This window comes from Ancylobacter amanitiformis (genome assembly GCF_030814815.1).
In the GTDB taxonomy this organism is placed as follows: Bacteria; Pseudomonadota; Alphaproteobacteria; order Rhizobiales; family Xanthobacteraceae; genus Ancylobacter; species Ancylobacter amanitiformis.
In genome coordinates this window covers 53,768-108,079 of the sequence record NZ_JAUSVR010000004.1, presented here as the reverse complement: position 1 = coordinate 108,079, position 54,312 = coordinate 53,768, and the positions used below count along the sequence as shown (strand labels likewise).

The window sequence follows — 54,312 nt, the reverse complement described above, 5'->3', positions numbered from 1 at the left end:
TCCGAGGCCTTCGCCCGGGATGGCCGCTGGGCGCTGCTGCTGCTCGCGCTCTATCACGGCGTCGCCATCGCCGCGAATGGGTGGTTCTGGAACAGTCCGTTGCGCTCGGTGGGAACGCTGCTCGTGGCGTTGCTGGCCGTGACGAGCGCCGCGGGTGCCCTCGCGCCCGGCCGCGCCGCGCAATCGGCGGTGGTCGTTCTCTACTGCGTGCTGGCCGTGGCGGGCGTGATCATCCTCTCGCCTATCCGCTACTAGCGCCGTGATCGATCCGAAAGGGCTCGCGTTTCATACGCTGGAGCGTTTTGAGATAGCGAAACTCGTTCACCTTTCGCGGAAAACGCGCTGACGCGAGCCGCCGCCGCGAGGCGCCGCCGCGCGCGACTGCGGGATCGGCGGGAGGAGCGCCATCCGGCGGAGCTGCCCTGCGCAGGAAAAAAGGGGCCGCGCATGGCGGCCCCTGTCGTGTCGCGATCGCGGCGTCTCAGGATTTCGGCATCAGCACGGTGTTGATGACATGCACGACGCCGTTGGACTGGAGCACGTCCGGCGTCTCGATGGTGGCGGTGTGGCCGGCCTGATCGACCACCACCCATTTGCCCATCTTCTCCTCGACGGTGAGCGTCTGCCCCTCCACCGTCTTGAGCGTGGCCTTGCCGCCGTGCTTCATCGCGTCCGCCTTGAGGTCGGCGGCCGTCAGCCGTCCGGGCACGACGTGATAGGTGAGGATCGCCGTGAGCTGCGGCTTCATCTCGGGCTGGACGAGCTTGTCCACCGTGCCGGGGGGCAGCTTGGCGAAGGCGGCATCGGTGGGCGCGAACACCGTGAAGGGCCCCTTCCCGTTCAAGGTCTCGACAAGGCCGGCTGCCTTGAGCGCCGCCACCAGGGTCTTGAGATTGCTGGCCTTGGCGGCATTCTCGGGGATCTTCGCATCCGACATCATCGACGCGCCGCCTACCATCACGGTGGTTGCGGCCATGGCCGGGACAGCGATGACCGGTGCGGCGATGAGCAGGCCGGATGTGATGGCCGTCAGGGCGAGGTTCGTCAGCTTGAGCGTCATGGGACGTCTCCTGTGAAGACCATGCGTGCTGCAGGGTCGTCAGCTCTACGAACCCCGCGCGCCGGAGGCTCAGCCGATCAGGCGTTCGTGATGCGGGCCGGATGGAGGCTGCGCGATGGGCGCGGAAGTGCCGGGGCGATCCGGCGCGGCGCCGGTTCGGCCCATGCGGCAAGACGCGGTCGCCGGAGATCGGTTGCGCGCGCGGCGGGAGTGGCGCGCCGGACTGTCGGCATGAGCGGGCTCAAGGCCGGAGAAGCGACAGACGGGACCGGGGCGGGCGCGACGACGACAGAGCGGAGGATGGCCGGAAGCGCGGCTTGGACGCGCGCATTGCGGGCGATCACCTTCGGGCGACACGCGCCATCAACGCGCGGCGGGCGGGCGCCGGAAATGCAGGGGTGAGCCGCAGACTTTGTCAGTCGAGGGCCTTGTCAACCACGGGCTTTGCCACGGGTCGGGCTGGGTGCGGCGCGCTCGGCTGTCGCGTCGCTGGCTTCCTTGGCGAGGCGAGCCTCACGCAGGCGGGCGGTCTTCGCATCGCGGCGAACCGTCTCCTGCTCGACCATACCCATCGCGACGCGCGAAATGGAATCGGCCTTGGTTTCGGACGGTGTCGGCCGCGGCTTGAACGGATTGTTCTCGATCTTCTTCGCCATCGCTCGCATCCCCGACATGAAAAAAGGCCGGGTTACCCCGGCCTTCCCAAAATTGCCTCGACGATCGGTGCCAGTACATCCGTGGTCAAGGACCGGAGGCAATTCCTCACGCGGCCTTGATGTTGCCGGCGGACTGCTTGCCGGTGCGGCGGTCGGACTCGATGTCGAACGACACCTTCTGACCATCGCTGAGGCCAGAGAGACCAGCACGCTCCACGGCGGAAATGTGGACGAACACGTCCGAACCACCATTGTCAGGCTGAATGAAGCCGTAGCCCTTCTGCCCGTTGAACCACTTCACGGTTCCTGTCGTCATGACGATACCTTTTTAATCGACATAGAAATTCAATCATTCGCGTTACCGCGAATGTCACGTAAGCATCGATTTGAGAGGAAGTTCGCCACGGCGCCGAAGCGCAAACAAAATTCAACGTGCAGATCGATTGGGACACTATACAGCTAATCGCCAGTATTACAAGCCCATAGCTGGCCTATTTTGGTTCGGAGGGCCTCGCGGCGGCAGCGCCCGGAGCACCGCGGCCGAGCAGGGGCTTCTTCTTCGGCGCGGCAATGAGACCATCGCGCACGGCCTGCTTGCGGGCCGCCTTGCGCGCCCGGCGAATGGCCTCGGCGTCTTCGCGATTGCGGCGCTCGGAGGGCTTCTCATAGGCACGCCGGGCCTTCATCTCCCGAAAAATACCTTCACGCTGCATCTTCTTTTTGAGGACGCGCAGCGCCTGGTCGACATTATTATCCCTCACTAAGACCTGCAAAGCATTTCCGATCATGGGCTTCTCGGCGAAGCCGTTTCAACCTCGCGGCGATATTGCCGGAAGCTGTCTCAATATGGACCTTTCCGCGCAATATTGAAATGCCGCTCCGGGACCGGCAAGAATTGGCGCTCGCCGCGCCGGTGCGGGCGCGCGAATTCGATCGTTCCACATCGCGACAAGGCCGCCGGGGATGCGGTTTATTTGGATCCGCACGCCGATCTCGCGCATGTCGCGAAGGAGGAACCGGAACGCGTGCCGGGCTGATGCACCCGCGCGATACCCGGCCATCCCGGCCCTGTCATGCGGCCATTGGCGTTGGCGAAGCCAGCCCATCTCGGCTAAGCAGGATCGGCCACACGCGATCCCGAGCCGCGCCCTCATCCTGGATGTCGACGGAGTTGGAATGACAGACGCGCAGAACGTGAAGCAGCGTTTCATCGAGGATTTCGCCGTGCGCCATGGCCTTGGCACCGACACTGTCGAGACACTGCTGCGCGCCGTGGCGGCGGGCGGTGGCACCATGGCGCAGTTCAGCCATCCGGAGCTGGGCGGCATGGGGCAATGGTCGCGCGGCGGCATGATCATGGTTGGCGACATGTTCAACCAGGGCCTCAAATACCGGGTCGACACGCTGTGCACGGAGATTTCCGATGCGCTGGCGCAAAATCCCGCGCTCGGCGCCGAGCCGCGGCCTTACGGATCGGGCGGCGGCTTCTCCGGCACGGGCAACTGGTGGCCGGCCGAATTCGGCAATCCGAGTTCCTCGGGCGCGCAGAACGACCTGCGCTATGCGTTCTTTCCCGGCGCACGGCGTCTGGTGATCGAGAAGGCCGGCGCGCAGGCGATCTATGATACCGGCGAGCACATGATTTCCGGCGTGTCGCAGCAGCAGGGCAGCGACCCGTCGCTCCGTTTCTCCAGCCAGTTCGGCACGGTCTGGCTCTCGGCGCTGCCGCGGGTCGACAGCCCTTACCGGGAGAGCGACGCCCGGTACGACAACCTGGAGCAGGAGAGCGGCTGGAACGCCGCGCCGGCGCCGATGGCGGACACGGCGCCTGCGAGCGCGCAGTCCTTCCAACACGCACCAGCACCCGCACCCGCACCTGCCGCCGCACCAGCCCCCGCCGCCGCACCCGCCGCGCGGACTGCCCAGTCTGGCGCGAGCGGCAGCGACGATATCTTCGCGATTCTTGAGCGCCTCGCCGACCTGCGGTCCAAGGGCATTCTGTCCGAGGAAGAATTCGCGACCAAGAAGACCGAGTTGCTCGCGCGCCTGTAGACGCCCCCGCGGACATCGGCAGGACAGGACGCGACATGTCCACGGACGCTCTCGCAACCCGCGCCGATATCTGGCTGTGGCACGCGCGTTTCGTGAAGACACGTGCCCTGGCGGTCGAGGTGATAGAGCGCGGGCGCGTGAGGTTGACCCGCAGCGGCCAGCAGACCCGGCTGGACAAGCCGAGCCGCGCCGTGCGGCCCGGCGACGTGCTCACCATCGCCCTGCCCCACCGCGTCGTGGTGGTGCGAATTGAGGCGTTGCCGGAGCGACGCGGGCCCGCCGAAGAAGCGCAGGGCCTGTACACGCTGCTCTAGATTCACGCTCCCGAGCGCCCGGCTCCGCAGGTGGATCATACCGCGGACATGGCGATGCGCATGGCGCGCCGGTGCGGCGACCTTGCATGGCGAGTGATTCGCACAATGACACGCGAGGTGGAACGCAGATCGGGGGATGCAATCGAGCCGCGCGAGGCGAAGACTCGCAAGCTGCCGCTCACCCTTGCCGGGGAGGTAGCCGAATTGTTTGCGGCGAGCCACGGGACGCAGGCCACGATTTTAAACGGCGCGCATCGCTCTGAAGGACCCGTCTTCACGGCGATTGGCCGGATCTCGGGTTGAGTGTCTCCGCCATCCCGTGGCGGGCATAAATGTCTCGGCAGAGACCGGCCCATATCAGCGGACGCCGGTAAACTCGAGCGGCACCCCGCCGAATGCCTTCGAGCATGCGGCGGGGCGTGCTGTCGATCCTGCGTCAGGCGGGGCGGATATCCCCGGCCGACTGCTTGCCCGAACGGCGATCGGTCTCGATTTCATAGGAAACCTTCTGACCATCGCTGAGGCTCTGCAGGCCGGCGCGCTGCACGGCGCTGATGTGGACGAACACGTCCTGCCCGCCCTGATCCGGCTGAATAAAGCCGTAGCCCTTCTGTTCGTTAAACCACTTCACGGTACCGGTCGCCACGAAACTTCCCCTAGATTGACTGTCTTGCCATCGTCGCTCGGTGTCGAGCTTGGCTACCGATCTAGCATAGATCGCGGCGCAGGCACCATGCCTCTCCCACTGTCGATGGCCGGCAAATGTGCGCGCTCCGCCCTGTCCCGCGCGGATCCTTGCCGTGGGCGGTGCGCCAGAGCCCCCAGATGCGTCGCGCGCAGGTCTGGAAAGTGCCAGTTGAGCGAGGTGCGCTCGCGGGACCGTTGGCGCTTGAGCACCGATCGGGGCGAATCGTCCACACCACCGCCACCGCCCTAATTTCCGGCGAGACCGCGTCCACGCGCCGGCGTCAGGCGGGGCGGGACGACGCCTCGGTGATCCGCTCGTGGATCAGATGGCAATGACGCACCAGCCGGGGCAGGCCGGCCAGATGCCGCTTCAGCGGCGTCTCGATGGGGTAGAACAGGATGTTGGCGATAAAGCCGTAAATGGCGGCATCCGCGCTGCCGGGTTCCGCGCCGAACAGGAAACCTTTATCCCGCAGCAGGCCCTCGATCGCATCGAGATCGGCGATTCCCCGGGCATAGGCCTGCGGCGGCTCAAAACGACCGATTCCCTGATAATGGTAGCGCTGCGCGTTGTAGCTGCGGGCACGGAGAAGGTCGTCTTCGGTGAGCGAGGGATGCTGATCGCGCAGCGCCGCGCTGAAAGCCGGCCAGAACGCCTCGTCCTTCCATCGCGAATAGGACATGACCCAGTAGAGATCATCCAGCGTTCGCCGCAACATCACGCCGGTTTGCCGTTGCGCAAGCGACAGCCCCGCATCGAGATCGGCCCCGTGCCGCCGCGCGACATGGTCGATGATGGCATCGCTGTCGCCGATGACCGCGTCATCATCCGTGATGTAGGGCAACTGGCTGCGCGGCGCCGACGACGCATCGAACAGATGGCGATGGACGAACGGCACGCCCGCAAGCCTGAAAAAGGCAAAGACCTTCAGCCCGTATCCATTGTTATCGGCGACGCCGAACAGGGCAGGATAGGAAAAGAGGGTGATCATGCCTGCCCCCGGGAGAGAATTCTGACCTGAGCATCCGCCCCGCTCTACCTCTCGGCAGGAGAGGCAGCCGCGCGCGGCCCGCGCTCAGCTTCGCATGAATCGGTGAAATCGGCGCCACGCTTTCCATCCCTCGCCACGACGGCGGATGCCGCGCCAGGCTTCGCTATGGGCCGGCCGGCGGCGATGAGCCTGCCGGCGCCTCGTGGGCCGTCATGCCCGGGAATCAGCGGGGGTGAGTCGGAGCGCGGCCGACACGGCGGAGGCCGGAGCGCGCCGGCTCCCTCAGGCGCGATCCGGAAACAGGCGCTTGCTGAGGATGGCATGGACCCCCCAGTTGCCGTCCACCACCTGGGTGATGCCGAAATCGACGGCCGCCGACATCAGCGCGATGGCCTCGTCCTCGCTCAGGCCCTTGGTGGTCATGAGGAAACGCCGCACCTTGCGGAAGGCATCGCGCATGGCAAGATCGAGCGAGGATTTCGCATAGACCTCGCTTTGGCCGTTGGCGCCGAATTCCGCGAGATAGTTGGGGTGGCTGAAGCCGGTCAGCACCCAGCTCTCGGGGGTCTCGATCAGCGGATAGGTCAGGTCGGCGAGCACGGTGCCGGCAATGTCGGCCTTCTTGTGCAGCACGACCCGGAAGGTTCCGGTCATGGAGCACTCGATGGCCGTGCCGGACAGTTCCCCATCGCCCTGCGCGGCGTGCGGATCGCCCACCGAGAGCAGCGCCCCCGGAACCGATACCGGGAGGTAGACCGCCGCGCCCTTGCCGAGCCGCCAATTGTCGAGATTTCCGCCGAAATAGGCGGGGGGAACGGAATCCACCAGCTCCGCCTCGCGCGGGGCCACCGCGATGACGCCGAAATGCGGCCGCAGGGGGATGCGCACACCCTCCAGCACATTGGGCCTGGGCAGGATCGTCTCCGGCTGAACCAGCACGCCGGGATAATCATACAGGGCGTGCCGCGTGCCCGAGGGATCGGTCTGGGGCTCCCAGCGATAGGAATGGATGGCCCGCGCGTGGGGCTCGTCCGTCGCCGTGAAGATCTCGTAGATCGTCACGGTCTCGCGCGGATGCGGTTCGTCGAGAAATTCCGAATAGTGGAAGCCCCACCAGGCCGCGACGCTGCTGCCGAAAACCCGGCCCGCGTGATCGGGGTGGCAGGAAGGGCGCGGTTCGATGTCGAGGATGCGCACCTCCAGCACATCGCCCGGCTGGGCGTCGCGCACGGCGATGGGTCCGGTGCAGATATGCACGCCGAAGCCCTCGCCGGCGCCCCGGCCAAATACCGATGCATCCATCGGCCCGGCGCCGCGCCGGTCCACGGCCTTGGAGCCGGGCGTCCAGTGGAAGACGCTTTCCGCGCCGGGATCGCCTTCGATCATGCGCTCGGGATCATCCGAGGCATGCTGCGTCAGCGTCTCGATCGTGACGATGTCGCCCGAGGCGATCTCGATCAGCGGTTTGAGAGAACGGCTGAAATAGCCCCAGTGAATGTTCTGGGCGTTCACCGGCAGGTAATGGCGCATCGGCGCCTGCGGGGTGCGCTCGGGCCGCGCGGCCCCGCCCGGCGCCACGATGCGGCGCGTGTCGGGATCGGCCCGGGCCTGACGCGCGCGCAGCTGCGCGAGAGCCTCCTGTGGCCAGCCGCGCTGGCCATTGGGCAGGGCCGCCTGGTTGTCCCGCGTGGCCTCGCGCCGGCGCAATTCGCGCGGCGGCAGGCCGAAGCGCTCGCGAAACAGCCGGCTGAAATGGGCGGAATCGGAGAAGCCGTAGCGATAGGCGATTTCCGAAATGGGAACGGCCGCCTCGGCCGCGTTGGCGAGATCATGCCAGGCGCGCTGCAGCCGGCGCTCGCGCACATAGTGGCTGAAGCTTTCGCCGGTGCTCTCGAACAGCTTCTGCACGTAGCGCTCGGAAATGCCCTCGGCCTGCGCCACCTCGGCGACCGAAATATCCTCCCGGCCGATGCTGCGCTCGATGATCGCGTAGAGGCGCTGGAGCAGCGCCGCGCGACTGGATGAGGGATCGGCCGTCGTCGTCACCAGATCGGCGGAAAGCTGGAGCAGAAGCTCGGCCACGCTCTGCGCGACCGCCTCCCATTCCGGATCGGAGAGCCGGTCGAGCGCGCCCACCGCCGCGCCCGTGGTGCCGGCGAGAATGCCGGCCAACCCTTCGGCGGCGAAGACGCGGGGCGGGCAGGCCGCAAGCGAGGGGGCCTTTCGCCCGCGGAACGCTTCCGGCACCACTGACAGCACGAGGGCGCGCAAGCCGCGCTGGAACTGCAGCTGCCAGTCGCTCTCGCGCGGAGCGAGGATGATCTGCCCGGCCCGCACGATCTGCCGCTCGTCGCCCACGGTCAGCACCGCGCTGCTCTCAACCGGCAGCACGAGGAGCGGCAACCCTCCGCGCGAGGGCAGCGAGCGCAGGATCGGGGCATCGGCCGACACCCGGCCGAGCCGCACGCCGGCGGAGGAAAGCCGCCACAGCGCGGTGGCCTGTACCGGCGCACCGCTGCGCGAGCCCAGACATTCAAGGCCAAAACCGCGCAGAACATCCTGCCATGCACGCTCGCGCACATCGCCGGAATAGGATTCGCTTGTGAACGGCTGCGCGCTCATGGTTCCGACCTTGGCATCGGAACCATTCAAGCAAGAACCATGCCCTGCCCGCGCCATTGCGGCGGGCCCGGCGGTTCAGCGGCCCGCGAACAGGCTCTTGCGGATCGTGCCGGTGACGCCCCAATTGGCATCGACCACCTGCGTCACCGCGAAGTCGGCGGCCACCGACATGAGCGAGATCGCCTCGTCCTCGGAGAGTTTCTGCGTGGTCATGAGGAAGCGGCGCAGCTTGCGGAAGGCATCCCGCATCGCGCCATCGAGGCTGGAGCGCTTGAGAATTTCGTTCTGATGGTCCGGGCCAAGCTCGCTCAGGTAGTTGGCGACGCTGAAGCCGTAGACCGACCAGACATCGTCATTTTCCAGCAGCGGATGGGTCAGCCCCTCGAGAATCGTGCCGTCAAGCTCCGCCTTCTTGTGCAGGACGAACTCGAATTCGCCGGTCAGCGAAATCTCGATGGCCGTGCCGGACAGTTCGCTGTCGCCCTGCGAGGCATGGGCATCGCCGCAGGAGAACAGCGCCCCCGCCACCGCGACGGGGTAGTACATCCGCGCACCCTTGGCGATGCGCCAGTCATCCATGTTGCCGCCGGTATAGTTGGGCGGAATGGTGGAGACGTAATCCGCCTCGGCCGGTGCCAGGCCCATCGTGCCGAAATGCAGCCGCGCGGGCACCTTGATGCCGGAAAGGATGCCCTCCTTCCTGACGACCGTCGCATGGTCGACCCGCACGCCGGGATAATCGATGGTGGGATGGACGATGCCGTCCGGGTCGGTCTGCGGCGTCCAGAGATAGGAATAGAGCGCCGTCACCGACGCCTCGCCCATGTCCAGCTCGTAGATGGTCACGACCTCGCGCGGCTTCGGCTCCTCGATCAGGTCGTTGTACTGGAAACCCCAGTTGGCCGAAGGATTGGAGCCGAAGAAGCGGCCCCTGTAGGCCGGATTTGCGCTGGGGCGGGGATAGGTATCGATCACCCGCACCTCCAGCACGTCGCCCGGCTCCGCGCCCTCGACGGCGATCGGGCCGGTGAGCAGGTGAACGCCGAGCCCCTCCCCCGCGCCATGGGTGAACGGCCCCTCGGTGGCGCCCGCCCCGCGCCGGCGCAGCGTCTTCTCATCCTTGGTCCAGAGGAAGATTTCCTCGGCGGCCGTATCGCCGGCGATCATCCGCTCGTAATCGTCATTGGCGTGGTGGGTGATGCTCTCCACCGTGACGCTGTCGCCCGAGCGGATGGTGAGCACCGGCGCCAGCGTCCGGCTGAAATAGCCCCAGTGAACGGTTTCCGGCGTGGCGGGCAGATAATGCTTGGTCATGTCGGGCCTCTGATCTGACACGGGTGGTCCGGCCGCCGCGAGGGCGGGCGACGCACCGCTATTCGGCGTTCATGGTGCTGAGGAAACGGGCGGTGAGCGGATGGCTCGGGGCCCGCAGGACCTGCTCGGCCGGCCCCTGCTCGATCACGGTTCCCTCGGCGAGAAACACGATGCGGTCCGCGACTTCGCCGGCGAAACGCAGCTGGTGGGTCGAGATGATCATGGCGAGCCCCTCCTCCACCGCGAGGCGGCGGATGACCTCCAGCACCTCGCCCACCAGTTCCGGATCGAGCGCGGAGGTCGGCTCGTCGAGCAGCAGCACGGCGGGACCGGGCGCCACGGCGCGGGCAATGGCGACGCGCTGCTGCTGGCCACCGGAGAGATGACGCGGCAGCGCATCGGCACGGTGGGCAAGCCCGACGCGCTCCAGCAATTCCTGCGCGCGCCGGTCGGCGTCCAGGCGCGACAGGCCCTGCACCCAGCGCAGGGGGCCGGCGATGTTCTCCCGGGCGGTGAGGTGGCCGAACAGGTTGAACTGCTGGAACACCATGCCGACCCCCACGCTGGCGCGCATCTGCGCGATGCCGCGTGGGGAGAGCGGGCGCCCCGCCTCGTCACTGCCGAGCAGGCGGCCACCGACGCGGATCGCGCCGTCCTGCCAGCCCTCCAGCCGATTGATGCAGCGCAGCAGCGTGCTCTTGCCCGATCCGCTCGGACCCAGCAGCGCGACCACCTCGCCGGCACGCACCGAGAGCTCGACGCCCTGCAGCACGGGCTGGGTGCCATAGCTCTTGCGCAGGCCCTGCACATCCACCGCGACATTGTTGCCGGCCAGACGCCGGGCCCGCGCCGCGCGATCCAGCGGCACGCTGCCCTGAGGCGGGCGCGCGGCCTTCGCCGATGCCGGCGGCAGCGGATCGGCGACGATTTCCGCGAGGATCTCCGCCGCGACATCGGGCGGCGTCGCCACCGCCACGGCGGCCGGCTGGCCACGACCGGGCGACAGCGCGCGCAGGAAACGGGCAAGCTGCTGCTTCGGCGGCGGCCGATCAAGGTCGAGCAGCATCTCGACGACGATCTGGATCGCCGCGATGGCCCCGGTGAGGATCAGGTAGATCAGACCGGAGGCGAAAAAGACGGAAAAGAAGTCGAAGGTCGCCGAGGCGAGCTGCGTCGAGCGCAGCGTCAGCTCCTGCACCGCCACGACCGAGGCGAGCGAGGAATTCTTCAGCGCGCTCACCGCCTCGTTGCCGAGCGCCGGCACCATGGAACGGATGGCCTGGGGGGCGATCACCCGGCGCATGATGGCCGCCGGCGTCATCCCCAGCGCCTGGCCCGCGCTCACCTGCCCGCGATCGACGCCGATCACGTTGGAGCGCAGGATCTCGGCGATGAAGGGCGCCTCGTTGAGCGCAAGGGCGAGCCCGGCCGCCGCGATGGCCGAGAGCTTGATGCCGATCATCGGCAGGGCGTTGTAGCAGAACACCATCTGCAGGATCAGCGGCGTGCCGCGGAAGATGATCGAATAGGTGCGCGCGACGATGGCGAGCGTCCGAAACCGGCTGAGTTGCATCGCCGCCAGCACGACGCCCATGGCCAGCCCGCCGAGCAACCCGAGCAGCGTGATCAGCAGCGTGTAGCCCACCCCGTCGATGAGGTAGGGCATGCGCAGATAATGCAGGAAGAGATCCATGGGCCTCATCGCGATCCTGGCAGACCCGGCCGCGGGCGCTTGGCCCACCCGCGGCGCGGGAGGAGTTGAAGGACCTCAGTCGGCCAGAACGAGGGTGGGCGCTTCCAGCTGCTCGGCCGGCAGGTTCCACTTCTTCATCAGCTCGGCCTGGAGGCCGGCCTTCTGGATTTCGGTCAGCGCCGCCATGACCGCGTCACGGAACTCGACCTTGTTGCGCGGCACGGCGATGCCCACGGAATAGGGCAGCGTCACCGCCGTCGCCTTCGCCAGCTTGTCGGGATAGGCCTTCACGGCGCCGTCGACCGTGTTCACGTCATTGATGTAGGTGTCGGCCCGACCGGCGAGAATCGCCTGGATGCAATTGGCGTTGTTGTCGAACAGCAGGATTTCCGGCGCCGGCTTGCCGGCCTTCTTGCACTCGGCTTCCAGCGCCTGGATCAGCGGCACCTCGACATAGCCGGTATTCTCGGCCGCCACCGTGCCGCAGAGCGACAGGTCGATGCCGGTAATGCCCTTCGGGTTGCCCTTGGCCACCAGCACGCCATCGAACACCTTGAGATAGGTGATGAAATCGGCCGCCTTGGCGCGGTCCTTGGTGGCGTAGATGTCGGAGATGACGATGTCCGCCTGGCCCGCCTGAAGCGTGGTCAGCAGCGACGCGAACGTCACCGGCGTGTAGGTGATCTTGAAGCCGAGGCAGTCGCCGATGGCCTCGCCGAGATCGATATCGAAGCCGATATACTTGGACGGGTCCTTGGGATCGATGGTCTCGTAGCCCGGCGTGTGCGGGTTGATGGCGTTGACCAGCGTCTTGCCCTTGAGCGAGGGATACTTGGCCTGAAGCGCGGCGCAGGCGGCCGGAGCCGCGGCCTTCGCCTGCTGCGGCAGGCCGGCCACCATGCCGGTGATGGCGACGGCGAGGCCGAGAGCGCCGAGCAGCGCCGACCGGAGCGGCGCGGCGCCAATGTCGCGACTCCCGCCGAAATGCCTGATGAGATTGAGTGCCACTGAACCTTCTCCTCTGCTTCCGCACGCCCATGCGCGGTGACGGGGACTGAGGCGCCGAGTGTGGCGCAGGACCTCCGCGGGATACTTGTCTCTGGGCGCACCGATTGTTGTACGGGCAGCTGCCAACATTCAGGCAAGCACTGCCCAATGCATGAGCATGTCCAACGGATCACCGGCGATGGAGCGCCTGTCGCTTGCGCCGGATGAGCCTGTCAGGGCCCCAATGGGTGAGGATTTCGCCCCCGCGCCTGCCGGAACGCGCGGCTCACAATCTGGCAGGGATGATTGGCCGGGCGGTGCGTGGGGCCGCCGCCCCCCTACGCCTCGATGATCGCCGACGGCGAGAGGCTTTCGATCGCGCTCAGGGCAGACGACCATGCGATGGACGCGGAGGCCCCGGCAGCCCGGGAGGCTTGCCGTCCCCTTCCCCGAACCCGTCAAAAGCCGGCATCGCGATCCACCATCACCGGATCGGCCATGAAAGGCGCTGTCGGTCTCCGATTGACGGCATCGGATCGCCGAGGCGCCGGCCCGCAATTTTCAGGAAACGGCCGTCAACCAACCGCCATAGCGCGACCGCCCATCGTCAGACGAACGTTCCAGCGACGGAACAGGAACCTATTGCGCAGCAAAACGCTATTCCATCAGGCGGCGAAATATTCGGCTTACACAACCCGAGCAAGTGATGTTCAAGGGCAAGGCGGTCATCCTCATTGTCGAGGATAGCGCGATCATTCGAATGAGTGCCGTGGACCTTGTCCTATCCGCGGGTTATCTGGCGCTGGAAGCCGGCAGCGCCGAAGAGGCCATTCAGATTCTCGAATCGAGAGCCGACGTCGACCTGGTCTTTACCGATGTGCAGATGCCGGGAACGATGGATGGCGTCAGGCTGTCCCACTACATACGCGAGCGCTGGCCGCCGGTGAAGTTGATCGTCGCTTCCGGCAAGGCGATCGTCGCAGAGAGCCACCTTCCCGAGGGAAGCCGGTTCTTCTCAAAACCCTATAATGACCACGCGATCACCGACACGATCGGTCGCCTTCTGTCGGGGGATGCCGGCTGATTCCGGCTTGGCTGTCAACGTCCCCGCGCCATCGTCCGACGCCGCCGCGGACCGCGCCGGGCCCGGCATCGTCGGCTTGTGCTGATGGCTGGCGCGAGGCCGTACGGCCCGTCATCCGAGCGGATGGCCGTCAAAGGGCTGTTGCGTAGGCGCGCGAACATGCCTTGTATGCCGCCCGGCGGGTTCAGCGCGAACCGGCCTGCACAGTCTGGAGAGTAACATGGCCGACATCGTCATCATTGCCTACGAGTCCGAAGCCAAGGCGGAGGCCGCGCGGCAGGAGCTTCTGAAGCTCCAGAAGGAATATCTCATCGAGCTTGGCGATGCGGTCGTGGCGGTCCGGCAGGAAGACGGCACGATCAAGCTGAACCAGATGGTGAACACGACACTTGCCGGCGCGGCCTCGGGCGGGCTCTGGGGCGGCCTCGTGGGCCTGCTCTTCCTCAACCCGCTGATCGGCATGGCCGTGGGCGCCGGCGCCGGCGCGCTGGCGGGCAAGTTCACCGATGTCGGCATCAATGACGACTTCATCAAGGATGCCAGTTCCGCGCTCGGTCAGGGTCAGGCGGCGCTGTGCGTCCTCATCCGCAAGGTGACGGCGGACAAGGTGGTCGAGGACATGGCCAAGTTCGGCGGCACCGTCCTTCACACCAACCTGACGCACGAGCAGGAAGAGAAGCTGCAGGCCGCGCTGAAGGGCGCCTGAGAACGTCCGCTTCCGGGAGGCCTCAAGCCGAGGCCTCCCCACCCCGCGCGTGACGTGGCGGGAGACACGGATCACCGGTGTCTCCCGGCATCGCAGAATGGCATGGTCATGTGGCTTTCCGGGGCGGAGAGAAGCCTTGCGCGGCCGCTTCCAAGCCCAAATCCGGTGTCCCGAGCGGGCACGGCTGCCGTAGTCCTTGGGCGGTCCGTTCGGGGAACGTCATGCCGAGGAATGACGAGACCTTCAAGCGGCCACAGGCCCAGCTAAAGGGTCTCATTTGATTCTTCGCCGAGTCGCGTTCGATTTTGCGCGCATCATCGGCTCGAATTCAGGCCCGCTCCGAACGCTGGCCACTACCCCGGAAGGGACATTCGCGGCGCTCGGCGTGCCCAGTTTGGGGCTGAAATGGCGGAGACGGAGGGATTCGAACCCTCGAGGCCCTTTTGGGGGCCTGCTCATTTAGCAAACGAGTGCCTTCAGCCTCTCGGCCACGTCTCCAGCTGGGGGACTTTCCCTTGGTTGACCCAGGGCGTCATCCAGCGGCGCTCTGTCTAGGTTTCCGAGGCCCCCGGGTCAAGGGCAAAGGCGGCGGCGCCCACTGCCCATTATGACAGCGCTCACGGTTGCCCGCGCTGGCCGAACATCACCTTCTGCGCTTCCTTGTCCGTGGCGATGTCGATCCGGGCGCGATCCTCGGCATTCACCGACATGCCGCGCCGGACGCCGGGGCGCGCCAGCATGCGCTCCAGCCAGGCAGCGAAATGGGGAAATTCGGCGATGGTCTGCCCCTGCCGCTCCCACAGCTTCGCCCAGCCGATGCAGGCCATGTCGGCGATCGAGTAGTCGCCGGCGATGAAGGGGCGGTCAGCCAGACGCTTGTTCAGCACGGCGTAGAGCCGGTGCACCTCGTTGGTGTAGCGGTCGATGGCATAGGCGATCTTTTCCGGCGCGTAGATGCGGAAATGATGCGCCTGGCCCGCCATCGGCCCGAGGCCGCCCATCTGCCAGAACAGCCACTGGTCCACCTCGACGCGGCCGCGCTCATCGGCGGGATAGAACAGGCCGGTCTTGCGCCCGAGATATTGCAGGATGGCGCCTGATTCGAAGATCGAGATCGGCTGCCCGTCCGGCCCTTCCGGATCGACGATCGCCGGCACCTTGTTGTTCGGCGAGATGACGAGGAAGTCCGGCTTGAACTGCTCGCCCCGGGCGATGTTCACCGGCACCACCTCGTAGGGCAGCCCGCACTCCTCCAGCATGATGCTGATCTTCCACCCATTGGGCGTCGGCCAATAGTAGAGCTGGATCGGTTTGGTCTGAAGCTGAGCCATGGGTTAGCCTTCCGCCGCCACACCCCTCGGGGCGCCTGTGCATCAGAACTAGGACCGCTGCGGCCGACTGGCAAGCCGACCCGCCGGAACGGCAGGTTCCGGCCTCGCCCAATGATGCCGGACGGGTTAGGGTTCGCCGCGCCAGTGTGGCCCGAGCCGCCGCCAACCCCGTGATTTTCCGGCCTTGTCGCCGCCCGGCCGCGGGTGGACGGGGCCAGCGCCCCAGGGAGCAGATGTCGCCGTGAAACGCTCGTTTCCCCCTTCGGCCCGCCGCCGCCCCGCCCTGCGCCTCGCGCTCGCGGCACTGATTCTCGCCAGCCTGCCGCTTTCGGCACCCGGCGCGCGGGCGCAGGCGCCCTCCCCGGCCAAGCTGTGCGCCGACCGCTGGAACGAGTTGAAGGCCAGGGGCCAGACCGGCGACCAGACCTATCGCGATTTCGCGCAGGCCTGCATGGCGCAGGCCGGGAAGGGAGACGCGAAGCCGGATGCGGGAGGCAGCGCCCCGCCGCCCACCGTCGGCCAACGCCCGCCCACCGGCCCGGCCGCGGCTGCGGCGCAGCCCTCGATGAAGCAGTGCGCCGACCTGTGGAACGAGATGAAGACGAAGAACCAGACCGGCCGCCTCACCTATCGCGATTTCGCCCAGCAGTGCCTCGCCGGTTCGCCGGGCGCCGAACAGCAGCCTCCCGAGGCCGTCCGGCCGCGCAGCTCGGTGCCCAGCGCGGGCACGCGCCCGGCCGTGACGCCGGCTCCGGCGCCGCCGCCCGCGCTCCAGCAGCCGCCCGGCGAGAATGACCGCGCGGCGCTCGAGCGCTGCAATGGCGAATGGCAGACCTACAAGGCGCGGTACAATCTCTCCGGCGCCAAGGCCTGGCACGTCTTCATGGCGCGCTGCCTGCCGTGAGCCGGCGGGCGGGCCCTCAGCCCTTGTCCGCCCGCCAGCCCTTGTCTGCCCGCCAGCCCTTGTCTGCCCGCCAGCCCTTGTCTGCCCGTCAGTCCTTGTCCAAGAGGTCGATCTTGAAGCCGTCGAGCCGCTTCTCGAAACCGGCGCGCTCATAGAAACGGTGCGCGTCAAGGCGCTGCTTGTTCGAGGCGAGTTGCAGCGAGGCGGCACCGCGCCGCCGCGCCTCCTCGATGGCAAAGGCCATCATCGCGCTGCCCACCCCCTGCCCGCGCGCCTCCGGGTGCACCTGCACCGCCTCGGCAATGGCCAGAAGTGCCCCGTGGCGGGTCAGCGCGCGCATGAGGGTAAGCTGGAAGGTGCCGAGCACGCGCCCGCCCACGCGCGCCACGTAGAGGGTCGTGCGCGGATCCTCCGCGATCGCCGCGAAGGCCCGCTCGTAATCGGGCCGATCGGCCGGGTCCGCGCTGTCGCGCACGCCGAATCGGGTTTCGAGCGCGAGTATGCCGACAATGGCCGGCAGGTCGTCCCACCGCGCTTCCTCGATGCAGACAGCAAGCGACACGACGCGATCCCGGCCCGAACGCCGGCGCCTCTCCGCTGAACTGCCGCTCACGGAAAAGGCTCCAGCCTGTTGTTCACACTTGCTTTCCCGGCGCGAACCGCCATCCGCGCCCGAACGCGCCTAGATGCCGAGCTTGCCCTTGAGCAGGTCGTTCACCGCCTGCGGGTTGGCCTTGCCGCCGGTCTGCTTCATCACCTGGCCGACGAACCAGCCGAGCATGGTGGGCTTGGCCTGCACCTGTGCCACCTTGTCCGGGTTGGCTTCGATGATGGCATCCACCGCCGCCTCGATGGCGCCGGTATCGGTGACCTGGCGCATGCCGCGGGCCTCGACGATCGCGCGCGGATCGCTGTCCTTTTCCTCGCCGATGATGAGGAGAAGCACATCCTTGGCGATCTTGCCGGAGATGGTCTGGTCGGCGATGAGGTCGACAAGGCCGGCGATCTGCGCCGGGCGGATATGCGTCTCGGCCACCGGGAGGCCGACCGAATTGGCATAGGCCGATACGTCGCCCATGATCCAGTTCGCTACCGCCTTGGCGTCGCGCGCGGTGCCTGCATGAGCCACCGCCGCCTCGTAATAATCGGCCGTGGCCTTCTCGGCGACCAGCACGTCCGCATCATAGGCCGACAGGCCATACTGGCTGACGAAGCGCGCCTTCTTCTCGTCCGGCAGTTCCGGCAGGTGCGCGGCCAGTTCGGCGACGAAGGCGTCGTCGAATTCGAGCGGCAGCAGGTCCGGGTCGGGGAAATAGCGGTAGTCGTGCGCCTCTTCCTTGGAGCGCATGGAGCGCGTCTCGCCACGGCCGGGGTCGAACAGGCGCGTCTCCTGGTCGATCTTCCCGCCATCCTCGATGATGCCGATCTGCCGACGCGCCTCGGTCTCGATCGCCTGACCGATGAAGCGGATGGAATTGACGTTCTTGATCTCGCAGCGCGTGCCCAAATCATCGCCGGGCTTGCGCACGGAGACGTTGACGTCGGCGCGCAGCGAGCCTTTTTCCATGTCGCCATCGCAGGTGCCGAGATAGCGCAGGATGGTGCGCAGCTTGGTCACATAGGCCTTGGCTTCTTCCGACGAGCGCAGATCCGGGCGCGACACGATCTCCATCAGCGCCACGCCCGAGCGGTTGAGGTCGACCAGCGACTGTGTCGGGTGCAGGTCGTGGATCGACTTGCCGGCGTCCTGCTCCAGATGCAGGCGCTCGATGCCGACCTCGATCTGGCCGTCCACGGTGTCGACCAGCACCACGCCCTCGCCGACGATCGGGTCCTTGAACTGGCTGATCTGGTAGCCCTGCGGCAGGTCGGGGTAGAAGTAGTTCTTGCGGTCGAATACCGAGCGGTTGTTGATCCGCGCCTTCAGGCCCAGGCCGGTGCGCACCGCCTGCTTCACGCATTCGGCGTTGATGACGGGCAGCATGCCCGGCATGGCCGCGTCGACCAGCGAGACATGGCTGTTCGGCTCGCCGCCGAATTCGGTGGAGGCGCCGGAGAACAGCTTGGAATTGGATGTCACCTGCGCATGGATCTCCATGCCGATGACCACTTCCCAGTCGCCGGTCGCGCCCTTGATCAGCTTCTTCGGGTCGGCGGGGCGGGCGTGCATGTTCATGGGGCGGCCTCGTCAGAACGCGGTTTGTCGGCCGTTTCCCTACTCCGTGCACCGCGCAGCCGCAACCGCCCCCGCCCCTTCGCGCTGTGCCGGGGCGTCGCGATGGCGTAACGATCGCGGCGCGATGCGTGAAATTCCGCGAAGGAGCCGTGCATGTTCAGTCTCGACGCGCTGGAGGACGCCCTCCGGCAGGTTCACGAGGTTTTCCCCGGCACGAACCAATATGCCTGGCCGCTGCTGGGCCGGCGCGCCGGCGCGGATGTCTGGGTGAAGCACGAGAACCACACGCCGACCGGCGCCTTCAAGGTGCGCGGCGGGCTGGTCCATCTCGCCCGGCTGGCGCGCGAGGGCGGGGCACCGCACGGAATCATCTCCGCCACGCGCGGCAATCATGGGCAGTCCCTGGCCTTCGCCGGTCGCCGCTTCGCAATACCCGTCACCATCGTCGTGCCACACGGCAACAGCGCGGAGAAGAACGCGGCGATGGTCGCGCTCGGAGCCCGCCTCATCGAGCATGGCGAGGATTTCGATGCCGCGCGCCAGCACGCCATGGTGCTCGCCGCACGGGACGGGCTCGCCTTCGCGCCGTCCTTCCATCCCGACCTCGTTGTCGGCGTGGCGACCTGGGCGCTGGAACTGTTCCGCGCCGCGCCGCCGCTCGACATGCTCTATGTGCCCATCGGCCTAGGCTCCGGCATCTGCGGCGCAATCCGCACCCGCGACCTGCTCGGGCTGAGCACCGAGATCATCGGCGTGCAGAGCGCCCATGCGCCGGCCTACGCGCTCTCGGTGGCGGCCGGTCGGCTGGTCGAGACCACCAGCGCCGACACGAAGGCCGACGGGCTCGCCGTGCGCATTCCCGACCCGGCAGCCCTCGACATGATACGGGCGGGCGTGGCGCGCATGGTCACGGTGAACGATGACGAGGTGGCGGCGGCCATCCGCATCTATTGGACCGACACCCACAATCTGGCGGAGGGCGCCGGCGCCGCGCCGCTCGCCGCGCTCCTCCAGGAAAAGCAACGCCTCTCCGGAAAGCGGGTAGGCGTCGTGCTGTCGGGCGGAAATATCGACCTCGCCGTCTTTCGGGACTGGGTGGCGAACGGGCAGGCCACTCCATAGCCGGCTTGCGCCAGATCAAGGCGCGGGCGACGTGCCCGTCCATTCTGCGTCGGGCACAGGAGGCACCCATGCGCGTGGACACGATCGACGAACGTCTGGCTCTTTTCCGCCGCATGATGGAGCATGCCGGCCTGACGCCGGAGGAGCCTTCGCTGGCGGCCGATGAACTCGCCGCCGCCGCCCAGCGCTGCCTCGGCTGCCGCGTGGCGGACGAATGCCGCTCCTGGCTCGGCGAGGTTCCACAGGAGCAGCCGCTCCCCGGCTTCTGCCGCAATGCCGAGCCTTTCCGGGACTGGGTATGCCGGCAGGTGGCGGCGGAAGTCGCCTATCTCGACGATTCCATCGGGCGGCTCGAAGCCGCCCGCACCGCGCAAGACCGGGACGGGACCGGCGTCTAGCGCCGGAGGCGGGGCAACCTCAGCCGAGCCGCTCGTTCTCGTAGGCGATCACCCATTCGATCAGCACGCGCCAGAGCTTTTCCACCAGCTCGGGCGGCACACCCCTGGTCTCGGCCGTGGCCATCACCTTCTCGACCACGTCCTCGACGCGCTCGGGCAGCAGCGCGGCGAGGCCTTCCGCCTGCTTCACGGCGATGACGTGCTTCACCACCTCGAAGCGGCGCGCGAGCAGATCCACCAGTTGCGCGTCGATGATATCGATCTCCGCCCGGAAGGGGGCGAGGCAGCGCTCGTTATCGGGCAGCACGCGGGCCATCACCGCCACCACTTGTCCGTCACGTCGAAGCGGCCGGCGGCGTCCTCGATCACCTGCGCCAGCGCGAACAGGCCCTCTTCGCCGAACGGGCGGCCGATCAGCTGCAGGCCGAGCGGCAGGCCTTCCGAGGAAAGCCCCGCCGGCACGGCGATGCCCGGCAGGCCGGCCATGTTCAGCGTCACGGTGAACACGTCCTGCAGATACATCTCCACCGGATCGGCGCCCGACTTCTCGCCGATGCCGAAGGCGGCCGAGGGCGTGGCCGGGGCGAGCACGGCGTCGATGCCGTCGGCGAACGCCGTTTCGAAGTCGCGCTTGATCAGCGTGCGCACCTTCTGGGCCTTCAGGTAATAGGCATCGTAATAACCGGCGGAGAGCACATAGGTGCCGATCATGATGCGCCGGCGCACTTCGGCGCCAAAGCCCGCGGCGCGGGTCTTCTCGTACAGCTCGGCAATGTCCCGGCCCGGCACGCGCTCGCCATAGCGCACGCCGTCATAGCGCGCGAGATTGGAGGAGGCTTCCGCCAGCGCCACGATGTAATAGGCCGGCAGCGCATATTTGGTGTGCGGCAGGCTGATCTCGACCACTTCCGCCCCGGCGTCGCGCAGCATCTGCGCGCCCTTGTCCCACAGGCTGGCGATCTCGGACGACATGCCCTCGACGCGGTATTCCCTCGGGATACCGATGCGCTTGCCCTTCACCGACGCGCCCACCGCCGCCTCGTAATCGGGCACGGCGAGGTTGGCGCTGGTCGAATCCTTGGGGTCGTGCCCGGCCATGGAGCCCAGCAGCAGCGCCGCGTCGTTCACCGAGCGGGCGATGACACCGGCCTGATCGAGCGAGGAGGCATAGGCGATGATGCCCCAGCGCGAGCAGCGGCCATAGGTCGGCTTGATGCCGACCGTGCCGGTAAAGGCCGCCGGCTGGCGGATCGAGCCGCCGGTGTCGGTGCCGGCCGCCGCCGCGCAGATATGCGCCGCCACCGCCGCCGCCGAGCCGCCGGAAGAGCCGCCGGGCACGAGGTTCTGGGTCGATCCGCGACGCCGCCACGGGTTCACCACCGGGCCGAAGGCGCTCGATTCGTTGGACGAGCCCATGGCGAACTCGTCCTGGTTCAGCTTGCCGAGCAGCACCGCGCCATCGCGCCACAGCTGCGAGGTGACGGTCGACTCATAGGGCGGAACAAAATTGCCGATGATGTTCGAGCAGGCCGTGGTGCGCACGCCGTTCGTCGCGAACATGTCCTTGATGCCGAGCGGAATGCCCTCCAGCCGGCCGGCCTCGCCCTTGGCGATGCGCTCATCGCTCGCCCGCGCCATGTCCAGCGCCTTTTCCGGCGTGGCGAGCACATAGGCGTTGAGCGCGCCGGCGGCCTCGACCGCCTCGACATAGGCGCGGGTCAGTTCGGAGGCGGAGAAGTGGCCCTGCGCCAGCCCCTCGCGGGCGGCGGTGACGGTGAGACGGGTCAGATCCGACATGGCGCTCACTCCACCACCTTGGGAACGGCGAAGAAGCCGTCTTCGGCCGCCGGAGCGTTGGCCAGCACGCGATCGGGATAGAAGCCGTCATTGACCACGTCCGCCCGCAGCGGCAGCTGCATGGGAATGACGCTGGTCATCGGCTCGACATTGGTGGTGTCCACCTCGCCGAGTTCATCCACGAAGGCGAGAATGGCGTTGAGCTCGCCCTGGAGATGGGCCACCTCGTCCTCCGTCACGGCGATGCGCGCCAGATGCGCCACACGCCGGACCGTCGCCTGATCCACCGACATCCGAAATCCCAGTTCAACTGAAAACAGACGCGCCCTATAGCAGGCGGACACGCCGCCTCGCAACGCGCCGCGCCGGGCTTCGGTGGAGATCGGGGCCGTAATGACACATGCCGGGGGCTGCAACACCCCCGGCATGTGCCGCATTCAACTCCCGGGCCCGGCCCGAAGCCGGACATGGGCCGCGTCCGCATTCGCCGGCCTCAGCCGTCGCCCTTGTTCAGGACTCCGCGCTTCGGCACTCCACCCTTGTCAGGACTTGGCCTGCTTCAGGCACGGTGCGGCGGCCTCGGCGTTGTCGCGGGCGGCGCTACGGCTGATCTGGCCGGACATGACCATCGGCTTCACCACATCCATGACGACGGTGCGCGGATCGGCGCCCGCCACGACCTGGCCGACGGCGGCGGCATAGATGGCCTGGGCATCGGCCGGAAGCGCGGCGGCGCAGGCATCGCCGGCGGCGCGGTTGGCGTAGGCGGCCGAACCGGCAGCCAGCATCACGGCGAGGCAGGTTGCGCCGAGGACGCGGCGCGCAAGGCGGGTATGCATGTCGTTCATGATGTTCACTCCCTTGGGGTCGAAAAACTCAGCGCAGTCCGGCGCGGTTGACCGGGCCACCGCCATTCACGCCGGGACCCGGCCGGGCCACGGCGCGGGCATTGGCATTGACGCCGGCGGGACCGGCCACGCAGCCCGCCGGGTATCCCGGCCGCGTGCAAGCGACCGCCGCGCGCGCAGCCGGGGCGCCCGCACCGGCAACGCAGCCGACGGGGAAACCGGGCCGCGTGCAATAGACGACGGCGCGCGCGGCCGGCGCCGGGGTGGCCACCGCCACGCAGCCTGCCGGGTAGCCCGGCCGCGAACAGTAGATCACCGCCGCCTCGGCGGGCGTCTCGGCGAAAGACAGAGCCGTCGCGGTCAGCAGCAGCGCACCGGCAAGCCACCGCACCGCACGAACCGGACGAACCGTAACGACGTCGGAAAGGGTCATCTGGGCTTTTCCTTCAGCTGTTCCGCACCGCAAGTGGGCGCATATTCGGGGGGCGAAGCTCGAGCGCAATGTCGATTTTTGGTCTCATTTCACCTAAAGTGCAGCCATGATTTCCATCAGCACGGCGTCATGTTCAACACATATCATGATCGCTCCGGGCAGCACGCCGCCCGAGCAGCAGGATGAGTGTGCCCGGCTACGGGCGCATGCGCAGTTTCCCGAGGTCGCGCGCCGGACCGTCGCCGCCCTCGACAGCGGCTACCGCGAGCAGTTCCTGCTGGCGCGGCTGCTGAACGACCGGGCCCGCATCACGCTCGCCATGCTCATGCTCGACATGCATTTCGAACCGGCGGACGCACCGGGCCTGACGGCGGGTCGGCTGAAGGACGAGGCAGTGCGCCTCGGGTTGTGCAGCCCGGGACGGGTCGCCGCGGTCCTCGCCTTGTGCCGCCTGCGCCGACTGGTGGAGCCCGCGCTCGATTCGGACCGACGGCGCAGACGGCTCAACGTGACCGACCGCCTGCTCAACCTCCACCGGGACCGCTGGCGCGTCACGCTGACCGCTCTTGCCGCCCTTGCCCCCGAGGGCGCCATCGGGCTGGCCCGGCTGGAGGAGCGGGCCTTCCTCGCGCCCTATGTCGCCGTGCTGCTGCGTCCCTTCCGCCGCGGCTGGCGCCTCGTCCACGACGTGCCCGCCCTGGAATCGTTCATTGAGCGCGACGGCGGGCTGGCGATCGCCTTCGCCCTGTTCGAGGCCGCTCATACCGGCGAGGCCCTCACCGCCGCCCATCTCGCCCGCGCCTACGGCCTCTCGCGCTCACATGTCGCCGACATACTGGTCAAAGCGGCGGCGGCCGGGCTGGTGACGCGCTGCGATTCGGCTCCGCTCGGACGATCGGGGGGACAGATGGCGACCCCGGCGCTCGTCGAGGGCATCGAAAGCTTCGTGGCCATGGTATTGGCGGTGCAGGTCATCGCGGTGCGCGAAGCCATGGCGTTCAGCGGCGATGCCCAGCCCGCCCGGCTCGAACAGCCCGACGCCAACGCGGCGGAATAAGCGCGGGCGATGGGGCCCAACGCCCCTGTTCAGCCCAGCCGCTTCTCCAGCGCCAGCCGCAGGCCGAAGGCGATGAGGATGCCGCCGGTCAGCGCATCCAGCCCGCGCACCACGCCGGGCCGGCGCAGCAGACGCGACAATGGCCGGGTCGCGAGAATCAACGCGGCAAACCATGCAATGCCCATCACCGCATGGATGAACGCCATGATGACGCTCATGAGCGGCACGTTGACGCCCGCCGGCATGAATTGCGGCAGGAAGCTCACATAGAAGACGCCGACCTTCGGGTTGAGCAGATTGGTCATCAGCCCGCGCAGGAACCAGTTGGCCGACCCGTTGGTCGACCCGTTGGCCGGCCCGTTTCCCGATCCGCGTACGGCTGGCCCGGCGGCGGCAAGGCCGGTCGCGCCGCCGCGCACCGCGTTCACCAGCAGGCCGATACCGAGATAGAACAGGTAGATGGCGCCGGCGAACTGAAGGATCGTGTAGGCGAGTTCGGAAACCGCGAGCACCGCGCCGAGCCCCAGCCCGGCCATCGCCCCCCACAGGACCGAGCCGGTGGAGATGCCGAGCCCGGCCCGAAACGCCGGCTGCCCGCCTTCCACCGCCGCCGTGCGCAGCACCAGCGCCGTATCGAGGCCCGGCGTGAGGGTGAGCAGGGCGGCCGCGAATGCGAAGGCCAGCAGGGCGGTCGCGATGTCCATGGCGGTCTCCAGGTCGGCGGCTTCGATCGGGAGTGTTAGAGCATTTCCCGATCGCCGCACATCACCGGGTGGGAAAACACGTCCGGCTTCCCGATCCGGCGCCCCCGTCCCGCCGGCCGGTCAGAGCCGGGCGAAAGGCGTCGCGACGTTTTTCTCCGGCACCACCACCGTCGCCTCGCCGCCCACCAGCGTCGTGAAGCGGTCGGCATTGGCCTCCAGCAGGCCGAACGTGGCGTAATGCGCGGGGATGATGGTGAGCCCGCCGAGATAGCGCGTCACCGCCAGCGCCGCCGATTCCGGCCCCATGGTGAAACGGTCGCCGATCGGCACGATCACCACGTCCGGCCTGTGCAGTTCCGCGATCAGCGCCATGTCCGAGAACAGGTCGGTATCGCCCATGTGCCACACGGTCGGCTCGCCCGGCGCCTTCACGACGAGGCCGTTGGCATTGCCGAGATAGACCGACGCGCCGTTGACGATCATTCCCGAGGAGTGATCCGCCCGCACCATGCTGACGGCGAAGCCGTCGAGATGGATGGTGCCGCCGGTGTTCATCATTTCCAGCTTGGCGACGCCCTGCGTGCCGAGCCAGCTGGCGAGGTCCGCATTGGCCACCACGGTGGCGCCCGTCCGCTCGGCAATGGCCACGGTGTCGCCGACATGGTCGCCATGGCCATGCGTCAGCAGGATATGCGTCACGCCGGCGGTCGCCGCCTCAACGCTGCCGGTGAAGGCCGGATTGCCGGTCAGGAAAGGGTCGATCAGCACGACCTTCTGCGCGAATTCCAGCCGAAAGGCCGCATGCCCGAACCACGTGATCTTCATTGCCGTTTCCTCGCGAGTGTCGGCGGAGAGTCGGCCGCAAGATAATGCGCCGCCCTCGCCGCACAAGGCGCGACTTGCCGACCCGCCCGTTGCACCGGCCCGCCCGCCGCAATCGCCGGAGAAGTGGCTTTGCCGCGGCAGGCGTGCTAGGCGCTCGCGCCATGCTAGCCCCCATCCTTTCCGTCACCGAGGCCGCCCCTCTCCTGCCCCCGCGAGGAGGACTGATCGGGCTCGACCTCGGCACCAAGACCATCGGCGTGGCCAGCTGCGATCCCGAGCGCCGCCTCGCCGCGCCGGTGGAAACCATCACCCGCAAGCAGTTCACCCCCGATGCCGCGCGCATTCTCGCGCTGGGCGCGGCGCGGGGGGCGGCCGGCTTCGTCATCGGCCTGCCCGTCAACATGGATGGCAGCGAGGGGCCGCGCGCGCAGTCCTCGCGCGCCTTCGCCCGCAATTTCGCGCGGCTGACCGAACTGCCGATCATCCTGTGGGACGAGCGGCTCTCCACCGCCGCCGTGGAGCGGGACATGATCGCCACCGACATGAGCCGCGCGCGCCGGGCGGAGGTGGTGGACCAGCAGGCCGCGACCTTCATCCTGCAGGGCGCACTGGACCGGCTGCGCCACATCGCCGGGCAAGGCTGACCACGGAGAACTCGACATGGCGGCGGTGCTCGGCGCGCTGGTTCCGGTGTTCCTCATCATCGCGCTCGGCGCGGCGCTCAAGCGCGGGCTGCTGCCCGAAGCCTCGCACTGGATCGCGCTGGAGCGGCTGACCTATTACGTGCTGTTCCCGGCGCTGCTCATCGTCAGCATCTCGCGGGCGAGCCTCGGCAATGTCGCGGTGCTGGAAGTGTCGATCGCCCTGCTCGGCTCGGTCGGCCTGCTCGGCCTCGTGGTGAGCCTCCTGCGTCGGCCGCTCACGCGCGGGCTGGGTTTGACGGGGCCGGGCTACACGTCGCTGTTCCAGGGCGCGCTGCGCTGGAATACCTATATCGCGCTCGCCGTCTCCGGCACGCTGGCGGGGCCGGCGGGGCTCGCCGTCGCGGCGGTCGGGCTGGCGGTGCTGATTCCCTCGCTCAATGCCATGAGCGTGCTGGTGCTGGCCCGCCATGGCGAGAACAGCGTGGCCGGGACCCGCAACCTGCTGCTGCAGCTGGCGCGCAACCCCTTCATCTGGTCCTGCGCCATCGGCGCGGCGATCAACGCCCTGGCCGTGCCCATCCCGCCGGTGATCGTCACGTTCGGCGACATTCTCGGGCGCGCCTCGCTGGCGCTCGGGCTGCTGGTGGTGGGCGCGGGGCTGCGGCTGGGCGACCTGCGGCGCCCGCGCCCGGCCACCTGGTTCACCTGCCTTGTCAAGCTCATCGCCCTTCCGGCGGTGGCGGTGGCGATCGGCTTCGCGCTCGGGCTGAAGGAGGTCGACCTGATGATCGTCGCCGTCGGGGCTTCCGTGCCCTCGGCGCCGAACGGCTATGTGCTCGCCCGCCAGATGGGCGGCGACGCACCGCTGCTGGCCGAAATGCTCACCGTGCAGACCCTGCTCGCCGCGCTCACCATGCCGGTGGTGATCGCCATCGTCAGCCATCTCTAGAACGCGAATCGGGCGGCACGCGGCCGCCCGTCAGGTCTGATCACGTCCAAGGATCGATCAGCACTGGGTCCAGTAGCCGGTGCCGCGGTGCGGGTTCACCTCGACCCAGCAGCGACCATAGCCGGACGAGCGCTGATAGGCGGGGCGCCCGCCATAATAGCCCGGCCCGGACTCATAGCCGCCCTGGTAGCCGCCGCGATAACCGTCATCATACGAACGGTTGCGCTGGGCCTGGTTGGCGATGATCGCGCCGGTGACGACACCCGCGCCGATGCCGATGGCCGCGGCGCAGCCCGTGTTGCACTTGACGTTTTCCACCGGCAGCGCGGCTTGCGTGGTCGCGGCTCCGGCGGCACCCGCGCCGCCCAGCGGCAGCGCCGAGGCGGGAACGGCGGCAAATGTCAGGGCGGCGGCGAGGCCCATAGCGGCAAGCTTGCCGATTCCGGCCTTTCGAAAGGTCGTCTCCGTCATCGCATGTGCTCCTGTCCTGCGATCCCAATGATCGGGGGAGCAACGCGCCAATCCTCCGGCGGTTCCCCAGCGCCGATCCGGCGCGCCGCACGGAAAGGTCGGGAAAGCGCGCCAAATCGCTTGCGGCAGGGGCGCGCTGCGTCTATCCAGCCGACTTCGATATGACATCGAACCCCGCATCCAGTTTCACCCTCTCCCGCCGGCATCTGCTCGGCATCGAGGGGCTTTCGCCCGAGGAAATCGTCGGGCTGCTCGACCTCGCCGAAGAGTTCGTGATCCTCAATCGCCAGGTCGAGAAGAAGCGGGCGACCCTGCGCGGCCGCACGCAGATCAACCTGTTCTTCGAGGCGTCGACGCGCACCCAGTCCTCCTTCGAGATCGCCGGCAAGCGGCTCGGGGCGGACGTGATGAACATGGCGGTCGGCAATTCCTCGCTGAAGAAGGGCGAGACGCTGATCGACACGGCGGCGACGCTCAACGCCATGCACCCGGACGTGCTGATCGTGCGCCACAGCGCCTCCGGCGCCGTCGAACTGCTCGCCCGCAAGGTCGACTGTTCGGTGGTGAATGCCGGCGACGGGGCGCATGAACACCCGACGCAGGCGCTGCTCGACGCGCTCACCATCCGCCGCAACAAGGGGCGGATCCAAGGGCTCACCGTTGCCATCTGCGGCGACATCACCCATTCCCGCGTCGCCCGCTCCAACATCCTGCTGCTGCAGGCATTGGGCGCGCAGGTGCGGGTCATCGCCCCGCCCACCCTGCTGCCGGCCGATATCGAGCGCTTCGGCGTCGGCGTGTTCCACGACATGCGCGCCGGCCTCGCCGATGTCGATATCATCATGATGCTGCGCCTGCAGCGCGAGCGCATGAACGGCTCCTTCGTGCCCTCGGTGAAGGAATATTTCCACTTCTGGGGCCTCGACGAAGCCAAGCTGCGCTTTGCCAGGCCCGACGCGCTGGTGATGCATCCCGGCCCGATGAACCGGGGCGTGGAGATCGATTCGGCGGTGGCCGACGGCGCCCAGTCGCTGATTCGCGAGCAGGTCGAGATGGGCGTCGCCGTCCGCATGGCCGTGCTGGACGCGCTGTCGCGCACATTGCCCGGAAACCTGCCCCATGCGTGACCCCCGCCCCACTCTCCTCGCCGGCGCGCGCATTCTCGACCCCTCGCGCGACCTCGATACCCAGGGCGACATCCTGATCGCCGACGGGGTGATCAAGGACATGGCCGGCAGCCTGCGCAATGCCGGCCTGCCCGACGGTACCGAGATCGTCGATTGCCGCGGCCTCATCGCGGTGCCCGGCCTCGTCGACATGCGCGCCTTTATCGGCGAGCCGGGCGCCGAGCACCGCGAGACGCTGGCCTCGGCCAGCCAGGCGGCGGCCGCCGGCGGCGTCACCACCATCATCTGCCAGCCCGATACCGACCCGATCATCGACGAGCCGGCCATCGTCGATTTCGTGCTGCGCCGCGCCCGCGACACCGCCATCGTCCATGTCCATCCCATGGCCGCCCTCACCAAGGGGCTGGAGGGGCGCGAGATGACCGAGATCGGCCTGCTGCGGGAGGCCGGCGCCGTCGCCTTCACCGATGGCACGCGCTCGGTGCCGACCGCGCAGGTGCTGCGCCGTGCCCTCGTCTACGGGCGCCATTTCGATGCGCTGATCGTGCATCACACGCAGGACGCCTCGCTGGCCGGCGAAGGCGTGATGAACGAGGGCGAGCTTGCCTCGCGCCTCGGCCTCGCCGGCGTGCCGAAGGCCGCCGAGGCGATCGTGCTGGAGCGCGACGTGCGGCTCGCCGCCATGACCGGCGGGCGCTACCACGCGGCCTCGCTGACCTGCGCCGAATCGCTCGACGTGCTGCGCCGCGCCAAGCAAGCCGGCCTGCCGGTGACGGCCTCCGCCTCCATCAACCACCTGACGCTCAACGAGCGCGACGTGGTCGGCTACCGCACCTTCTTCAAGCTGACCCCGCCGCTGCGCGCCGAGCCGGACCGCCGCGCGCTGGTGCAGGCGGTGGCGGACGGGCTGATCGACGTCATCGTCTCCGATCACGACCCGCAGGATGTCGACGTCAAGCGCCTGCCCTTCTCGGAAGCGGCGTTCGGCGCGATCGGGCTGGAAACCATGCTGGCGGCCGGGCTGCGGCTGGTGAATGACGGCAGCGTGGAGCTGATGACGCTGATCCGCGCCATGTCGACGCGGCCCGCCGAACTGCTCGGCCTGCCCGCCGGCACGCTGCGGCCGGGCCGCTCGGCCGACATCGCGCTCATCGACCCGGACGCGGCGTGGCTGCTCGATGCCGCGACGCTGAAGTCGCGCAGCCGCAACACGCCGTTCGACGAGGCCCGTTTCGAGGGCCGGGTGGTGCGCACGCTGGTGGCCGGGCGGACGGTGTTCGAATACGTGTGAACCACGCGGCGGCGCACGCCGCCGCGTCATTCACTTTCGCGCGAAACCCATTAAGGTCGAGGCATGAGCTGGTCCCTGCCCACGCTGTCGAGCTATGCCGCGTTGCTGCTCGGCTATCTTCTCGGCTCCATACCGTTCGGCCTCCTGCTGACGCGGGCGGCCGGCACGCAGGATATTCGCAGCATCGGCTCGGGCAATATCGGCGCGACCAACGTGCTGCGCACCGGCCGCAAGGGCCTCGCCGCCGCGACGCTGCTGGGCGACGCGCTGAAAGGCACGGTGGCGGTGCTGCTGGCCCGCTATCTCATCGGCCCCGAGGCGGCCTACCCCGCGGCCTTCGGCGCCTTTCTCGGCCATCTCTTCCCGGTCTGGCTGGGCTTCAAGGGCGGCAAGGGCGTGGCGACCTTTCTCGGCGTGACGCTGGCGCTGATCTGGCAGGCCGCGCTCGTCTTCGCCCTGTCCTGGATCGCCATCGCTTTCGTCACCCGCTACTCCTCGCTCTCCGCGCTGATCGCCAGCGTGCTCACGACGCTGGCGGCGCTCATGTTCGGCGCGTCGCACACCGCGCTGGTGCTGGGCATCCTCACGGTGATGCTGTGGTTCATGCACCGTGCCAATATCGCGCGGCTGCTGGCGGGCACCGAAGGCAAGATCGGCAAGAAGGGCTGAGCCATTGTCCGGCCGCGGCATTCACCTCGATCCCGACCAGCGCCGCGACTGGCTCCGTCTCATCCGCACCGAAAATGTCGGGCCGCGCGCCTTTCGCGGCTTGATCAACCGATTCGGCGGCGCGGCGGCCGCGCTAGAGGCGCTGCCGGGCATGGCGCGGCGCGGCGGGCGGCTCATTCCCCCGCGCATTCCCACCCTGGCCGAGGTCGAGGCCGAGATCGCCGCGCTGGAGCGCATCGGTGCGCGGCTGGTGGCGCTTGGCGAGCCGGAATATCCCGCCCTGCTGCGTGAGATCGACGACGCGCCGCCGCTGATCGCCATGCGTGGGCGGATCGAACTCCTGTCCAGGCCGGCGGTGGCCATTGTCGGCTCGCGCAATGCCTCCGGCGCCGGGCGGACCATGACCGCGCGCATCGCCCGCGGGCTCGGCGAGGCCGGCTGGCTGGTGGTGTCCGGACTGGCGCGCGGCATCGACGCGGATGCCCACGCGGCGAGCCTGGCCACCGGCACGGCGGCGGTCATCGCCGGTGGGCTCGATCGCCCCTACCCGCGCGAGAACGACGCGCTGCACGCCCGCATCGTCGAGCAGGGCGTGGTGCTCACCGAAATGCCGATGGGCTGGGAGCCGCGCGCACGCGATTTCCCGCGTCGCAACCGGCTGGTGTCGGGCATGACGCTCGGCGTGGTTGTGGTGGAGGCGGCGGAGCGCTCCGGCTCGCTCATCACCGCCCGGCTGGCGGGCGAACAGGGCCGCGAAGTGCTGGCGGTGCCCGGCTCGCCGCTCGATCCGCGCGCGGCCGGCACCAATGGCCTCATCAAGCAGGGGGCGGCGCTGGTGACGGGCGCCGACGACGTGATCGAGGTGCTGTCCTCGCTGCGTGGGCGCCCGTCGGCCTTCCGGGTCGAGGAGGAGCCCGACATGGCGCTCGACATGTTCGAGCCGAGCGACGATGCGCGCAGCCGGCTGCTCGGCCTGCTGGGCACGACTCCGTTGCCGGTCGACGACCTCGTCTCGATGGCCGGCTGCAGCGCCGCCGAGGCGCAGATCGTGCTGCTCGAACTTGAGCTTGCCGGGCGGCTGGAGCGCCACGCCGGCGGGCGCGTCTCGCTGCTTGCGTGAGCTCCCCTGAATGCGCGCGGGCGGATGCTCCCGCCATGTGATTGCGTGGATCGTCCGCGCGCGCCCGCTTCAGGAGCGATCGACCTCCGTGTCCTCGTGAAGCGGGTTTTTCAGTCCGCGGGCCTCGTCCCGCGCCATCTCCAGCAGATAGCGCAGGACGTGCAGGTTGTGTCCCGCAGCCAATGTCGCGAGTTCGTGAGCTATATCGGCGATATAGCTCACGACTTCGCGCTTCGGTTGGAAATCGCGATCAATATCGTGCACGGGGCGCCTGTCGCTGAGGATCGGGAGGACGATCGTCAGCCAGGCCGACGAGCAATGCGTGCAACCTTTAGGTGCAAAATGGTCGATATAAATTATCATTAATTGTCATTCGTCGGAAGTCTCGCGGCCAAAAGGTGTGTCCGAAAAGCCGTGCGAAACCGTAAATCGTCATCGGCGATGACGGCGAAAGGCCCTGTTCGGCCGGGGAGCGGCGACGCCCTATTTGACAGGGCGGGACAGCTACCCCATTTTCCGGGCCGCTTTGGGATGAACATATAACGAACGCGGCGGACGCATGCAGGTCGTCATCGTTGAATCGCCTGCAAAGGCGAAGACGATCAATAAATACCTTGGATCGGGCTACGAGGTTTTCGCCTCGTATGGGCACGTGCGCGACCTTCCAGCGAAGGACGGCTCGGTCGACCCCGAAACGGATTTCACCATGCTGTGGGATGTCGATCCCAAGTCGCAGAAGCGGCTTTCCGACATCGCCCGAGCCGTGAAGGATGCCGATGGGCTCATCCTCGCCACCGACCCGGATCGGGAAGGCGAGGCGATTTCCTGGCATGTGCTGGAGGTGCTGAAGGAAAAGCGCGCCCTCAAGGACACGCCGGTTTCGCGCGTGGTCTTCAACGCCATCACCAAACAGTCGGTGCTGGAGGCGATGAAGCATCCGCGCACCATCGACGCGGCGCTGGTGGACGCCTATCTCGCCCGGCGTGCGCTCGACTATCTCGTCGGCTTCACGCTCTCGCCGGTGCTGTGGCGCAAGCTGCCCGGGGCGCGCTCCGCGGGGCGCGTTCAATCGGTGGCGCTGCGTCTCGTCTGCGACCGCGAACGCGAGATCGAAACCTTCGTCCAGCGCGAGTACTGGTCGATCGCGGCCCTGCTCGCCACCCCGCGCAGCGAGACCTTCGAGGCGCGGCTGGTCGGTGCCGACGGCAAGAAGATCACCCGGCTGGATGTCGGCACCGCCGAGGAGGCCGGCGCCTTCCGTCAGGCGCTGGAGGCGGCCGATTACAAGGTGCGCAGCGTCGAGGCCAAGCCCGCGCGGCGCCACCCCTACCCGCCCTTCACCACTTCCACCCTGCAGCAGGAAGCCAGCCGCAAGCTCGGCTTCGCGCCGGCCATCACCATGCGCATCGCCCAGCGCCTCTATGAAGGCGTGGACGTGGGCGGCGAGACGGTCGGCCTGATCACCTATATGCGAACCGACGGCGTCGACATGGCACCGGAAGCCATCGCCGCGGCGCGTTCGCTCATCGGGCGCGATTATGGCGATCGCTACCTGCCCTCGGCCCCGCGCAAATACACCGCCAAGGCCAAGAACGCGCAGGAAGCGCATGAGGCGATCCGCCCGACGGAGATGTCGCGTCTGCCCCGGGACGTGATGCGCCACCTCGAACCCGAGCAGGCCAAGCTTTATGAGCTGATATGGCTGCGCACCATCGCGAGCCAGATGGAATCGGCCGAGATGGAGCGCACCACGGTCGACATCGACGCCGTGGCGGCCGGACGGACGCTGGAACTGCGCGCCACCGGCACGGTGATCAAGTTCGACGGCTTCCTCACCCTCTATCGCGAGAGCCGCGACGACGAAGAGGAAGAGGAGGAGAATCGCCGCCTGCCCGGAATGTCGGCCGGCGAGCGCCTCGCCAACAAGGGCATCAAGGCCGAGCAGCACTTCACCGAGCCGCCTCCGCGCTATTCCGAGGCGTCGCTGGTCAAGCGCATGGAAGAGCTGGGCATCGGCCGCCCCTCGACCTATGCCTCGGTGCTCGCCGTGCTGCGCGACCGCGAATATGTGCGGCTCGACAAGCGCCGGCTGGTGCCCGAGGACAAGGGCCGGCTGGTCACCGCCTTCCTGGAGAGTTTCTTCGACCGCTATGTGGAATATGACTTCACGGCCGATCTCGAGGAAAAGCTGGACAAGATCTCGGCCGGCGAACTCGACTGGAAGGACGTGCTGCGCGACTTCTGGCGCGATTTCGCCGCCGCCGTGGGCGAGACCAAGGATCTGCGCGTCTCCGAGGTGATCGACCGGCTCGACGAGTTGCTGACCGCGCACATGTTCCCGCCCAAGGAAGATGGCACCGACCCGCGCCTGTGCCCGCATTGCGGCACCGGCCGGCTGTCGCTGAAAGTCGGCAAGTACGGCGCCTTCATCGGCTGCTCGAACTATCCCGAATGCAAATATACCCGCCCGCTGGCGGTGCAGAACGGCGATCCCGACAAGCCGGCGGAGGGGAACGGCACCCGCGTGCTCGGCACCGATCCGGCGACGGGTCTCGAAGTGACGGTGCGCGATGGCCGCTTCGGCACCTATCTTCAGCTTGGCGAGGCCAAGGATGGGGAAAAGCCCAAGCGCTCCAGCCTGCCCAAGGGGCTCGCGCCGGCCGATGTCGATCTCGACACCGCGTTGTCCCTGCTGTCCCTGCCGCGCGAGATCGGCCGGCATCCCGACAGCGGCGACCCGATCCTGGCGGGCATCGGCAAGTTCGGTCCCTATGTGCAGTACGGAAAGATCTACGCCAATCTGGAAGCCGATGACGACGTGCTGTCGGTCGGCATCAACCGGGCCGTGGCGCTGATCGCGGACAAGCAGAACAAGGGCCCGGGCCGCGGCCGCGGGGCCACCGGCGGGCGGGCGCTGGGCGATCATCCCACGCTTGGCGGGGCGATCACGGTGCGTCCGGGGCGGTTCGGTGCCTATGTCAACCACGGCAAGGTCAACGCGACTCTGCCCAAGGACATGGATCCCGAAACCGTCACGCTGGATCAGGCAGTGGAGATGATCACCGCCAAGGGCGGCGCCGTGCCGGCCAAGGCGCCAAGCCGCGCGTCGGCTGCCAAGGCCGCGACCGGCGCGACGGAAGGCAAGGCCTCCAAGGCTCCCGCGAAGAAAGCGGCGGCCAAGAAGACCGCCGCCAAGACGGCAACGAAAACGGCAACCAAAACCGCGGCCACCAAGGCTCCCGCCAAGAAGGCGGTGAAGGGCGCCTAGCGTCCTTCACCTCGCCTCGCGCCAGGGCCTTCACGGGAGCGTTCCCCGCGAAGGCCTGCGCGGGAATGAGATCGCGAGCGGGTGCGCTATTCGGTCAGCGTCGGTGCCGGCGCATGGCCCGAGCGCAGCGGGCGCTCCTCCATCAGCAGCAGCGCGACCAGCGAGATCGACAGCGCGGCGGCGGCGGCAGCGAACACCCAGCGAAATGCGCCGGCGAGCGGGCCGACCCGCGTCTCCCCGGCCAGCAGCGCCTCCAGCAGCGAGCCGCCCTCGATGCCGGACATGCCGATGACGATGGCGCCGAATCCGGCCGTCAGCACCGCGCCGCCGAGCGATCGGAAGAAATTGACCACCCCCGTCGCCGTGCCCATCTGCGGCAGCGGGACGGCGTTCTGGATGGCGACGGTGGAGACCGGCAACACCGTGCCAAGCCCGATGCCCACCACGCCCATCGCCGCGCACACCGTGAAGACGTGCAGGCCGATCGGCCACACCGCCAGAATCAGCAGCGCGGCGATCGCCGCCAGCAGCCCCACGAACGACAGGCGCTTGTAGTGCACTGCGCGGCTCATCATCCGGCCCGCGCCGGTCGCCCCCACCACCACGCCGCCCATCAGCGGAATCAGCGCCATGCCCGAGGCCGAGGCGCTGAGGCGCAGCACACCCTCGAGATAAAGCGGCAGCTGGATCGACAGGCCGATCAGCGTTCCCATCGCGAAGGCCGCCGCCGGCACCCCGGTGCGCACCACCTGGTTGGACAGCACGGCGACGGGCAGCAGCGGCTCGGCCGCCGTGACGACTCGCACGGCGAAGCCCGCCCACACCACCGCCGATCCGGCCAGAAGGGTGATGATGGGTGCCGAGGCCCAGGCAAACCGCGTCCCGCCCCAGGTGAGAGCGAGCAGCAGCAGCACGGTCGCCACGCACATCAGTCCGGCACCGAGAATGTCCAGCCGGTGCGGGTGGTGATGCGCCGGCAGCCGGCGCAGCGCCCGGTCGCTCATGGCGGCCGCGCCGATGCCGAGCGGAACGTTGATCCAGAAAATGAGCGACCAGTGCAGGTGCTCGGCGAAGAATCCGCCGAGAATCGGTCCGGCAATGCTGGAGGTGATGAACACCGCGGCGAAATAGGCCTGGTAGCGCCCACGCTCGCGCGGGGCCACGAGCAGCCCGATGATGGTCTGCGCCAGCGCGATGAGCCCGCCCCCGCCGAGCCCCTGCACGGCGCGCCCGGCGATCATCCACATCATGCCGGGGGCCAGCGCGCACAGCACCGAGCCGATGAGAAACAGCGCGATCGACGCCAGCAGCACCGGCCGGGGGCCGTGAATATCGGCCAGCTTGCCCACCAGCGGCGTCACCGCCGTGCCGGTCAGCAGATAGGCGGTGACGACCCAGGAAATGCTTTCGAGATCGCCGAACTGCGCGCCGATGGTCGGCAGCGCGGTGGCGATGATGGTCTGGTCCAGCGCGCTGAGGAACATGGCCAGCATCACGCCGATGATGATGGTGCGAATCTCGGCATGGGCCAGCTGGTAATCGGCAGTGGGGGAGTGGGCGTCCATCGGGCAGCTTTCAGATCGGGGGTCCCCGCCCCGGGGAGCGCGCGGCAAAATCGGCGCATAAACCATCAATTGCAAGAGACCGCGCACGCCATGGCGCCCTGACGCCGCGTTGCCCGGTCGACGCGGCTGCGCGTAACCGCTAGCGTCGCAACGTCATTCACGGACCCCTGACCAGTGCGCAAACCCTTGAAGCCGAAGATACGCAAGCCCTCCTCGCCCCGTCCGCCCCGGGGACTGCCCACTCGCGAGGAGTTGATGGCGTTCATCGCCACGCATGGCGGGGATGTCGGCAAGCGGGAGATTTCACGCCATTTCGGCCTCGATGGCAGCGACCGAATCATTCTCAAGGACGTGCTGCGCGAACTCGCCGAGGAAGGCGTGATCGGGCGCAAGCGCCGCAAGCTGCATGTCCCCGGCGCCCTGCCCGCCATCGTCATGGCCGAAATTGTGGAGCGCGACGAGGACGGCGAACTCATCGCCCAGCCGGTCGACTGGGACGAGGAAGAGCAGGGCGAGGCGCCGCGCATCCTCGTGCGTCTGGCGCGTCGCGGCCGGGTGGCCGGGCCGGCGCCCACCATCGGCGACCGCGTGCTGCTGAAGACCGAGGAGATTCCCGAAGCGGACGGGCGCATCCGCCACAATGGCCACGTGCTCAAGCTGATCGACAAGGCGCGCGCGCTGACGCTCGGCATCTTCCGGCGCGACGCGCAGGGCGGCGGGCGGCTCGTTCCCGTCGACAAGCGCAACATGGGCCGCGAACTCGCCATCCCACCGGATTTTGCCGGCGATGCGGAGGAAGGCGACCTGGTGGCGGTGGAGGTGGTGCGCCACCATGCCTATGGTCTGCCCATCGCGCGGGTGAAGGAGCGGCTCGGCTCGGTGGCCACCGAGAAGGCGATCAGCCTCATCGCCATCTACGCGCACAGCATTCCCAGCGTGTTTCGCCGTGAGACCCTGGCGGAAGCGGAGGCGGCACGGCCGGCCACCCTCAACGGGCGCTTTGAGACGCGCGAGGACTGGCGCGACCTGCCGCTCGTCACCATCGATCCGCCCGACGCCAAGGACCATGACGACGCGGTGCACGCCGTGCCGGATCTCGATCCCGACAATGAGGGCGGCTTCATCCTCACCGTCGCCATCGCCGACGTGGCGGCCTATGTGCGCCCCGGCAGCGCGCTGGACCGCGAGGCGCTGGTGCGCGGCAATTCGGTGTATTTCCCCGACCGGGTGGTGCCGATGCTGCCCGAGCGCATTTCCAACGACCTGTGCTCGCTACGCCCGCTGGAAGACCGCCCGGCCCTGGCCGTGCGCATGGTGGTGGGCGCCAATGGCCGCAAGAAGCGCCACAGCTTCCACCGAATCATGATGCGCTCAGCCGCCAAGCTCGCCTATGCGCAGGCGCAGGCGGCGATCGATGGCCGGCCGGACGACACCACGGCGCCGATCCTCGACGAGGTGCTGCGCCCGCTCTGGGCGGCCTACGCGGCAGTGAAGACGGCGCGCGATGCCCGCTCGCCGCTGGAACTCGACCTGCCCGAGCGCAAGATCCTGCTCAAGCCCGATGGCACGGTGGACAAGGTGATCGTTCCCGAGCGGCTGGACGCGCACAAGCTGATCGAGGAATTCATGATCCTCGCCAACGTCGCCGCCGCCGAGACGCTGGAGGAAAAGCGCACCCCCCTCGTCTACCGTGTGCATGACCAGCCTTCGCTGGAGAAGATGTCGGGCCTGCGCGAATTCCTGCAGACCCTGGACATCAAGCTGGCCAAGAGCGAGACGGTGCGCCCCGCCCAGTTCAACGAGATCCTCGCCCGCGTCGTCGGCACCGAACTGGCGCCGCTGGTGAACCAGGTGATCCTGCGCAGCCAGGCGCAGGCGGAGTACGCGCAGGAGAATTACGGTCATTTCGGCCTGCATCTGCGCCGCTACGCGCATTTCACCTCGCCGATTCGCCGCTATGCCGACCTCATCGTGCATCGCGGGCTGGTCCGCGCGCTGGATTTCGGCCGCGACGGGCTGCCCGAGAGCACGACCCCGGAGCAGCTGGCGGAAATCGCCGCGCGCATCTCGGCCAGCGAGCGCCGCGCCATGGCGGCCGAGCGCGAGACCATCGACCGGCTGATCGCCCACCATATGGCGCAGCAGATCGGCGCGACCTTCCATGGCCGCATTGCCGGCGTCACCAAGGCCGGGCTGTTCGTCGCGCTGGACGATACCGGCGCCGACGGCTTCATTCCCGCCGCGACGCTGGGCCAGGACTATTATCTCTATGATGAGGCCCGCCACGCGCTGATCGGCGAGCGCAGCGGCGAGATGCACCGGCTGGGCGACCGCGTCGAAGTGAAGCTGGTGGAAGCCGCGCCGGTGGCTGGCGCGCTGCGCTTCGAGCTACTATCGGAAGGCGCACGGGTCGCGGGCGGCCGGCGCGGATCGGGAGCACCGGGACGCGGCGGCTACCGCCGCCCGGACCAGCGCTCCGCGACGTCCAAGCGGCCCGGCAAGCGGCGATGACGCCCGAGAGCGATTGGAGGCAACCGGCAATGACCGCACGGCAGATGTCGACGCCCCCGATCGGCGGGCACAAGATGGCGGGCGGGCCCGCCCGTCCGGTGGGGCCGGCACTGATCAACGGTTTTCGCATGCGCTGCCCGGCCTGCGGCAAGGGCGCGCTGTACAACGCCTATCTCAAGGTGAACGAGACCTGCCCGAGCTGTGGCGAGGAATTGTGGCATCACCGGGCGGACGATGCCCCGCCCTACATGGTCATCACCCTTGTCGGCCACATCGTCGTGCCGCTGCTGCTGACCGTGGAAATGGCGCTGCGCCCGGCCCTGTGGATCCACCTCACCATCTGGCTGCCGCTGACGCTCATTCTCGCGCTCGTGCTGCTGCCCCCGGTGAAGGGCGCGCTGATCGGCTATCAATGGGCGCTGCGCATGCACGGCTTCGACCCGGCCGATGGCGAGCATGACCCCGTTCCTCCCAGCCGCCGAACCTGAGCAGCCCCCGCGATGATCCCGACCGACGTTTCCGCGCGCTTCGATGCGCCGCGCGCCCTCGCGACCGAGCCGACCGCCCCTCGGACCGCCCCTCGGGCCGCCGCTCCCGTGCGTCCGGTCGATGCGGCGACGCTGGTGCTGGTCGACCGCTCCCGGCGCACGCCGCGCCTCCTGCTGGGGCGCCGCAACCCGGCACTGAAATTCATGCCCGGCAAGTTCGTCTTCCCCGGCGGGCGGGTCGATCCGCAGGATCGCCGCGTGCCGGTCTACGGCATGCTCGACACCGAGAGCGAGCGCCGCCTGCTCGCCCGCGTCGTCCGGCCGAGCGCGGCACGGGCGCGCGCGCTGGCGCTGGCCGCCATCCGCGAGACCTGCGAAGAGACCGGCCTGCTGATCGGCACGCGCGAGGCCGGAATACCGGAGAACCTGCCGCCGAGCTGGCAGGGCTTCGGCGATGCCGGCGTGTTTCCCAGCCTGGAGGCGCTGACCTTCGTGGCCCGCGCCATCACCCCGCCGAGCCTGCCCCGCCGTTTCGACACGCGCTTCTTCCTCGCCGATGCCGGCGAGATCGCCCACCGCGAGGAGCGCAATATCGGCCCCGACACGGAGCTGGTGGAACTCGCCTGGATGACATTCAGCGAGGCCAAGGCCGCCGAGGTGCCGCGCATCACGCTTGTCATCATCGAGGAAGTAGAAGCCCGGCTGAAGGCGGGCAATCGCCCGTGGACGCCGGTGCCGTTCTATTTCGCGCGCGCCGGCCGCATGTTGCGCGAGACGCTGGCCTGATGGCGGATCGCCGCAGCCGCCGGGTCCGTCGCGGCTGACCCGCCGCCCGATCCAGAAATGCCCGTCATGCTGGCATTGCCAAAAGTCATTCGACTTTCACGGCGCATGGTTTAGACGAGGCGGCCGCTGGAGAATTTTCGCCAAACACGCGTTCGGCGAAAATTCCTCAGGTCTTGCCTTGATGCGTTTTCTTCACGCGAGCCTGAATCCGCTTGGTTCGACGACGCTCAAGAGGCCCTCTCAGGTGACGCCATGCATGCCCCGGTCGCGCGCCGCGACATCAATATCGCCTCCATCGCCGCGGCCATCGGCGCCATATCCGCGGTCGGGCTCGGGCTCGCGCTGTCGATTCCGCTGCTGGCCTTCGAGCTCGACGCGCGCGGCATTTCCTCGACCTGGATCGGCATCAACACCGCGGTCGGCGGCGTGGCGACCATTGCCCTCGCGCCCTTCCTGCCCAACATGGTGCGCCGCTTCGGCGCGGGCCCGCTGCTGCTGACGGCCATCGCCACGGCGGCCGTGAGCCTGCTCGCGTTCAAGGTCACGTCGTCCTTCCCGCTGTGGTTTCCGCTGCGCTTCGTCTTCGGCGCGGCGCTCTGCGTGCTGTTCGTGGTCAGCGAATTCTGGATCAACGCCGCGTCGCCGAGCAACCGGCGCGGGCTGGTCATAGGCATTTATGCCACGGTGCTTTCGGCCGGCTTTGCCGGCGGGCCGGCGATTCTCAGTCTGGTCGGCACCACGGGCTGGCCGCCCTATCTGGCCGGTGCCGCCTGTATCGGGCTCGCGGCCATTCCCGTGATGATCGGCGCGGCCGGAGCGCCGTCCATCGAGACCGAAAGCTCCGGCGGCGTGCTGAGCCTGCTGCGCATTGCGCCGGCGGCGACGCTGGCCGCCTTCGTGTTCGGCGCGGTGGAGACCGGACTGGTCAATTTCCTCCCGCTCTATGGCCTGCGGCGGGGGCTCGACGCCCCGCAGGCGGCGCTGCTGCTCACCATCGCCGAACTGGGCAATGTGGCGCTGCAACTGCCGATCGGGCTGCTGAGCGACCGGCTGGACCGGCGCAAGATGCTGCTCGGCTGCGGCATGGTCGGCATCGTCGGTGCTTTTCTCATGCCCTACCTCGCCATCGACGGCTGGGCGATGTGGGCGACGGTGTTCATCACCACGGGAATCGTCGCCGGCCTCTACACGATCGGGCTCGCCCTGCTGGGCGCCCGATTCGACGGGGCGGCGCTGGCCACCGCCAATGCAGGCTTCGTGATGCTGTATTCGCTCGGCCTGATCCTCGGCCCGACCACGGTGGGCGGTGGCATGCAATTGTTCGACCCGCACGGCTTCGCCTGGGCCATTGGCGGCTTTCTCGTGATGTATGCCGTGGTGGTCGCCGGCCAGATATGGCGCGACCGCTGAACGGGAATTCTTGACATTCGCGTCCCGATCACGGATACGGACGCCAACGAGCGGCACCTATGCCGCGCGATCCAGATAAATTCGGCGTGGCTGCGGCCACGTAGCAGGAGACCCGGTCAATGGCCAAGGCAACGACCATCAAGATCAAGCTCGTGTCCAGCGCCGACACCGGCTTCTTCTATGTTACCAAGAAGAACTCGCGCACCATGACCGACAAGCTGGTCGTGAAGAAGTACGATCCCGTCGCGCGCAAGCACGTCGAGTTCCGCGAAGGCAAGATCAAGTGATCCGCACGTTCAGCTGAGCCGGCGTCGCCAGACGCCGCCGCTGGAACAAAAAAGGCGCCGAAAGGCGCCTTTTTTAATGCTGCGATCGCCCGGCCAGACGCGGACCGTGTAGCGGACGGTGTCGCGGTGGACGAGGTCGCGGTGCCGGATCGGTGCATCCCTTGCTCGCCCCCGGCGGGCCGGGCGGCGGAATCGGTGATCGGCAGGCAGTGGTGAGGAGAGGCCATCCAACACCACCGCCCGCCGACCGAACCCTACGGACCCAGGAGATGCGGCGGACCCGAGCACTCCGCAGGGCAAGGCGATACCGCTATAAAGCTAGCTCAACCGTGGGCGAAAGCAACGGGGTTGCGAGGCTCTCGACAACAAAGTCGAACTAGTTTCGCAAGATTCGCTCCCCCGGCCGCATTGGTCGAACGGGGCGTGCGCTGCCGGCCGGTTCGCCCCGACTCACTCGTCGGGGAGAAACTGGCGGACCGTTTCCAGGAACTTGGCGACGGAAATGGGCTTGGACAGATAGGCTTCGCAGCCGCCCTCGCGAATCCGCTCCTCGTCGCCCTTCATGGCGAAGGCGGTGACGGCGATGACGGGTATGGCCTTCAGCTCCGGATCGGCCTTCAGCCGACGGGTGACATCGATGCCGGAAATCTCCGGCAGCTGGATGTCCATGAGAATGAGGTCCGGCCGGTGCTTGCGCGCCAGATCCAACGCCTCGAGCCCATGCCGGGTACCGAGGGTCACATAGCCGTGGGCTTCGAGAAGATCGTTGAAGAGCTTCATATTCAGCTCATTATCCTCAACGATCAGAACGGTCTTGGACATCGGGCGTGGGTCCGTTGCGTCTTTGAGTTCGTCGTCGACGGTCCGCACGCGGGCCACTATCCAGCAGGCGTCGGCCGCTCTTCGTGAGCGCAGCCTACGCCCGCATTCCTTACGGAACCGCAAATGCACAGTCGCAGATCGAAGTCATTGTCCACCGGACAGGCCGCCCGCGAGGTCGCCCTCGGCGCGCTCGGCTTTCTCGCCGCCGATCCCGAGCGGATCGGCCCCTTCCTCGCCGAGAGCGGTCTCTCGCCCGCCGACCTGCGCGGCATCGCGGGATCCACGCCCTTTCACGTGGCGCTGCTGGACTTCCTGATCAACCGGCAGGATCTTCTCATCGCCTATGCGGGCGAGGCGGGCATCGATCCCGGCCATGTGGTGGCCGCGCGTGAGATCCTCGCCCATGACGGGACCAAGGGGGACTGAGAGGCGCCATGGCGGGCGAGCCGGCCTTCTGCCGCGATTGCCTGCATGAGGCGGGCGATGCCATGCGTTGCCGCCATTGCGGCAGCCCGCGCATCACCCGCCATGCCGAGCTTGACCGCCTGCACATCGCCCATGTCGATTGCGACGCCTTCTACGCGGCGGTGGAAAAGCGCGACGATCCCGCGCTGCGCGACGTGCCGGTCATCATCGGCGGCGGCAAGCGCGGCGTGGTCTCCACCTGCTGCTATCTCGCACGGGTCAAGGGCGTGCGCTCGGCCATGCCGATGTTCAAGGCGCTGGCGCTCTGCCCCGAGGCCGTCGTGGTGAAGCCGAACATGGCGAAATATGTCAGCGTCGGCCGGCAGATCCGCGAGCGGATGCTGCACCTCACGCCGCTGGTCGAGCCCCTGTCGATCGACGAGGCCTTTCTCGACCTTGCCGGCACCGCCCGCCTGCACGGCGAGAGCCCGGCACGCGCCCTCGCCCGGCTCGCCCGCGCCGTCGAGGCGGAAATCGGCGTCACCCTCTCGGTCGGGCTGGCGCCGAACAAGTTCCTCGCCAAGATCGCCTCCGATCTCGACAAGCCGCGCGGCTTCGCGGTGATCGGCGCGGCCGAGGCGGCCGGCTTTCTCGCCCCGCGCAGCGTCGGCACCATCTGGGGCGTGGGCAAGGCGACGCAGGAGCGGCTCGCCCGCGAGGGCTTCCGCCTCATCGCCGATCTGCAGGCCGCGGATGAGGCCACCCTCGCCCGCCGCTTCGGCAATGAGGGGCTGCGGCTCCACCGCCTGGCGCGCGGCATTGACGAGCGCCGCGTGAACCCCGAGCGCGAGACCAGGAGCGTCTCGACCGAGACGACCTTCGATGTCGACATTGCCGAGTTCCGCGCGTTGGAGCAGGAACTCTACGCCCTCTCGCGCAAGCTCTCCGACCGGCTGAAGGCCGCCGGCCATGCCGGGCGCACGGTGACGCTGAAGCTGAAGACGGCGGATTTCCGGCTCATCACCCGCGCCCGCTCGCTGGAGGATCCGACCCGCCTCGCCCACCGCATCTTCGAGCACGCGCGCGAGTTGCTGGCGAAGGAGGCGGACGGGCGACGCTTCCGGCTGATCGGGGTCGGCGTCTCCGAACTCGCCGATCCCGCCCTTGCCGATCCCGCCGACCTCGTCGACATGCAGGCCACCAAGAAGGGCAAGGCGGAACTGGCGGTGGATGACCTGCGCGCCCGTTTCGGCAAGGCGATCATCGATCGCGGCATCCTGCTCGACAGCCCGCGCGGACGCGGGCCGACCCAGCCCCACCGCAACGTGCCGGACGAATCGCGGGCGGATGATCCGGCTATTTCGAGCAATTCTCCTGCGGCAGCGCCTCGTAGGAAGTGAGCGTGCCGCGCAGCGCGAAATCGCCATAGTCGAGCTTCAGGGCGCGGCTCACGCCATTGTCGAACAGGTCGAAGCTGATCGTGTAGTCGGGCGTCTGCGCGGCGGCGCCGCGCTCGTAATAGCTGATCGTCACGGGGTAGCGCGTGCGCCCGGCGAGGTCGCCGCTTGTGGCAACCTCTTCCAGCCCCTTGGGATCGGCCGTGCCGCGCCCGATGACCGAGAGCGTATCGTAGATCTTCTTGGCATCGGGCGAGCCGTCATAGACCGGCGCCTCAAGGGTCGCCTCGTGCTGCTGGGCGGCGGCGAGCACGCGCAGCACGTGCTGGGTGGGCAGAAGCACGGTCTTGCCGAGTTCCAGAGTGGCGGAGGAGGGCTTGGTGGCCGTCACCACCAGCCGGCCATCGCGGCGCTCGGCGACCCCGTCGGCCTCCTCGGGCGCGGAGCCGTTGATCGTGTTGGTCACGCGGAAGCGGTAGGCGTTGGAATCGCCATCCTCCCAGGTGGCCGTGTCGATGGCGCTGTTCACCCGCCCGCCTTCGGTTTCCAGCGCGGTCGCCTGCCGCAATTGCACGGAATAGCCGGCGCAAGCATCCCCCCGCAATTCGTACACGATCTCCCCCTTGGCGGCGTTGATGCGCTTGGAGGGCTTGGCGCCATCCAGCGTCAGCGCATAGGTCGCCCGGTGCGGCGAGAGTTGCACGGCGCCGGCCGGCACCACCGCGGCCAGAAGCAGCGCGAGCGCGGCGAATCCGGGCAGGGATTTGCCGCGTGAGGATGGGCCGGGCAAGGACAGGCGCGGAAACGCGCGGGCGGGCACGGGTGCGGGCATCAGGTTGGATTTCCCTTCGGCGAAGGCGCACGACTTGCGCACGGCTGGTCGATCAGACAAACATCGCACCCCGAACACAAGGCGAGAACAAGGGCGACATGTTGGCAGGCTCCAACGCGCCCTTCACGCAGCAGATTAGCATGGAGATTGACATGTCCGGTACGGTTGAGGCGAAGCTCGCGGCTCTCGGCATCACCATTCCCGCCGCCACCGCGCCGGCGGCCAATTATGTGCCGACCGTGATCAGCGGCAACCAGCTGTGGATTTCCGGACAGATCTCCGTGGCCGAGGGCAAGTTCCTCGCCGGCAAGCTCACGGGTGAGGCCGATATCGAGGGCGGCCGCGCCGCCGCGCGCCAGTGCGCCATCAACATCATGGCGCAGGTGAAGGCCGCGCTCGGCGATCTCGACCGGGTGAAGCGCGTGGTCAAGCTGGTGGCCTTCGTCAATTCCGCACCGGACTTCACCGACCAGCCCAAAGTGGTGAACGGCGCCTCCGACCTCCTCGTCGAGGCGTTCGGCGATGCCGGCCGCCACGCGCGCTCGGCGGTGGGCGTGGCGGCACTGCCGTTCAATGTCAGCGTCGAGATCGAGGCGGTGGTCGAATTCGTCTGATCCCCCGGCAGCCCGATCGGCAGGTTCTCATGAACACCCCCGCCTGGCTCACCGCCCGGCCCATCGCCCACCGCGCGCTGCATGATGCGGCGCGCGGCGTGATCGAGAACACGCCCTCCGCGGTGGATGCCGCGCTGGCGCGGGATTTCGCCATCGAGGTGGACATCCAGCTTTCCGCCGATGGCGAGGCCATGGTGTTCCACGACGACACGCTGGAGCGGCTGACCACCGCCACCGGGCCGGCCCACGCCCTCACCGCCGCCCAGTTCAGGGCGACCGCGCTGCGCGGCACGGCCGACCGCACGATGACGCTGCCCGAGCTGCTGGCGCGGGTCGCCGGCCGCGTACCGCTGATCATCGAGCTGAAGAGCCGGTTCGACGGCAATCGCGCCGTGGCCGAGCGGGCGGCACTGGACCTTGCGGACTATGCCGGCCCGGCGGCGCTGATGTCGTTCGATCCGGATCTGGTCGAGGCCGTGCGGCACCTGGCGCCGCGCATTGCGCGCGGCATCACCATGGAACATGCCTATGACGACCCGGAATGGGACATGCTGAGCCCGGCGACCAAGTTCGCCTGGGGAAATCTGCTGCATTTCCCGCGCACACGGCCGGATTTCATCGCCCACTACGTGAAGGAACTGCCCTCGGCCCCGGTCGCGCTGGCGCGCCGGACCTTCGCCCTGCCGCTGCTGACCTGGACGGTGCGAACCGCCGGGGACCGCGCGGTTGCGGCCCGCCATGCCGACCAGATGATCTTCGAGGGCTTCCTGCCCTGAATGCCCTTCGGGCGCGGCCGGCGGGGCTGTTCTCTTTGTCGTGAACACTCTTCCGCCGCCGCGCGAAGGCGCGCAGATTGTCGCCATGCCTTCCGTGCGCCCGCCCGAGCGATCCGCCCCCATGCCTGACGAGACGATTACCCTGCGCGTCGAGAGCGACATCACAAAGCTCTCGGCGGCGGACTGGAACGCCTGCGCCAATCCCGCCTCCAACGAAGAGCAAACAACGCCCGGCACGTCGTTGTCATTGAACGGTGATTCGGCCTCGGACACCCCTCCTCGCCAGACGGAGCCTCCTGCCACGGGCGGTGAGGAACCCGCCTACAACCCCTTCGTCTCGCACGAATATCTCTCCGCGCTGGAAGAATCCGGCTCCGCGTCGCGGGCCACCGGCTGGCTGCCGCAGCATCTCGTTCTGGCCGATGCGGAGGGTGTGCCGCTCGGCATCTGCCCCGCCTATCTCAAGTCGCATTCGCGCGGCGAATACGTGTTTGACGAAGGCTGGGCGGACGCATTCGAGCGCGCCGGCGGGCGCTACTATCCCAAGCTGCAGGTCTCGGTGCCCTTCACGCCCGCCACCGGCCCGCGCCTGCTGGTGCGGGCGGGAGCGCCGGCAATGGGCGTGCGGCAGGCGCTGGGGCGCGGGCTGCTCACGCTGGCGCAGATGCGGGGCGCCTCCTCCGTTCACGCCACCTTCCTCGGCGAGGGCGATGCGCAGGCGCTGGAGGCGGAAGGATTCCTGCCCCGCACCGACCAGCAGTTCCACTGGCACAATCGCGGCTATGGCGACTACGAGGCCTTCCTCGGTGATCTCGCCTCGCGCAAGCGCAAGGCGATCCGGCGCGAGCGGCGCGAGGCGCTGGGAGACGGCATCACGCTGCACTGGCTGACCGGGAACGACATTACCGAGGAGGCCTGGGACGCCTTCTTTGCCTTCTACATGGAAACCGGCTCGCGCAAATGGGGGCGCCCCTATCTCAACCGGCAGTTCTATTCGCTGATCGGCGCGCGCATGGCGGAGCGCATCCTGCTGGTGATGGCGAAGCGCGCCGGGCGCTGGATCGCCGGCGCGATCAATTTCATCGGCTCGGATGCGCTCTATGGCCGACACTGGGGCGCCATCGAGCAGCACCCGTTCCTGCATTTCGAGGTCTGCTACCATCAGGCCATCGAATTCGCCATCGCGCGCGGACTGAAGACGGTGGAGGCCGGCGCGCAGGGCGAGCACAAGCTGGCACGCGGCTACCTGCCCGTCACCACCCGCTCCGCGCATTACATCGTCGATCCCGATTTCCGCGCGGCGGTGGCGCATTATCTGGAACGCGAGCGCCGCTATGTCGCTGACGCCGGCGCCGAGTTGAGCGAGCTTGGCCCGTTCCGCCGCGATCTCGATCCGGCCGAGCTGGACGAGCCGTGACCGCCCTGCACTCTTGTGCCCAGACTTGACCGCTCGCGCCCGGCTTGTCATCAGGTCGGGCCGACAGGGGAGAATTCCGATGGCCTATGATCCCGGCAACATCTTCGCGAAGATCCTGCGCGGCGAATTGCCCGCTTACCGCGTCTATGAGGACGCGCGTGTTCTCGCCTTCCTCGACATCATGCCCCGCGCGCCGGGCCACACGCTGGTGATCCCGAAGGCACCCTCGCGCAACCTGCTGGATATCGAGCCGGACGATCTGGCCGCCGTGGCCACCGCCGCCCAGCGCATCGCGCGGGCGCAGATGACCGCCTTCGAGGCGGAGGGCATTACCGTGACCCAGCACAACGAGCATGCCGGCGGGCAGGAAGTGTTTCACCTGCATGTGCATGTGATTCCCCGCCGCCTCGGCGTCGAGCTGAAGCCGCCGCTGTCCTACAAGGAGACCGCCGAGGTGCTGGCCGAGCAGGCCGCCCGGCTCAAGGCAGCGCTGGCCGGCTGAGCGTCAGCCGACGCCGAGCCACCAGGCACCGATCACCAATACCGCCTCGCCGGTGAGCACGCCGGCCAGTACCGAGCGGCGCATGGCGAGGAAGCCGGCAATGCCGCCGCCCACCGCGCCGAGCCGTAGCCAGAGCGGCAGCGCCACCAGCGCGCCGCTCGGCACCAGCACCAGCCGCGCCACCACGGCGGCAAGCAGCGCCGTCGCCACGGCGCGCACCCATTGCATCAAGAGGCTGTTCTCATCGATGCGGCGCCCGAACAGCACGCCGAACACGCGCCAGACCTCGTTCGGCAGGAAACCGACGAAGATCACGATGAGGATGGCGGTGAGTTCGTTGCTGTAGAAGCTCACGCGCGGCGCCTCAGTCCGTAGCGTGCGACGAGGAAGGCCAGCGTGCCTCCGCCGACTCCCGCCCAGAACAGGTCCAGCCCGCCGGGCGAATTGGCCACCAGCGGCGAGATCGCCGCCCCGAGCGCGATCGCCAGCCAGTCCACCGCCTGCCGGGCGTTGCGCACCAGCAGGATGGTGAAGGAAATCGGCGTCAGCAGCAGCAGGGCCACGGCGAGCGGGCCCGGCAGCGCATTGGTGAGGTAGAAGCCGAACGCGGTGCCCGCCATGCTCAGTGTCGTGAGGCCGACGCCAAGCCCGCAGGAATAGACCGGGCGCGCGTGTTCCGGCACGTCGGGCAGCAGGCGGAATCCCTCCACCCACATGGTGACCGCGACGAAATGGGCGCAGAGCAACTCCCGCCACAAACGGGGGCGCGGACCGCGCATCAGCGGCATCAGCGCCACCACCATCGGCATCAGCCGCACGCCCGAGAGGCAGACCGCCAGCGCCAGCGCCGGCAGCGAGGTGCCCGCGCCAAGACCGCCCACCAGAATCACCTGCGCCGGCAGCGCCCAGACGAGCAGGGTGGAGAGCAGGCCGGCAAGAATGGGAAAGCCCACATCGTGCATCAACCCGCCAAAGCCGATGAAGGTCGCCACCAGCACAAAGCCGGGCACCGCGCAGGCCCCCGCCATGCCGCGGAAAAACCAGCGAATCGAGGAAGCCGGAGCGAGGGATGGCGGCGGAACAGGCGAAGGCATGATGCGAAACCCGATGCCGACCGTTCATCGCCCCCGTCGCCGCTGCCGTCAAGCAGGAGCGCCCCCGCGCGCCGCATGCCGCCCATGCCGAAATCCGGTGGCGCCATGGCGAGAGGCGGGCCGGCCATGCAGGGGATATGAAAAAACCCGCCGCGGCACGGGGCCGCGACGGGGTTGTCTCTCCTCAAGGGCGGAATGGCACCGCCCGGCTTGTCACGCCTTGACGAGCGGAACCTTCGGCACCTTCGAGCCGCTGGGCCCAGGCGCGGGGCCTGCACCCTCGCCCGGCTTCTTCACCTTGGCCGCGCCCGTGCTGCGCCGACGCGGCGCGCGCTTGGCCTTGACCGGCTCGATCTTCTCGGGCTTGGGCGTGATCGGCCCTTCCGGGAACTCGAAGCCGAGCGTGGTGGCGCCTTCCTCGTCGGTCTTCACGACCACGCGGACATGCCCGCCAGTGCGCAGCTTGCCGAACAGTACTTCGTCGGCGAGCGCCTTCTTGATGTGCTCCTGGATCACCCGGCCCATCGGCCGCGCACCCATCTGCTGGTCGTAGCCGCGCTCCACCAGCCAGGCGGTGGCCGCGTCGGAAAGCTCGATCGTGACGTTGCGGTCGGCGAGCTGGGCTTCCAGCTGGAGCACGAACTTCTCCACCACCAGCGCGATCACCTCGTTGTTGAGATGCGCGAAGGTAATGGTCGCGTCGAGGCGGTTGCGGAACTCCGGCGCGAACAGGCGGTTGATCGCCTCCACGTCGTCGCCCTCGCGCTTGGTACGCGTGAAGCCGAAGGCCGACTTCGACAGATCAGCCGCGCCCGCATTGGTCGTCATGATGAGGATGACGTTGCGGAAATCCACCTGCTTGCCGTTATGGTCGGTCAGCTTCCCGTGGTCCATCACCTGCAGCAGGATGTTGAACAGGTCGGGATGCGCCTTCTCGATCTCGTCGAGCAGCAGCACGCAATGCGGATGCTGGTCGATGCCGTCCGTCAACAGGCCGCCCTGGTCGAAGCCGACATAGCCCGGAGGGGCGCCGATCAGCCGCGAGATGGTGTGCCGCTCCATATATTCCGACATGTCGAAGCGCAGGAGTTCCACACCCAGCGAGGAGGCCAGCTGCTTGGCCACCTCGGTCTTGCCGACGCCGGTGGGGCCCGAGAACAGGTAGGAGCCGATCGGCTTCTCCGGTTCGCGCAGGCCGGCGCGGGCAAGCTTGATCGCCGAGGCCAGCGCCTCGATCGCCCTGTCCTGCCCGTAGACGACGCGCTTGAGCGTGGTCTCCAGCGCCGCCAGAACCTCGGTGTCGGTCTTGGAGACGGTCTTTGGCGGGATGCGGGCGATGGTGGCGATGGTCGCCTCGATCTCCTTCACGCCGATGGTCTTCTTGCGCTTGGCCTCCGGCAGCAGCATCTGCGCCGCGCCCGATTCGTCGATGATGTCGATCGCCTTGTCGGGCAGCTTGCGGTCGTGGATGTAGCGGGCCGAAAGCTCCACCGCCGCTTTGATGGCCTCGTTGGTGTAGCGCAGCCGGTGATAGTCCTCGAAATAGGGCTTGAGGCCCTTCAGGATCTCGATCGCGTCCGGCACGGTCGGCTCGGGCACGTCGATCTTCTGGAAGCGGCGCACCAGCGCGCGGTCCTTCTCGAAGTACTGGCGGTACTCCTTGTAGGTGGTCGAGCCGATGCAGCGCAGCGTCCCGGAGGCGAGCGCGGGCTTGAGCAGGTTGGAGGCATCCATCGCCCCGCCCGAGGTCGCGCCGGCGCCGATCACCGTATGGATCTCGTCGATGAACATGATGGCGTCGGGATAGGCCTCGATCTCCTTCACCACCTGCTTGAGGCGCTCCTCGAAATCGCCGCGGTAGCGGGTTCCGGCGAGCAGCGCGCCCATGTCGAGCGAGAACACGGTCGCCTTCTTCAGCACGTCCGGGACCTCGCCATTGACGATGCGGCGTGCAAGGCCCTCGGCGATGGCGGTCTTGCCCACGCCGGGATCGCCCACGAAGAGCGGGTTGTTCTTCGAGCGACGGCACAGCACCTGAATGGTGCGCTGGATTTCGCTGTCGCGGCCAATCAGCGGATCGATCTTGCCTTCGCGCGCCTTCTTGTTGAGGTTCACGCAATAAGCGTCGAGAGCGTCGGCCTTCTTCTTGGTCTCTTCCCCGGTCTTCGTCTCCGTCTCCTCCTCGGCGCCGCGGACCGGACGACTTTCCGACATGCCGGCGCGCTTGGCGATGCCGTGGCTGATGTAGTTGACCGCATCGTAGCGGGTCATGTCCTGCTCTTGCAGGAAATAGGCCGCGTGGCTCTCCCGCTCGGCGAAAATGGCCACCAGCACGTTGGCGCCGGTGACTTCCTCGCGCCCGGAGGACTGGACGTGAATCACGGCGCGCTGGATGACGCGCTGGAAGCCGGCCGTCGGCTTGGAATCCTCGCCGCTATCCTGCACGAGATTGTCGAGCTCGGTGTCGATATATTCGACCAGATTGCGGCGCAGCTTCTCGGTGTCGACATTGCAGGCGCGCATGACCGCGGCGGAATCCTGATCGTCGACCAGCGAGAGCAGCAGGTGCTCCAGCGTGGCGTATTCGTGATGGCGTTCGTTGGCGAGCGCGAGGGCCCGGTGAAGCGACTGCTCGAGGCTGCGGGAGAAGGTGGGCATCGGGACCTCTTCGTTTAGCCGTCGCGGAGCGTCACTTCTTCTCCATGACGCACTGCAAGGGATGCTGGTGCTTTCGCGCGAAGTCCATCACCTGGGTGACCTTGGTTTCGGCCACTTCATAGGTGTAGACACCGCACTCGCCCACGCCATGCTGATGCACGTGCAGCATGATCTGGGTCGCCTCCTCCCGATTCTTGGTGAAGAAGTGCTCCAGCACATGCACGACGAACTCCATTGGCGTGTAGTCGTCGTTGAGCAGGAGCACCCGGTAAAGGCTGGGCCGCTTCACCTGCGGCTTGGTGCGCGTGATGACCGCCGTGCCCGGCGCGTTGTCGTTGCGCCGGCGACGCTCGTCGTCGGCCATCAGGGTGTCGGGCAGCTTGGTCATCACGGTTGCAGACATTCGGGCGGGACCTTGCCGGACGGATGCCCGGGGTTACGGGATGTATAATATGTACGCCTGACGGGCGGCGCCAGAGGCACGTTGCGTATCCGCCGTCGCATTCCGGTGACCATCGCCCCTCGCGCCCTGCGCTTTCGCCATTTCCGCCATGTCATCTCGGTGACAGGGATGGCCTCGGGCGGCAAAACGAAAAGAGGCCCGGCGCGGGCCGGGCCTCCTTCACAATGTCGCGGGCGACGCTGCATCCCTGCTGCTCCGCATCAAACGGAGCCGCCGGCACGGCGCCAGGCCCGGAATCAGGCCCTGGACTCAAGCCTGGGACTCAAGCCTGCGGGCAGCCCTCGGTGGGCCGCCGCCGGCGAACCGGCCTCACTTGACGGCGGGCAGCTTGCCGAGCACGCCTTCGTAGGGCTTGTAGGCTTCCTTGGCGAGATCGGCATAGAGCTCGCCGATCTTGGTCGCCTGGGCGACATAGCTCTCGTAGGCGCTCTTGAAATAGGTGGACTGGATCTCGACCGCCTTGTCGATGGTCTTGGCGCCGAACAGCTTCTCAGCGACGGCGGTGCCTTCCTCGAACGACTTCTTGGAATAGTCCGCCACTTCGACGGCGATCGCCTGGACGCCCTTGGACACGGTGCCGAAGCTCTTGACCGCGAGTTCCATGTTGTCCTTGCCGAGCTTCTGAACGTCTTCGAAATTCTGCATCATGATCCAGCTCCTTTGATGCCACCACGCGGCGCCGAGGCTTGCTCGCCCGCGTCCAACGGGATCGCGTTTCCCTGATTGCAACCCTAATGCGGCGCAGCATCTCCGTCAATCGATTTTTGTGCAGTGCAATATGACGCCCGGCGGCGTCGGAGCCACCGGCATACCTGCCCTTTTTATCGCCACAAGGAGCGGCTTGATGGCCGGCAGTTTACCACTTCGTAACCGCATCCTTTTTAAGGTTGCGGTAGTGATTGCCCGGCAACGTTCCTTGACTTTTCGAGGCTAAGGGGCCGGCGGCCAAGGCCGCTCCCGGTGTCGGGCTTTCGCCGGATTTAC

The 54,312-nt window shown here is 68.0% G+C and carries 58 protein-coding genes and 1 tRNA gene (1 of these 59 running past the window's edge); 28 read left to right on the top strand and 31 right to left on the bottom strand.

What is annotated here, in order from left to right; all coding sequences use genetic code 11:
• Positions 1-255, top strand: partial view of a hypothetical protein gene (locus QOZ99_RS07940; RefSeq protein ID WP_306889432.1) — the 3' portion only. 303 nt of this gene lie to the left of the window's left edge; 255 of the gene's 558 nt are visible here — the last part of the coding sequence; its start codon lies beyond the left edge, outside the window; its stop codon occupies positions 253-255.
• Between the two features lie 226 nt (positions 256-481).
• On the opposite strand, the gene QOZ99_RS07935 is transcribed toward QOZ99_RS07940, so the two are convergent.
• From QOZ99_RS07935 to rpsU, 4 genes are all read right to left on the bottom strand, one after another.
• The gene (locus QOZ99_RS07935) at positions 482-1,060 is read right to left on the bottom strand and encodes a fasciclin domain-containing protein (RefSeq protein ID WP_306889431.1); all 579 of its coding nucleotides are present in this window, start codon (positions 1,058-1,060) and stop codon (positions 482-484) included.
• A 431-nt stretch (positions 1,061-1,491) separates the two neighbouring features.
• Positions 1,492-1,716, bottom strand: coding sequence for a hypothetical protein (locus tag QOZ99_RS07930; RefSeq protein ID WP_306889430.1), 225 nt, complete (start codon positions 1,714-1,716; stop codon positions 1,492-1,494).
• A gap of 106 nt (positions 1,717-1,822) precedes the next feature.
• Positions 1,823-2,032 carry a cold-shock protein gene (locus tag QOZ99_RS07925; protein WP_183189739.1) on the bottom strand — a complete coding sequence of 70 codons (210 nt, stop codon included), beginning with the start codon at positions 2,030-2,032 and terminating at the stop codon, positions 1,823-1,825.
• A 175-nt stretch (positions 2,033-2,207) separates the two neighbouring features.
• Positions 2,208-2,489: a 30S ribosomal protein S21 gene (gene rpsU, locus QOZ99_RS07920; RefSeq protein WP_306889682.1), complete on the bottom strand. Its 282-nt coding sequence runs from the start codon at positions 2,487-2,489 to the stop codon at positions 2,208-2,210.
• Between the two features lie 403 nt (positions 2,490-2,892).
• Here rpsU and QOZ99_RS07915 point away from each other — a divergent pair, with 403 nt between their 5' ends.
• Genes QOZ99_RS07915 through QOZ99_RS07905 form a run of 3 tightly spaced genes read left to right on the top strand, consistent with a single transcriptional unit; the run spans position 2,893 to position 4,385 of the window.
• Positions 2,893-3,768, top strand: coding sequence for an SHOCT domain-containing protein (locus tag QOZ99_RS07915; protein WP_306889429.1), 876 nt, complete (start codon positions 2,893-2,895; stop codon positions 3,766-3,768).
• Positions 3,769-3,803: 35 nt separating this feature from the next.
• Positions 3,804-4,082: an RNA-binding S4 domain-containing protein gene (locus tag QOZ99_RS07910; RefSeq protein ID WP_306889428.1), complete on the top strand. Its 279-nt coding sequence runs from the start codon at positions 3,804-3,806 to the stop codon at positions 4,080-4,082.
• 48 nt (positions 4,083-4,130) lie between these two features.
• Complete coding sequence (locus QOZ99_RS07905) at positions 4,131-4,385, top strand: hypothetical protein (RefSeq protein WP_306889427.1); 255 nt, start codon at positions 4,131-4,133, stop codon at positions 4,383-4,385.
• A 133-nt stretch (positions 4,386-4,518) separates the two neighbouring features.
• Here the strand turns inward: QOZ99_RS07905 and QOZ99_RS07900 are convergent, their stop codons facing one another.
• The 6 genes from QOZ99_RS07900 to QOZ99_RS07875 all read right to left on the bottom strand — a co-directional run bounded on the left by QOZ99_RS07900 (position 4,519) and on the right by QOZ99_RS07875 (position 12,356).
• Complete coding sequence (locus QOZ99_RS07900; RefSeq protein WP_183189742.1) at positions 4,519-4,728, bottom strand: cold-shock protein; 210 nt, start codon at positions 4,726-4,728, stop codon at positions 4,519-4,521.
• A gap of 322 nt (positions 4,729-5,050) precedes the next feature.
• A complete protein-coding gene (locus QOZ99_RS07895) occupies positions 5,051-5,761 on the bottom strand; it encodes a glutathione S-transferase family protein (RefSeq protein ID WP_306889426.1) in 711 nt (236 codons plus the stop codon).
• A 282-nt stretch (positions 5,762-6,043) separates the two neighbouring features.
• Positions 6,044-8,383 carry an acetamidase/formamidase family protein gene (locus QOZ99_RS07890; protein WP_306889425.1) on the bottom strand — a complete coding sequence of 780 codons (2,340 nt, stop codon included), beginning with the start codon at positions 8,381-8,383 and terminating at the stop codon, positions 6,044-6,046.
• A 75-nt stretch (positions 8,384-8,458) separates the two neighbouring features.
• Positions 8,459-9,697, bottom strand: a complete 1,239-nt coding sequence (locus QOZ99_RS07885; RefSeq protein ID WP_306889424.1) for an acetamidase/formamidase family protein — start codon at positions 9,695-9,697, stop codon at positions 8,459-8,461.
• A gap of 58 nt (positions 9,698-9,755) precedes the next feature.
• Positions 9,756-11,390, bottom strand: a complete 1,635-nt coding sequence (locus QOZ99_RS07880) for an amino acid ABC transporter permease/ATP-binding protein (protein ID WP_306889423.1) — start codon at positions 11,388-11,390, stop codon at positions 9,756-9,758.
• 75 nt (positions 11,391-11,465) lie between these two features.
• Positions 11,466-12,356, bottom strand: coding sequence for an ABC transporter substrate-binding protein (locus tag QOZ99_RS07875; protein ID WP_370876820.1), 891 nt, complete (start codon positions 12,354-12,356; stop codon positions 11,466-11,468).
• A 727-nt stretch (positions 12,357-13,083) separates the two neighbouring features.
• Between QOZ99_RS07875 and QOZ99_RS07870 the strand changes: the two genes are divergently transcribed.
• Both QOZ99_RS07870 and QOZ99_RS07865 read left to right on the top strand, forming a co-directional pair.
• Positions 13,084-13,461, top strand: coding sequence for a response regulator (locus QOZ99_RS07870; protein WP_306889422.1), 378 nt, complete (start codon positions 13,084-13,086; stop codon positions 13,459-13,461).
• Positions 13,462-13,681: 220 nt separating this feature from the next.
• A complete protein-coding gene (locus QOZ99_RS07865; protein WP_306889421.1) occupies positions 13,682-14,167 on the top strand; it encodes a DUF1269 domain-containing protein in 486 nt (161 codons plus the stop codon).
• A gap of 406 nt (positions 14,168-14,573) precedes the next feature.
• Here the strand turns inward: QOZ99_RS07865 and QOZ99_RS07860 are convergent.
• Together QOZ99_RS07860 and QOZ99_RS07855 are read right to left on the bottom strand one after the other, a co-directional pair.
• A tRNA-Ser gene (locus QOZ99_RS07860) sits at positions 14,574-14,665 on the bottom strand.
• Between the two features lie 119 nt (positions 14,666-14,784).
• Positions 14,785-15,498: a glutathione S-transferase N-terminal domain-containing protein gene (locus QOZ99_RS07855; protein WP_306889420.1), complete on the bottom strand. Its 714-nt coding sequence runs from the start codon at positions 15,496-15,498 to the stop codon at positions 14,785-14,787.
• Between the two features lie 241 nt (positions 15,499-15,739).
• On the opposite strand from QOZ99_RS07855, the gene QOZ99_RS07850 reads away from it, so the two are divergent.
• Positions 15,740-16,402 (top strand): hypothetical protein, encoded by a 663-nt coding sequence (locus tag QOZ99_RS07850; protein ID WP_306889419.1) that lies wholly within the window; start codon positions 15,740-15,742, stop codon positions 16,400-16,402.
• Positions 16,403-16,490: 88 nt separating this feature from the next.
• Here the strand turns inward: QOZ99_RS07850 and QOZ99_RS07845 are convergent, their stop codons facing one another.
• Entirely contained in the window at positions 16,491-16,964 is a 474-nt protein-coding gene (locus QOZ99_RS07845) for a GNAT family N-acetyltransferase (protein ID WP_370876815.1), read from the bottom strand.
• Between the two features lie 120 nt (positions 16,965-17,084).
• The gene (gatB, locus tag QOZ99_RS07840; RefSeq protein WP_306889417.1) at positions 17,085-18,578 is read right to left on the bottom strand and encodes an Asp-tRNA(Asn)/Glu-tRNA(Gln) amidotransferase subunit GatB; all 1,494 of its coding nucleotides are present in this window, start codon (positions 18,576-18,578) and stop codon (positions 17,085-17,087) included.
• Positions 18,579-18,731: 153 nt separating this feature from the next.
• On the opposite strand from gatB, the gene QOZ99_RS07835 reads away from it, so the two are divergent.
• Together QOZ99_RS07835 and QOZ99_RS07830 are read left to right on the top strand one after the other, a co-directional pair.
• Positions 18,732-19,700: a threonine dehydratase gene (locus QOZ99_RS07835; RefSeq protein ID WP_306889416.1), complete on the top strand. Its 969-nt coding sequence runs from the start codon at positions 18,732-18,734 to the stop codon at positions 19,698-19,700.
• A 68-nt stretch (positions 19,701-19,768) separates the two neighbouring features.
• Positions 19,769-20,098 carry a DUF6455 family protein gene (locus QOZ99_RS07830; protein ID WP_306889415.1) on the top strand — a complete coding sequence of 110 codons (330 nt, stop codon included), beginning with the start codon at positions 19,769-19,771 and terminating at the stop codon, positions 20,096-20,098.
• 19 nt (positions 20,099-20,117) lie between these two features.
• Here QOZ99_RS07830 and QOZ99_RS07825 read toward each other — a convergent pair whose 3' ends face one another.
• From QOZ99_RS07825 to QOZ99_RS07805, 5 genes are all read right to left on the bottom strand, one after another.
• Positions 20,118-20,414 (bottom strand): chorismate mutase, encoded by a 297-nt coding sequence (locus tag QOZ99_RS07825; RefSeq protein ID WP_183189352.1) that lies wholly within the window; start codon positions 20,412-20,414, stop codon positions 20,118-20,120.
• A complete protein-coding gene (gatA, locus tag QOZ99_RS07820) occupies positions 20,414-21,895 on the bottom strand; it encodes an Asp-tRNA(Asn)/Glu-tRNA(Gln) amidotransferase subunit GatA (RefSeq protein WP_306889414.1) in 1,482 nt (493 codons plus the stop codon). The genes QOZ99_RS07825 and gatA overlap by 1 nt, the downstream gene beginning before the upstream one ends.
• A gap of 5 nt (positions 21,896-21,900) precedes the next feature.
• Positions 21,901-22,188, bottom strand: coding sequence for an Asp-tRNA(Asn)/Glu-tRNA(Gln) amidotransferase subunit GatC (gatC, locus tag QOZ99_RS07815; RefSeq protein ID WP_306889413.1), 288 nt, complete (start codon positions 22,186-22,188; stop codon positions 21,901-21,903).
• 249 nt (positions 22,189-22,437) lie between these two features.
• On the bottom strand, positions 22,438-22,743 hold the full coding sequence (locus QOZ99_RS07810; RefSeq protein ID WP_306889412.1) for a hypothetical protein: 306 nt from the start codon (positions 22,741-22,743) through the stop codon (positions 22,438-22,440).
• Between the two features lie 28 nt (positions 22,744-22,771).
• Complete coding sequence (locus tag QOZ99_RS07805) at positions 22,772-23,176, bottom strand: hypothetical protein (protein WP_306889411.1); 405 nt, start codon at positions 23,174-23,176, stop codon at positions 22,772-22,774.
• 145 nt (positions 23,177-23,321) lie between these two features.
• Here QOZ99_RS07805 and QOZ99_RS07800 point away from each other — a divergent pair, with 145 nt between their 5' ends.
• A complete protein-coding gene (locus tag QOZ99_RS07800) occupies positions 23,322-24,233 on the top strand; it encodes a hypothetical protein (RefSeq protein ID WP_306889410.1) in 912 nt (303 codons plus the stop codon).
• A gap of 29 nt (positions 24,234-24,262) precedes the next feature.
• On the opposite strand, the gene QOZ99_RS07795 is transcribed toward QOZ99_RS07800, so the two are convergent.
• Both QOZ99_RS07795 and QOZ99_RS07790 read right to left on the bottom strand, forming a co-directional pair.
• Positions 24,263-24,937, bottom strand: a complete 675-nt coding sequence (locus QOZ99_RS07795) for a LysE family translocator (RefSeq protein WP_306889409.1) — start codon at positions 24,935-24,937, stop codon at positions 24,263-24,265.
• Between the two features lie 120 nt (positions 24,938-25,057).
• Positions 25,058-25,762, bottom strand: coding sequence for a metal-dependent hydrolase (locus QOZ99_RS07790; RefSeq protein WP_306889408.1), 705 nt, complete (start codon positions 25,760-25,762; stop codon positions 25,058-25,060).
• 161 nt (positions 25,763-25,923) lie between these two features.
• On the opposite strand from QOZ99_RS07790, the gene ruvX reads away from it, so the two are divergent.
• Both ruvX and QOZ99_RS07780 read left to right on the top strand, forming a co-directional pair.
• The gene (gene ruvX, locus QOZ99_RS07785; RefSeq protein WP_306889407.1) at positions 25,924-26,406 is read left to right on the top strand and encodes a Holliday junction resolvase RuvX; all 483 of its coding nucleotides are present in this window, start codon (positions 25,924-25,926) and stop codon (positions 26,404-26,406) included.
• A gap of 16 nt (positions 26,407-26,422) precedes the next feature.
• Entirely contained in the window at positions 26,423-27,355 is a 933-nt protein-coding gene (locus QOZ99_RS07780) for an AEC family transporter (protein WP_306889406.1), read from the top strand.
• 57 nt (positions 27,356-27,412) lie between these two features.
• Here the strand turns inward: QOZ99_RS07780 and QOZ99_RS07775 are convergent, their stop codons facing one another.
• On the bottom strand, positions 27,413-27,826 hold the full coding sequence (locus QOZ99_RS07775) for a hypothetical protein (protein WP_306889405.1): 414 nt from the start codon (positions 27,824-27,826) through the stop codon (positions 27,413-27,415).
• A gap of 161 nt (positions 27,827-27,987) precedes the next feature.
• On the opposite strand from QOZ99_RS07775, the gene QOZ99_RS07770 reads away from it, so the two are divergent.
• The 4 genes from QOZ99_RS07770 (at position 27,988) to dprA (ending at position 32,033) form a co-directional block, all read left to right on the top strand.
• The gene (locus QOZ99_RS07770; protein WP_306889404.1) at positions 27,988-28,953 is read left to right on the top strand and encodes an aspartate carbamoyltransferase catalytic subunit; all 966 of its coding nucleotides are present in this window, start codon (positions 27,988-27,990) and stop codon (positions 28,951-28,953) included.
• Complete coding sequence (locus QOZ99_RS07765) at positions 28,946-30,244, top strand: dihydroorotase (protein WP_306889403.1); 1,299 nt, start codon at positions 28,946-28,948, stop codon at positions 30,242-30,244. Before QOZ99_RS07770 ends, QOZ99_RS07765 begins: the two co-directional genes overlap by 8 nt.
• A gap of 63 nt (positions 30,245-30,307) precedes the next feature.
• Positions 30,308-30,913, top strand: a complete 606-nt coding sequence (plsY, locus tag QOZ99_RS07760; protein ID WP_306889402.1) for a glycerol-3-phosphate 1-O-acyltransferase PlsY — start codon at positions 30,308-30,310, stop codon at positions 30,911-30,913.
• A 4-nt stretch (positions 30,914-30,917) separates the two neighbouring features.
• Positions 30,918-32,033 carry a DNA-processing protein DprA gene (gene dprA, locus QOZ99_RS07755; protein ID WP_306889401.1) on the top strand — a complete coding sequence of 372 codons (1,116 nt, stop codon included), beginning with the start codon at positions 30,918-30,920 and terminating at the stop codon, positions 32,031-32,033.
• Between the two features lie 69 nt (positions 32,034-32,102).
• Here the strand turns inward: dprA and QOZ99_RS07750 are convergent, their stop codons facing one another.
• On the bottom strand, positions 32,103-32,396 hold the full coding sequence (locus tag QOZ99_RS07750) for a hypothetical protein (protein ID WP_306889400.1): 294 nt from the start codon (positions 32,394-32,396) through the stop codon (positions 32,103-32,105).
• A gap of 196 nt (positions 32,397-32,592) precedes the next feature.
• On the opposite strand from QOZ99_RS07750, the gene topA reads away from it, so the two are divergent.
• Positions 32,593-35,301, top strand: coding sequence for a type I DNA topoisomerase (gene topA, locus QOZ99_RS07745; RefSeq protein WP_306889399.1), 2,709 nt, complete (start codon positions 32,593-32,595; stop codon positions 35,299-35,301).
• 86 nt (positions 35,302-35,387) lie between these two features.
• Here the strand turns inward: topA and QOZ99_RS07740 are convergent, their stop codons facing one another.
• Complete coding sequence (locus QOZ99_RS07740; RefSeq protein WP_306889398.1) at positions 35,388-36,866, bottom strand: MDR family MFS transporter; 1,479 nt, start codon at positions 36,864-36,866, stop codon at positions 35,388-35,390.
• A 255-nt stretch (positions 36,867-37,121) separates the two neighbouring features.
• On the opposite strand from QOZ99_RS07740, the gene rnr reads away from it, so the two are divergent.
• The 5 genes from rnr (at position 37,122) to rpmG (ending at position 42,348) form a co-directional block, all read left to right on the top strand.
• The gene (rnr, locus tag QOZ99_RS07735) at positions 37,122-39,377 is read left to right on the top strand and encodes a ribonuclease R (protein ID WP_370876814.1); all 2,256 of its coding nucleotides are present in this window, start codon (positions 37,122-37,124) and stop codon (positions 39,375-39,377) included.
• A gap of 29 nt (positions 39,378-39,406) precedes the next feature.
• A complete protein-coding gene (locus QOZ99_RS07730; protein ID WP_370876813.1) occupies positions 39,407-39,865 on the top strand; it encodes a DUF983 domain-containing protein in 459 nt (152 codons plus the stop codon).
• Positions 39,866-39,877: 12 nt separating this feature from the next.
• A complete protein-coding gene (locus tag QOZ99_RS07725; RefSeq protein WP_306889397.1) occupies positions 39,878-40,651 on the top strand; it encodes an NUDIX hydrolase in 774 nt (257 codons plus the stop codon).
• Between the two features lie 252 nt (positions 40,652-40,903).
• Positions 40,904-42,061, top strand: a complete 1,158-nt coding sequence (locus tag QOZ99_RS07720; RefSeq protein WP_306889396.1) for an MFS transporter — start codon at positions 40,904-40,906, stop codon at positions 42,059-42,061.
• Between the two features lie 119 nt (positions 42,062-42,180).
• Positions 42,181-42,348 (top strand): 50S ribosomal protein L33, encoded by a 168-nt coding sequence (gene rpmG, locus QOZ99_RS07715; RefSeq protein WP_018390658.1) that lies wholly within the window; start codon positions 42,181-42,183, stop codon positions 42,346-42,348.
• A 450-nt stretch (positions 42,349-42,798) separates the two neighbouring features.
• Here rpmG and QOZ99_RS07710 read toward each other — a convergent pair whose 3' ends face one another.
• A complete protein-coding gene (locus QOZ99_RS07710) occupies positions 42,799-43,170 on the bottom strand; it encodes a response regulator (RefSeq protein ID WP_183189780.1) in 372 nt (123 codons plus the stop codon).
• A 123-nt stretch (positions 43,171-43,293) separates the two neighbouring features.
• On the opposite strand from QOZ99_RS07710, the gene QOZ99_RS07705 reads away from it, so the two are divergent.
• Both QOZ99_RS07705 and QOZ99_RS07700 read left to right on the top strand, forming a co-directional pair.
• Complete coding sequence (locus tag QOZ99_RS07705) at positions 43,294-43,596, top strand: DUF3572 domain-containing protein (protein WP_306889395.1); 303 nt, start codon at positions 43,294-43,296, stop codon at positions 43,594-43,596.
• A gap of 8 nt (positions 43,597-43,604) precedes the next feature.
• Positions 43,605-44,975 carry a DNA polymerase IV gene (locus QOZ99_RS07700; protein ID WP_306889394.1) on the top strand — a complete coding sequence of 457 codons (1,371 nt, stop codon included), beginning with the start codon at positions 43,605-43,607 and terminating at the stop codon, positions 44,973-44,975.
• On the opposite strand, the gene QOZ99_RS07695 is transcribed toward QOZ99_RS07700, so the two are convergent.
• The gene (locus QOZ99_RS07695; protein ID WP_306889393.1) at positions 44,932-45,804 is read right to left on the bottom strand and encodes a cell envelope integrity EipB family protein; all 873 of its coding nucleotides are present in this window, start codon (positions 45,802-45,804) and stop codon (positions 44,932-44,934) included. The two genes, QOZ99_RS07700 and QOZ99_RS07695, sit on opposite strands and share 44 nt — an antisense overlap.
• A gap of 152 nt (positions 45,805-45,956) precedes the next feature.
• On the opposite strand from QOZ99_RS07695, the gene QOZ99_RS07690 reads away from it, so the two are divergent.
• The 4 genes from QOZ99_RS07690 to QOZ99_RS07675 all read left to right on the top strand — a co-directional run bounded on the left by QOZ99_RS07690 (position 45,957) and on the right by QOZ99_RS07675 (position 49,113).
• Positions 45,957-46,418 carry a RidA family protein gene (locus QOZ99_RS07690; RefSeq protein WP_306889392.1) on the top strand — a complete coding sequence of 154 codons (462 nt, stop codon included), beginning with the start codon at positions 45,957-45,959 and terminating at the stop codon, positions 46,416-46,418.
• Between the two features lie 29 nt (positions 46,419-46,447).
• A complete protein-coding gene (locus tag QOZ99_RS07685) occupies positions 46,448-47,194 on the top strand; it encodes a glycerophosphodiester phosphodiesterase family protein (protein ID WP_306889391.1) in 747 nt (248 codons plus the stop codon).
• A gap of 121 nt (positions 47,195-47,315) precedes the next feature.
• The gene (locus tag QOZ99_RS07680) at positions 47,316-48,611 is read left to right on the top strand and encodes a GNAT family N-acetyltransferase (RefSeq protein ID WP_306889390.1); all 1,296 of its coding nucleotides are present in this window, start codon (positions 47,316-47,318) and stop codon (positions 48,609-48,611) included.
• Positions 48,612-48,690: 79 nt separating this feature from the next.
• A complete protein-coding gene (locus QOZ99_RS07675) occupies positions 48,691-49,113 on the top strand; it encodes an HIT family protein (RefSeq protein WP_306889389.1) in 423 nt (140 codons plus the stop codon).
• A 3-nt stretch (positions 49,114-49,116) separates the two neighbouring features.
• On the opposite strand, the gene QOZ99_RS07670 is transcribed toward QOZ99_RS07675, so the two are convergent.
• The 5 genes from QOZ99_RS07670 to QOZ99_RS07650 form a co-directional block, all read right to left on the bottom strand.
• On the bottom strand, positions 49,117-49,467 hold the full coding sequence (locus tag QOZ99_RS07670; RefSeq protein ID WP_306889388.1) for an AzlD domain-containing protein: 351 nt from the start codon (positions 49,465-49,467) through the stop codon (positions 49,117-49,119).
• Entirely contained in the window at positions 49,464-50,141 is a 678-nt protein-coding gene (locus QOZ99_RS07665) for an AzlC family ABC transporter permease (protein ID WP_306889387.1), read from the bottom strand. Before QOZ99_RS07665 ends, QOZ99_RS07670 begins: the two co-directional genes overlap by 4 nt.
• 279 nt (positions 50,142-50,420) lie before the next feature.
• Positions 50,421-52,865: an ATP-dependent Clp protease ATP-binding subunit ClpA gene (gene clpA / locus QOZ99_RS07660; protein ID WP_306889386.1), complete on the bottom strand. Its 2,445-nt coding sequence runs from the start codon at positions 52,863-52,865 to the stop codon at positions 50,421-50,423.
• Positions 52,866-52,896: 31 nt separating this feature from the next.
• Positions 52,897-53,229, bottom strand: a complete 333-nt coding sequence (gene clpS / locus QOZ99_RS07655) for an ATP-dependent Clp protease adapter ClpS (RefSeq protein WP_306889678.1) — start codon at positions 53,227-53,229, stop codon at positions 52,897-52,899.
• A gap of 408 nt (positions 53,230-53,637) precedes the next feature.
• Positions 53,638-53,976 (bottom strand): phasin family protein, encoded by a 339-nt coding sequence (locus QOZ99_RS07650; protein ID WP_183189323.1) that lies wholly within the window; start codon positions 53,974-53,976, stop codon positions 53,638-53,640.
• Between the last annotated feature and the right edge of the window lie 336 nt (positions 53,977-54,312).

Coding starts and splice junctions, on each gene's coding strand:
- QOZ99_RS07740 (WP_306889398.1), bottom strand. CDS start 36,866: ATGGACGCCCACTCCCCCACTGCCGATTACCAGCTGGCCCATGCCGAG.
- QOZ99_RS07780 (WP_306889406.1), top strand. CDS start 26,423: ATGGCGGCGGTGCTCGGCGCGCTGGTTCCGGTGTTCCTCATCATCGCG.
- QOZ99_RS07730 (WP_370876813.1), top strand. CDS start 39,407: ATGACCGCACGGCAGATGTCGACGCCCCCGATCGGCGGGCACAAGATG.
- QOZ99_RS07765 (WP_306889403.1), top strand. CDS start 28,946: ATGCGTGACCCCCGCCCCACTCTCCTCGCCGGCGCGCGCATTCTCGAC.
- QOZ99_RS07825 (WP_183189352.1), bottom strand. CDS start 20,414: ATGGCCCGCGTGCTGCCCGATAACGAGCGCTGCCTCGCCCCCTTCCGG.
- QOZ99_RS07890 (WP_306889425.1), bottom strand. CDS start 8,383: ATGAGCGCGCAGCCGTTCACAAGCGAATCCTATTCCGGCGATGTGCGC.
- QOZ99_RS07680 (WP_306889390.1), top strand. CDS start 47,316: ATGCCTGACGAGACGATTACCCTGCGCGTCGAGAGCGACATCACAAAG.
- ruvX (WP_306889407.1), top strand. CDS start 25,924: ATGCTAGCCCCCATCCTTTCCGTCACCGAGGCCGCCCCTCTCCTGCCC.
- QOZ99_RS07700 (WP_306889394.1), top strand. CDS start 43,605: ATGGCGGGCGAGCCGGCCTTCTGCCGCGATTGCCTGCATGAGGCGGGC.
- QOZ99_RS07915 (WP_306889429.1), top strand. CDS start 2,893: ATGACAGACGCGCAGAACGTGAAGCAGCGTTTCATCGAGGATTTCGCC.
- QOZ99_RS07805 (WP_306889411.1), bottom strand. CDS start 23,176: ATGACCCTTTCCGACGTCGTTACGGTTCGTCCGGTTCGTGCGGTGCGG.
- QOZ99_RS07795 (WP_306889409.1), bottom strand. CDS start 24,937: ATGGACATCGCGACCGCCCTGCTGGCCTTCGCATTCGCGGCCGCCCTG.
- QOZ99_RS07865 (WP_306889421.1), top strand. CDS start 13,682: ATGGCCGACATCGTCATCATTGCCTACGAGTCCGAAGCCAAGGCGGAG.
- QOZ99_RS07830 (WP_306889415.1), top strand. CDS start 19,769: ATGCGCGTGGACACGATCGACGAACGTCTGGCTCTTTTCCGCCGCATG.
- QOZ99_RS07870 (WP_306889422.1), top strand. CDS start 13,084: ATGTTCAAGGGCAAGGCGGTCATCCTCATTGTCGAGGATAGCGCGATC.
- gatC (WP_306889413.1), bottom strand. CDS start 22,188: ATGTCGGTGGATCAGGCGACGGTCCGGCGTGTGGCGCATCTGGCGCGC.
- QOZ99_RS07885 (WP_306889424.1), bottom strand. CDS start 9,697: ATGACCAAGCATTATCTGCCCGCCACGCCGGAAACCGTTCACTGGGGC.
- rnr (WP_370876814.1), top strand. CDS start 37,122: ATGGCGTTCATCGCCACGCATGGCGGGGATGTCGGCAAGCGGGAGATT.
- QOZ99_RS07705 (WP_306889395.1), top strand. CDS start 43,294: ATGCACAGTCGCAGATCGAAGTCATTGTCCACCGGACAGGCCGCCCGC.
- QOZ99_RS07835 (WP_306889416.1), top strand. CDS start 18,732: ATGTTCAGTCTCGACGCGCTGGAGGACGCCCTCCGGCAGGTTCACGAG.
- plsY (WP_306889402.1), top strand. CDS start 30,308: ATGAGCTGGTCCCTGCCCACGCTGTCGAGCTATGCCGCGTTGCTGCTC.
- QOZ99_RS07695 (WP_306889393.1), bottom strand. CDS start 45,804: ATGCCCGCACCCGTGCCCGCCCGCGCGTTTCCGCGCCTGTCCTTGCCC.
- QOZ99_RS07895 (WP_306889426.1), bottom strand. CDS start 5,761: ATGATCACCCTCTTTTCCTATCCTGCCCTGTTCGGCGTCGCCGATAAC.
- QOZ99_RS07770 (WP_306889404.1), top strand. CDS start 27,988: ATGACATCGAACCCCGCATCCAGTTTCACCCTCTCCCGCCGGCATCTG.
- QOZ99_RS07855 (WP_306889420.1), bottom strand. CDS start 15,498: ATGGCTCAGCTTCAGACCAAACCGATCCAGCTCTACTATTGGCCGACG.
- QOZ99_RS07905 (WP_306889427.1), top strand. CDS start 4,131: ATGGCGATGCGCATGGCGCGCCGGTGCGGCGACCTTGCATGGCGAGTG.
- clpS (WP_306889678.1), bottom strand. CDS start 53,229: ATGGCCGACGACGAGCGTCGCCGGCGCAACGACAACGCGCCGGGCACG.
- QOZ99_RS07910 (WP_306889428.1), top strand. CDS start 3,804: ATGTCCACGGACGCTCTCGCAACCCGCGCCGATATCTGGCTGTGGCAC.
- QOZ99_RS07935 (WP_306889431.1), bottom strand. CDS start 1,060: ATGACGCTCAAGCTGACGAACCTCGCCCTGACGGCCATCACATCCGGC.
- clpA (WP_306889386.1), bottom strand. CDS start 52,865: ATGCCCACCTTCTCCCGCAGCCTCGAGCAGTCGCTTCACCGGGCCCTC.
- QOZ99_RS07665 (WP_306889387.1), bottom strand. CDS start 50,141: ATGGCGGGGGCCTGCGCGGTGCCCGGCTTTGTGCTGGTGGCGACCTTC.
- QOZ99_RS07675 (WP_306889389.1), top strand. CDS start 48,691: ATGGCCTATGATCCCGGCAACATCTTCGCGAAGATCCTGCGCGGCGAA.
- QOZ99_RS07810 (WP_306889412.1), bottom strand. CDS start 22,743: ATGAACGACATGCATACCCGCCTTGCGCGCCGCGTCCTCGGCGCAACC.
- QOZ99_RS07880 (WP_306889423.1), bottom strand. CDS start 11,390: ATGGATCTCTTCCTGCATTATCTGCGCATGCCCTACCTCATCGACGGG.
- QOZ99_RS07720 (WP_306889396.1), top strand. CDS start 40,904: ATGCATGCCCCGGTCGCGCGCCGCGACATCAATATCGCCTCCATCGCC.
- QOZ99_RS07710 (WP_183189780.1), bottom strand. CDS start 43,170: ATGTCCAAGACCGTTCTGATCGTTGAGGATAATGAGCTGAATATGAAG.
- QOZ99_RS07790 (WP_306889408.1), bottom strand. CDS start 25,762: ATGAAGATCACGTGGTTCGGGCATGCGGCCTTTCGGCTGGAATTCGCG.
- QOZ99_RS07690 (WP_306889392.1), top strand. CDS start 45,957: ATGTCCGGTACGGTTGAGGCGAAGCTCGCGGCTCTCGGCATCACCATT.
- QOZ99_RS07775 (WP_306889405.1), bottom strand. CDS start 27,826: ATGACGGAGACGACCTTTCGAAAGGCCGGAATCGGCAAGCTTGCCGCT.
- QOZ99_RS07650 (WP_183189323.1), bottom strand. CDS start 53,976: ATGATGCAGAATTTCGAAGACGTTCAGAAGCTCGGCAAGGACAACATG.
- topA (WP_306889399.1), top strand. CDS start 32,593: ATGCAGGTCGTCATCGTTGAATCGCCTGCAAAGGCGAAGACGATCAAT.
- rpmG (WP_018390658.1), top strand. CDS start 42,181: ATGGCCAAGGCAACGACCATCAAGATCAAGCTCGTGTCCAGCGCCGAC.
- QOZ99_RS07930 (WP_306889430.1), bottom strand. CDS start 1,716: ATGGCGAAGAAGATCGAGAACAATCCGTTCAAGCCGCGGCCGACACCG.
- QOZ99_RS07925 (WP_183189739.1), bottom strand. CDS start 2,032: ATGACGACAGGAACCGTGAAGTGGTTCAACGGGCAGAAGGGCTACGGC.
- gatA (WP_306889414.1), bottom strand. CDS start 21,895: ATGTCGGATCTGACCCGTCTCACCGTCACCGCCGCCCGCGAGGGGCTG.
- QOZ99_RS07800 (WP_306889410.1), top strand. CDS start 23,322: ATGATCGCTCCGGGCAGCACGCCGCCCGAGCAGCAGGATGAGTGTGCC.
- QOZ99_RS07725 (WP_306889397.1), top strand. CDS start 39,878: ATGATCCCGACCGACGTTTCCGCGCGCTTCGATGCGCCGCGCGCCCTC.
- QOZ99_RS07750 (WP_306889400.1), bottom strand. CDS start 32,396: ATGATAATTTATATCGACCATTTTGCACCTAAAGGTTGCACGCATTGC.
- gatB (WP_306889417.1), bottom strand. CDS start 18,578: ATGAACATGCACGCCCGCCCCGCCGACCCGAAGAAGCTGATCAAGGGC.
- QOZ99_RS07685 (WP_306889391.1), top strand. CDS start 46,448: ATGAACACCCCCGCCTGGCTCACCGCCCGGCCCATCGCCCACCGCGCG.